The organism is Agriterribacter sp. (assembly GCF_035497235.1).
Taxonomy (GTDB): Bacteria; Bacteroidota; Bacteroidia; order Chitinophagales; family Chitinophagaceae; genus Agriterribacter.
Genome location: NZ_DATJEB010000024.1, coordinates 1 through 56,604 on the forward strand (window position 1 = coordinate 1; position 56,604 = coordinate 56,604).

The window sequence follows — 56,604 nt, forward strand, 5'->3', positions numbered from 1 at the left end:
CGATCTCCGGGTATATTCAGAAAAGCAACCTGCGAAGGTTGGGAGGGATTGCTGTTGTCTATAATATGAATTCCCTTATTTACTTCATTCAGGTAAATAAATTTATCCTTTATATAAATTTCCCCCGCTTTTTGAACAGCTTCGGCGGGGTTTCCGTTTATAGCCGCCAGAACATCTGCTTTTGATTTCAAAACAGGTGTCATTATCGTATACGTATAGGTACGGGTAGCAGTTGTTTTATCCTTTATGCACCCCGCAAGAAAGACGAGCATATGACCTGTTGCCAATAGTGCCAGCAACATGGAGGATAAATGATCAGTATGCAACGGGCGGTTCACTCTTCGCGCACCTTTCAAAAAATATTGACCCATATTAATTTATAAACGGTAACCCATCAAAATACCAACTTACATTTTTTTGCGTTTTAGGTAACTGTTGCATTGTTTGGTATTACTCCGTACCTGATTTAGCTGCCCTCATGCAACCATTAACCATATAAATCTTTTTTTGATGAGACAGCAATTGTTTCTGTTTGTTATGCTATGCGTAGTTTATAATGGCTATGCACAACAGCAAAGAATAACGAATCAAGCCTCAAGCCGGGCCCAGGATCACAATTCATCGCGAAGCAATAAAACCGCAAGTATAGCGCCGGATGGCAGCGGCTGGAACTCATCAGGGAGTAATAAATTGCGAATGCAGACACAATCAGATGACGGCGGCTGGAATACAACAGGGAGCAATGGGGAACGAAGTTATTTACCATCTGGCTGGACTTTTGGTATTAACAGTGGCGTTTCTTTTGCTGGAAAAAGTAATGAAAACAGCCTATTTAGAGGTAATGGTATGGCCACACAAATGTTTGGCCGATACTATTTTGGAAATATAGGGATCGGCGTTTCAAGCGGCATTGTTGCCGGCGCTATCAACAACGCGGTACTCAACAAGTTTTTGACAGAACGAAAATGGCAACAGGGCCAAATATCAAAATCTAATCCTTTCAATAGCTATTTTTTGTTTGGGCCCTCTTTTAAATTTGGTGAAAGGGTAATTGTAAACGCTGAATTGCAAGGCGGAATGTTCATTAACAACCCGGGCAGTATTACTATTAGCCAGCCGGGTGCTGTTCGTTCCTTATACCGTTTTGAAGGAGCTGGGAAAAACTTGTTCCCCGGTTTTTCCGGAAGTATCAGTTTGGCATATCCCATCAATAATTCCACCCGGTTTATTTTAAATACAGGTTACCTGCAAACAAAATCATCCATTAACTTATACGATCCGCAACGGGGTACAGATGTGGCTATAGAACAGGATCGTATTGTAAAATTGTTTACAGTTGGTGTAGGCATTACAAAATCATTTGGGTCAAAAAGAGACGCTGCAAGCGGAATGGCAACAGGAAAAAGACACGCCATTAATACAAAGGGAACCGGGGCAACTAATGGAAGAATAATCCCATCTGTACAAAATCATGCCATCAATACAAAAGGAAGCGGTGGTAACCGAACGATGAACAATGAAAGTTGCGGGCCGGTTACACAAAAAATAACAAACCCCGATGGAACGACAGAAGAAAAAACTTTTGCCTGTCCTGCCGATGCAGCAGCATATAATGAACGTATCAGCATGAATGTAACCGTACCCAAACAAACGCAGGGCGCCACTTTTGGCGAGAAAGTAAATGCAGGATTGCATGCCGCAGGCGGTGCAGTGTCGCAGGGCGCTTCAAGAGCTGTTATCTCTGGTACTGTGAGCTGGAATAGCGATAATTCATCTGGTATTATAACCAACCAGGATGCTGTTAGTGCTGTTGGCAATCTTGCTGGCGGGGCGGCGGCAGCTTCTTATGCCGCAACCGGAAGAATGGCGCCATCGTCAACAACACCACAAGGTGTTTCCGCCACTTTCTATACAAGAGAGGCTGGCAGTGGCATGGCAACAGGTAAACGTTCCGCAAGAGATCATAGCAGCGGTATGGCCACTGGCAAAAGACAGTATACACCTGTATTTAATGAAGGAGATATAAACGAATGTACCGGCTGTGCTGCTACCGTAAAATTGCTGGGGCACGAATTGACACATACCGTACAACAAGCACAGGGAATAAAAAATCCATTGTATAATGGCAATGGAAACCAGGGAACAAACCCAATGTATGAAGGCAGGAGCGGCTTAAGTAAGGGCGGGGATAAGGATTGCGATGGCATTGAAGGGTTAGCTGTTTTTTTGATAGATATAAATAGCGGAGCGGTAGTAGCCACTACAAAAACTACAACCTGTGGCAATTTCTTTTTTGCCAGGGTACCCGCAGCCAGCTACCTGGTAAAAGTAACCGGCGGTTTTAGCAAAACAAAAAACTATGATGTAGCAATTAAAAGCGAAGCAAACTTAGATATGGCTGGTGAAATAACAGCAACAGATGATCATTGGACGATTGAACTAAATACAGGGAATAGTACGATTCAAAAAGAAAGTACCCAATCAAATAATACAAACGAGCGAATGACAGGTGCAGGTGTAATTGCAGATAGCAGCAGCGCACAATCGTACACAAAAAATTTGCCGGTTTATATTGGCGATATTGATGACGATGGCATATCGGAAATTTTAATTGGCAATAGTGAGACGTTTTCATCTGGCGGAACTGCTACTTCTGCAGCCTTTGCCAGACCTGGTAACCCCATTGGCGGTATAGTCGTAAAAGGTGGCAAGAACCCGGGAGGACAAATGCGTGCAGTACAAACAAATGAACATGGAGTGTTTGAATTTGCTGATATGAAAAAGGGAAACTACAGCATTGCTACTGAAGTAAATTATTATTTAGATGATGAAACAATGATAATAATTAGAGATGAAGATGGTGATGGAGACGGAACTGCGGAACGCAAAGGATGGGATGGAACTGTAAAAGGCGGATCAAAAATAAATGCAGCAGCGGGTTCTGGCCAGGTAAGCAATAAATCCAGCGTCCAGGATCATAATTCATCCCGTTCCAATAAATCAGGCAGCATCGCAGATAATAACACGGGTGATGATACTACGGAGAAGTCAATAGTTAATACTACGAAAAGTAATACCAAAGATTTCCTGGTATCGCTTGATGAACTGGATCAGTTGTTGGCAGCCGATAAAACTTCATCAGCAAATGCAATTCATAAGGCAAAAGAAAACAGCCGTCAGCTTAGAAATACAATTACTCAAAACGAAAGCAACGCTGATAAAGCAGCCGCTGCTGCGGATACCAGCTTTTCCGTGTTGCTTGGTTCAATCAGCAGGCTGGGCCAGCGCTACAGCGCTATTTCCAATACCCTCAAAACAAAACATGATACCGCTAAAAATAGTGTTGGCAATATCAGGTGACGATGGAATGCTGTTGTGAAATAGGCTTAGGTACCAACGGGGTTTCCACAGCAGGGCAATTGTGAGAAGCGGCCTCCGGCGAATCGTTCAGCGCCAGGGTGTCATAGCTGCCCGCAATGGCCTTTTATGAATATCCGGCGCGACTCAATAACAAAAACAATATAGCCACAAAACGTTTTTCTTTGTACCCCTCTGGTGTATTCGTGGCAAATACATGCGTAAACGGTATCTTCTTTAATCCAGCCTACTGCTATGTATCTATCATCAGTAATGTAATTCTTATGAATAGCTTATAAATATGATACGAGTTTACAAAAGTATAGTTAGTTTGCTTTACATTTATCGGAAAAGTATATCATTTATTTTTTATGAGCGAAGGCTGGTTAACACAAAAAAACATAGTGATCATTGGTGGAACAAGCGGTATGGGATTATCGGCCGCTAAAGCTTTTATTGCCCAGGGCGCCCGCGTTGTAACCGTAGGAAGGAACCGCGAAACCTGCGATGCGGCGCAACAGCAGTTAGGGGAAAAGGGGATTGCTATTTGCGGAGATGCTATTGATCCCTCCACCGCGGAAAACGCTATTTCTGCCTGTGTGCAGCAATTCGGAACATTTCATGGCTTATATCATGTAGCCGGCGGCAGCGGTCGTAAAATGGGCGATGGTCCCCTGCACGGGCTAACATTAGCAGGGTGGAATAAAACGTTTGAGTTAAACCTTACCTCCCTGATGCTTTCCAACCAGGCAGCAATAAAATGGCTGCTTCAGCACAAAACAGGCGGATCCATTCTTAACATGAGCTCTGTACTCGGACTGTCTCCTTCTCCCGTTCATTTTGCTACCCATGCATATGCGGCATGTAAATCGGCCGTAACAGGTTTTACGAAGTCTGTAGCCGCTTATTATGCAAAAGATAATATTCGCGTTAATACGATAGCGCCCGGCCTGGTAGAAACCCCCATGGCGCAAAGAGCAGCCCAAAACCAAGCTATTCTTTCCTTCATCAAAACAAAACAGCCGTTAGACGGAGGGAGAATGGGCCGCCCGGAAGATACGGATGGGCTGGCCTGTTATTTCATGTCGGACTATGCAACATTCACTACCGGGCAGGTAGTATATGTTGACGGCGGATGGTCGGTAAGCGAAGGGCAGGTTTAATAATTTTTAAACTAACAATAATAATATATGCAGGCAATAGGCATTGACATAGGTGGAACCAATATTAAGGGAGTGCTGGTAAACGATGATGGTACTATCCTGCATGAAATGCAATGTGCAACCAATGCGAAGGAAGCTAATGGGTGGAAAAGCGCTGTAGCGGAAATGCTATACCAGCTCAGGCAAAAAACCACCGGAGAAAATATTCCCGTAGGACTATCTGCACCGGGCCTGGCAAGCCATAATAATGATTGCATAAAACTAATGCCCGGGCGACTGGAAGGCTTGGAAAATTTTAGGTGGACAAATTATCTTAAAACCCCAACATGGGTACTCAATGATGCACATGCCGCATTGATGGCAGAAGCAAAATTTGGCGCCGGCAAAGGATGCCAACATATTGTTTTATTAACACTGGGCACCGGTGTAGGCGGAGGTATTATGATTAACGGTGTACTGCACCAGGGCTTACTGAACCGGGCCGGGCATATGGGTCACGTAATGCTCAATGCAGACAGTGACACCTGCGATATTACCAATATGCCTGCAAGCCTCGAAGATGCTATTGGCGACTGCAGCATAGAACGGCGCAGTTTTGGAAAGTTCACTTCCACCTACGAATTGGTTCAGGCATATAAAGCAGGCAACACCTTTGCTACATATGTGTGGCTGCATGCTGTAAAACGGCTGGCTGTGGCGCTTTGCTCTTTTATTAATATCATTTCTCCGGATATGATTATACTGGGTGGCGGTATAGCGCAGGCTGGCGATGATTTATTTAAACCACTTGACAGCTTTATGAATATCTTTGAATGGCGTCATTCGGGTATACGAACGCCTGTTGTACAGGCCGTGTTTGATGAATATTCCGGCGCCGCAGGAGCAGCAGGCTTCGCGCTGCACAAAACGTTACCACATTAAATTTTTACCATGAATGTTATACAGGATTACCTGCAACAGTGCAGAAAAATTATAGAAACCGTTGAAGCGCAGCAGCAGGCTATACAACAAGCCGCGCAATGGTTTGCGCAAAGCATTATCAAAGGCAGGATGGTGCATGTTTTTGGTTCGGGCCACAGCCGTATTATGGTGGAAGAGATGTGGCCGCGCTACGGATCATTCCCGGGGTTTAATCCTATTGTGGAACTGTCGCTTACTTTTCACAACCTGGTAGTGGGCGCTAACGGTCAGCGACAGGCGATGTTTCTTGAAAACGTGGAAGGGCTGGCAGAAAGGATCCAGCGCAATTTTGATATCCGGGAAAGCGACAGCGCGCTCATCATTTCCTCCAGCGGATGTAATATTGTGCCTATTGAAATGGCAGCGCTGTTTCAGCAAAAAAAAGTGAAAGTAACGGCAATCATCACCCAAAAACACGCGGCTGTTTCCACCAGCAAAAGAAAAGACGGAAAAAAATTAAGCGACTTCGCCGATCTTATTTTAGATACAGGCGCACCCGCCGGAGACGCCATGATATACATACCGGGGCTGGAAACGCCGGTAGCACCGGGTTCCACCGTAGGCGGTGTTTTACTGATCAATACCATTAAGGCGGAAACGGCCCGCCTGCTAACCGAAGCAGGACATCCCCCAAAAGTATTAACCGCATCATGTATTGCAGGCCCCGAAAAAGCAAGGGAGCTGTTTGAGAGCGCCTATGATGAACATGCGCACCGCCTGGCGGGTTTATATCAAAACGTTGGAAAATAAATACAGTAACAATATGCACACGCCTATACGTACAACGGTTGTTGGCAGCTACCCTTTCCCGGGATGGCTGGAATTTGCATCGCAGCACTTAAACGAATTTGGACCTGCCGATATAGAAGAAGCAATTGAAGATGCCGTTATTGCCGCTATACATGATCAAACAACGGCCGGGCTTGACGTAATTACTGACGGGGAACAGACAAGGCTTGATTTCAATTTATCTTTTTATGGCTATATCAAAGGGATATCGCCAGATGAAAGTGAAACCAGGCGCTTTGGACCCGCAGCGCATGATCAGAGAGGCAAACACCGGATCACCGAAACGCTTTCTGCTCCTAATGGGCTGGGCGTTGTAAAAGAATTTCTGCGGTTAAAAAAACTGGCGCCGCAGGGACCCATATTAAAAGCAAGCATACCCGGACCCTATACCTTAAGCGGAAGGTTATTGCCGAACAGTGAATACAAAGACCGCTATGCAATAACAGCGGCCATCCTTCCATTTATACAGAAAGAGCTGGAAGACCTGGTGGCGGCAGGATGTACCGAAATAACAGTAGATGAACCTTCCATGAGCTGCTACGCGTATAAAGAAGATACCAAAAAATTTGCAGCCATATTTAATAAAACGGTTGAGCCTGTAGTGGGTAAATGTAATCTTTCCACGCATTTATGCTTTGGCAATTTTAAAGGCAGACCCGTAGGTTACAGGAGTATAAAACCTATGATACCGGATTTTCTTGAGCTTAAAGTAAATGAAATACATATTGAAATGGCGAACCGCGAATTTGCGGAGATAGAATTACTCGAAACTTTTTCCAAACGAATGAATGTTGCAGTGGGGATTATTGATGTAAAGAATTATTATATTGAAACCCCGGAAGATGTAGCGGAAAGAATTAAAAGATGCCTGCAATATATTCCTGCGGAAAAGCTGTCTGTTGCACCCGACTGCGGATTAAGTCAAACAGCAAGATGGGCATCGAGGCAAAAACTGGCTAATATGGTAAAGGGAGCAAAAATGGTGAGGGACCTGATTTGATATCTAAAATTTGAAATTTGGGATGATAATTCCGGCTGTTATAAAAGATGAAGATTTTATAGCGCAGGTACAACAGTATGAAAACGATAAAAAATATTTTCACCTGTGGTGGCTGGGGCAAAGCGGTTACCTGTTGCTATGGCAGGGAAAAAGAATATTGATTGACCCCTATCTTTCGGATTCCCTCACCCAAAAATATGCCGGCACTAACAGGCCGCATACCCGCATGAGTGAGCGGGTAGTAAACCCTGATCTGTTAAAAAATATTTCTATTGTAAGTTCCAGTCATAACCATACGGATCACCTCGATGGCGAAACCTTAATACCCGTTATTAAAAACAACCCCGGCATTACTTTCATCATTCCTGAAGCCAACAGCAATTTTGTTGCCAACAGGGTGCAAATACCGGAAGCATTTCCTGCAGGACTAAACGAAGGAAAGCATATAACCGTTGATGGTTTTACTTTTCATGGCATTGCCGCGGCGCACAATACCGTTGACCGCAATGAAAAAGGAGCATGCCTTTATATGGGATATATTATACAGTTTGGCAATTATACCATTTACCATAGCGGCGATACGCTGTGGTACGCGGGTTTGGAAAAGATACTAAGTCCGTTTGAAATAAACCTGGCGCTACTTCCCATTAATGGAAATGATCCGGCAAGAGGCGTAGCAGGCAATCTTAATGTGCAGGAAGCCGCAGGTTTAGCTAAGACCGCGGGCATACAACATGTTATTCCCTGCCATTATGATATGTTTACTTTCAACACTGCGAACCCGGCTGATTTTGCCGCTGAAGCGGAAGCCGTTCAGCAAGCCTATACTATTTTACCCCTTGGAGGACACTGGAGCAGCGAAGTTCTATAAGCGTTGAAGCGGTACCCCAAACCATTACTTCAACTCATCTGCATGATCAATATAAAAGCAGTGTTCGTGACGCTTCATGCCAATATGCGGATAATAATTTATGGCGGCGGGCGCTGCCAGTAATATCAGCTTTGCTTCGGGTGCCGCTAATTGTGTGCGCCGTATTAATTCTTTTCCAATGCCCTTATGCTGGTAGTCCCTGTCAACCGCCAGGTCTGATAAATAGGTACAAAACGAAAAATCCGTGAGCGAACGGGCTACGCCAACAATATTGCCATTATCCCTTGCCGTCAATATAAGGTTACCATGGGCAAGCATGGCGGCAATGCGGGCAGGATCATTAACCGGCCGGCGCTCTCCGAGCGTGGAACGTTGCAGCACGCCGGTGAACTCATCCGGACTCAGGTTATTTTCTACCCGGTAACTGATCATGTAAAATAGCTTTAAAAGGTATACCTGTACGTAATGTGTTTTTTAGAAAAAGTAGCGCCTGTTGCCTCATGCAGGGCGATCATCTTCGTATTAAAATCACCCACCCACGACAGTTCAAGTTCCTTGTATTGCTGCAGGGGTAATACATATTCTTTCAGTTTAATAATCATAGCCGATTCCAGCCCATGCTTCTGAAATTTGGCTTTGGTACCCAAAATAACAGCCCGCATGCGCTTATTCTTACGGCCCCATTTGTTCAGCATGAATTTCAGTTTGCCCCACAATCCTAACCTCCCATTCAAATTACTGATCAGTTCATTGGTATCCGGAACAATCACTACCATGGAAGCCGGTTCCCCGTTTACGTAAGCAAACCAGATCAGCCTTTCGTCCATAATGATCTTCATTTTTTCAAAGGTTTCGCGTATAGTAATGTCCGTTATAGGCGTAAAGTTCTCAAAGTCCTTCCAGGCATCATTATAAATCTCTTTAAAATCATTGGCAAAACGCTGAAACTCTTTTTTATCCAGGTGCTCAAAATGATAACCCGGTTTTCTGGCTACCCATTCCGCAATTTTAGTAAAGCGTTCCGGAAAAGGTTTATATATTTCTATCGAATTGGATATTTGTTCATACAACGGTGTAAAGCCATAGCGTTCAAACAATCTTTTGTAATAAGGCTGATGATAGTTCATTCCATAGTAAGGTGCCGCAAAACCCTCTACCAGCAAGCCCCACCACATATCATTCTCTCCAAAATTCACAGGGCCATCCATCGCCTTCATACCCTTTTCCGCAAGCCAGGCTTTAGCCGTATCAAATAACAGGTCGGCGGCGTTTTGGTTATCGGCACATTCAAAAAAGCCGCACCCTCCTGTAGGCATACCGGTGAGATATGCCTTTTTATTGTTTATAAAAGCGGCAATACGGCCAATCACCTTTCCGTCATTGCTATTCAGTATCCATCTTATACATTTCCCGTTCTGGTGATAGCTGTTTTTACGCGGGTCAAATATCGCTTCAATATCCCTGTTCAAAGGACATATCCAGTTAGGATCATTTTGATATATTTTTTTAGGTAGCTCCAGGAAGGATTTTCTTGTGACGGCATTGTTAACTTCTATGATTTGCATAATCTATTACGCTGCTTTACCGGCGCATTCCTACAAAATAACATAAAAAAAGGATTGAAGCTGCATATCCTTATTTTTGCAGTCCTTTAAAATGTGGGGCCATGTCGGTTACATCAACTATTCAGTCGGCTGTTATTCATGCACTGGAAAAATTATACAACGAAGTATTCAGCGCTAAGGATTTCCAGATCAATCAAACCAAACCCGAGTTTGAAGGCGATTACACGGTAGTGTTATTCAGCCTGCTTAAACCATTAAAACAATCGCCCGATGCATTGGGCAAGGCCCTGGGCGTCTATTTAACACAAACGCATCCTTCCTTATTTTCCGCGTTTAATGTAATCAAAGGCTTCCTAAATCTGAATATTACCGGTAGCTACTGGGGCGCAGTACTGAACGATAATTACCAGGACGGGACGTATGGAAGAAAAGAAAAAAAAGGGAAAACCATTGTAGTGGAATACGCTTCGCCCAATACCAATAAACCTTTGCATTTGGGGCACCTGCGCAATATTTTTTTGGGATGGAGTATATCGGAAATTTTAAAAGCCGATGGATATGATGTGGTTAAAACCTGCATTGCCAACGACAGGGGCATCCATATTTGCAAAAGCATGGTTGCCTGGCAAAAATTTGCTAACGGGGCCACCCCGGAAAGTACCGGCATGAAAGGCGATCATTTTGTAGGCGATTATTATGTGCTTTTTGGCACGGAATATAAAAAGGAAATACTAGAGCTAACGGCAAAAGGAATGCCTGAGGCGGAAGCGGAAAAAGAGGCGCCCATAATGAAAGCCGCCCAGCAAATGCTGGTAGACTGGGAATCAGGCAGGGCTGACGTAATAGCACTTTGGGAAAAAATGAATAGCTGGGTATACGCGGGCTTTGACATTACCTATAAAAGAATTGGCAGCGATTTTGATAAAATGTATTACGAAAGTGACACCTATTTACTGGGTAAAAAGTTAGTGGAAGAAGGATTACAAAAAGGCGTTTTCTTTAAAAAAGAAGACAACAGCGTATGGGTTGACCTCACCGCTGATGGATTAGATGAAAAGATTGTACAGCGAAAAGACGGCACGGCCGTATATATAACACAGGATATTGGATTAGCCGTTGAAAAATATGAAGCTTACCGGTATGACCAGAGCATTTACGTGGTAGGCGATGAACAAAATTATCACTTCAAAGTATTGCAGCTCATATGCCGGAAACTGGAACTGCCTTCCTCTGAAGGCATTTACCACCTCAGCTACGGTATGGTGGAACTGCCTTCGGGCCGTATGAAAACGAGGGAAGGAACAGTGGTTGACGCTGATGATATGATAGATGAGATGATAAAAGTAGCAGCGCAAAAAACCGAAGAACTGGGTAAGGTAAAAGATTTTACACCGGATGAGCTGGATAAGCTGTATAACACCATAGGCCTGGGCGCATTAAAGTTCTTCATTTTAAGGGTTGATCCCAGGAAAAGAATGATCTTTAACCCGGAAGAAAGTATAGATTTTCATGGTTTCACCGCTTCTTTTGTGCAATTTTCGCATGCAAGGGCAAAAGCCATTCTCAGGAATGAACAGCCCGATAATAATTTTACACTGCAACACAACGAAGCCCTGCTGCCTTTAGAAAAGGAAATGATCATTTTATTGGAAAGATACCCGGCTGTTATACAACAGGCGGCTTTTGAACATAATCCCTCTGTAATAGTAAATTACTGCTACGAACTGGCAAAAACCTTCAATTCCTTTGTAACGGAACACCGGGTGCTGAAAGCGGAAACGGAAAATAAAAAGCAATTACGCCTGCGCATCTGCCAGATGACCGCTAATGTTATTGCTTCGGGTATGGCACTGGCGGGAATTGAAGTACCGGAAAGGATGTAGGACGGCTGTCAGCGATCAGCTATGAGCAATGAGCTTTTGAGCATGCAAAAAAACGTATTCATTCTATTATCAGCAGTTACTCACCTTAAAGCCGATAGCATAAAGCCGGCTGGACAGACGGGGGAATTTAAAAAGTGGCAATTACGCGGTCGGCACGCGACCAAAGGAGCGTCAGATCGCTGCGAAAGAATGTGGAAGTAAAAATTCACGCTTCGCTTTGAAACACAGTGATGTTCAAGTTCCAGGTCGCAAGGGATGGCTTCACCTGATAGCTGAAAGCTGATATCTCACACCTCTGTGTCTGCTTCGTGTCTTTGTGCCTCCGTGTTACAAAAGACTTACTAAGCGACATTGATTTTCAAAACCCGGCAGATACCTTTTCATACTTCTTTTTGAAACACAGTGACACAGCGGCACGGAGGATATTTTGATTACGTCCGACACCCTCTGTGTCTCCGTGTCCTTGTGCCTCCGTGTTCCAAAAAACACTTCTAAGCCGGAAGACCCATGCTTCCCTGAAACCTGAAACCCGATACCTCAACCCTCATCCCCGCTCCGGCTGCCTGCGCATTCGTTCATCTACAGAAATAATACCGCTGCCGCTCACCAAAAAAAAGATCAGCAAGGCCAAAATAAGTATGGACAGCCAAAGTCCTTCATTGGGCGACAAAAAACCTGCATCTGCATTAACAAAAAAAACAGCACCCAACAATATAGGGATCTGCACTAAGCAAGCCAGGCGGGTAAGCAGCCCGAAAGCAATCAACGCGCCGCCTACAATATGTGCGAATACTACATAATGCGCCAGTACACCGAGCGACATGGAACCGAGAAACTCACTTTTGGCCATAAGAACGCTTAACTGGTCCATATTACTGATAAATTCCACACCGCGTATAAAGAGAAATATACCCAGTAACATACGGATAAAATCGAGCCATTTGGGGTGATGGGTGTCTCCCCATCTTTCCATACTATGAAGGAGGTTCATATGGCAAAGTTTTAGATGAAGAAAGGAGTGAATACAAAATACAAAATTCTTCCGGAATATTATATAGATGATTGGCGGGACAGAGTCCCGGGAGAACATAATTGATACGCAGTATTGACTACAACATCTACAACATATCTCATTATTCAATCGTTTATTAAGCATTAATAAATGACTTTTACGAACCTGTAAGCGTTTCTGCAAATAATATAATAAGAGATCGTCTTCCGCAAAAAACCTGGAAGCATTGGTATACCTGAAATGAAAGCCCTTTTTTTATCACTGGCTACTTGTTTTATTACCTCTCTCAGTTTCTCCCAAAACTGCGTGGATACTTTTTACCGGAAAGGCTATTACGATGCAGGGATGACGCTGCGGGCCAGTGAAAATATTATTACGCGGGACGGCGCTACGGTAATAACAGGCAGGTATACCAACACAGGGAACGGCGAAATGGCTTTATTCATAACTAAGATCAATCCGTTTGGCGCCGTTGTGTGGAGTAAGAAAATAACCAATGGGTTATTTAGCGTAGGCACGACTATTAAGGGTATAAAAGAGCTGAACAACGGAAGCTTTGTTATTGTATACGCAGACGCAGAAAACGGCACCACCTTAAGCATGCATGTTATCCTGTTGAATGCAGCAGGCAACCTGTTGTGGGCAAAAAAGCTTACACCCATTGCCGGCGATAGCTTTCTAAACGCTCAAATGACCGTTACCGATAATAACGACATTATAATAGCCGCAACTATAGATGTGGCGGAATATCCATATTCCGGAGGATTTGTACCTCTGATCATTAAAATGGAGAATAATGGCAATATATTATACAACAAGTGGTTTACAGGCAACACCTGCAGTTCCTCTACTCTAACCGGTGTAATAACCGATAAAAATATATTGTATGCTTTTGGCAGGAGCAATGGCTGCCCTATACCCGGCAATGCGGAAATTGACGAAAATATATTCGCCTTTAAAATGGATCATCAAACCGGCGAATTGTTGCAATCCAGGTCTTATTTTTCCACCCGGACGCATGCATACCCTACAGTTACAACCATGTATCATTGGGCATATGCAGATATGGTTAAAGCTAATGAAGATCATTTTTATATTAGCGACAGGTTCTATTCCTTTGCACAGAAACGTTTTGGCCTAATTAACACGGTTATGGATACCCTGCTCAACTTCAGCAGGGGAAGGATTTTCTCTACCGGCCAAATGTCTGTAAACACCGTTCGTTTCGGCACCACCGATGCCGCGGGCAACTGGAGCATTTATACCGCGCTGGGCCAAAATAATAATACAATGTATGTAGCCACCATCAATAAGTCCGGGCAAATAATAAGACAAAGAAAAATGCCCTTTTCAGCAAATGAAGTTGTTTCATACGGTGGAAAGTACCCGCTTCATTACAACAATCAATACCTCAACATTGTAAGCAGTTATCGCCGCAACGGCAATTCGTATATCCAACTCTACCAAACCGGCCAGGACAATGCACCGGATCCCTGTTTTGGTGTGGATACTTCATTTGTACAATTGGAGCCGTTTCCTATAACACCCCATAACAATGATTACTTTACCTATACAAGCAGCATTCAGCTTGCAGAGAGCGATCCGGGTATTTCCATAAGTGATATCAACCTTTTGGAAGAAGACTATTGCCGGCAAATAAGCCATTGCAGCTTCTTAAAAATAAAACCGGCAGCCACTACCATTTGCGATACTGCGCAAACCTATATTTTTACCGCCCGTAAGGATGCCGGTTGCTTAAAACAGGTGGTATGGCAAACCGATGATCCTGAGGTTAGCACCATAACACCGCTCAATGATTCTTCCGTTTCCATTACCTTTAAAAAGCAATGGCAGGGTTACCTGTACGCTTCGCTGTCTTCCTGTGTTGACTTGAAGGATTCCATCAGACTCAATGTTTTAATCAGTCCGGGTAAAATTGCATTAGGCGCCGATACTGCTATCTGCAAAAACGATTCGATTGTGCTCCGGGCCGTTGCGGGATTCAAAAATTATCAATGGCAAAACGGTTCGGGCGACTCCATATTTACTGTAAAACAGTCAGGCTTATACTTTGTAAAAGCAACCAATTATTGCGGCGTTCCTTTCAGCGATGCGATAACAGTTACCATAAATGAGCCGGACATTATTAACCTGGGCCGGGACACGGCTATATGCAGCAACCAGCCTTTAACTTTAGATGCAGGCGCAGGATTCAGCAGCTATCAGTGGAGCAACGGAGAAACGGATCAACATATACAGGCAAACCAGGCTGGCAAATATTCGGTATCGGCTGCAAATGCATTGGGTTGCATTTCAAAAGACACGATCCGGATAAGGGATGTATACCCCGCTCCTGCAGTTACACTACCTGAAAAAACCACCCTTTGCTTACACCAGGATGATACCCTATATGCAGGCAGTGGCTTTAGCGGCTATTTATGGCAGGATGGTTCAACCAGCAGCAGTATGATAATACAAACACCGGGAAAATACAAAGTAACGGTGAGTAACCCGCATGGTTGTGTTTCATCCGACAGCGTAACCATTACAAAAATAGCACAGGCGCCTTCCGGCTTCCTGCCTGCTGATACTGCTATTTGTGCAACTGATCAATTCACCATACAGCCGCTCAAATTATTTAATGAATACCTGTGGAGCACTGGTACTTCAGCAAATAGTATTACAATACAAACCCCGGGAATATACCGGTTACAGGTAAAAGACAATGACCAGTGTGTTGGACAGGATTCCATAAGCATCATTGCCAAAGATTGCAGCACCCGCTTTTTTGTTCCCAATACCTTTACCCCCAACAACGATGGCATCAATGATTCTTTTAAACCGCTGATCAGCGGACGCATAAGCGATTATGAGTTTACCGTGTATAATATTTACGGGCAGATCGTTTTCAACAGCCGCAGAATCAATGATGGCTGGAACGGAATGTACAGGAACCTGCCTCAAAATGCCGGAACCTATGTTTGGATATGCCGGTACAAAGCAGCAAACGAAGCAGCCCAGCTTACCAAAGGATCGGTTTTGCTGATGAGATAGTGTGCAGGTTGCAGGGTCCAGGTTACAGGATGCAGGTTTCACAATCATCCGCGGTCTGACGCTCGTTTGTCGCGTACCGACCGCTACATTTTTTTTTCCCGATGGGTCTTCACGGCCCGGCTAATTGTGTGAAGGTGTACCCCGGCGAATAGAAGAATTACTTAGCGTCAGGGGCTCACAGCTGCCCACAACGGCTCCTGATGAAGACCGCGATGCGAATCCTAAGGGTTCCAAGTTGTAGGTTTCAGGGAGGCGTACATTATCCACGGTCTGATCCGCCGCGGCGGATACCGACCGCCTCATTTTCAAATTTTCAAATTCTCAAATTCTCCCCCCTACTCATTTCGCCAGCTTGCTGTTCCTGTACCCATACAAAAAATAAATGGCCAACCCCAATCCCATCCACACAAAAAACCACAGCCAGCTAACGGCGGGTATTTCAATCATGAGGTATAAACAAAACAACACACCCAGGATGGGAATAAGCGAATATTTGCGGATAACCGTTAGTAAAGTGAGTATCAGCGCAATAACAATAAAAAGCAGGAAAAGCACTTCCTGGTAATTTTCGTGCCCCAGGTTTTGTACTGCATCTGTCATCCGCTGCCGGAAAAGGTAAATGAATGTGGCAAGTAAAGCGGGTACAATATATCTTCCATTAATATACGGCAACTTAAATCCTTTGTCGCTGGCGGGTCTTGGAGGTAATAGTAATACACCACCCGATACCAGCACAAAAGCGAACAGGGTGCCTATACTGGTTAAATCGGTAACTACACCCGAAGCAATGAACAACGAAGGAATGCCTACAATAATACCGGTAACAATAGTAGCAAAGGAAGGTGTTTGATATTTGGGATGAATGGTTTGAAATTTTTTAGGTAATAATCCATCGCGGCTCATGCTCATCCATATACGCGGCTGACCCAATTGAAACACCAGCAATACGCTGGTAGTGGCTACCACGGCGCTTACCGAAACAATCTTCTCTATCCAGGGAGCGCGCTGCTCAAAAACAAAGGCCAGCGGATCGTTAATGTTCTTAAAATTAGCATAGTTTTCCATGCCCGTTAGTACCAGGGCAATCAGAATATACAATACCGTACAAATGATTAAAGAATAGATCATACCCCTGGGCATATCACGTTGCGGGTTTTTGCACTCCTCCGCTGTAGTGGAAATAGCATCAAAGCCAATATAGGCGTAAAACACAGCAGATACACCTTTTAATACCCCTTCAAAACCGTTGGGAAGAAAGGGCCGCCAGTTATTGGTATCTACAAAAAAAGCGCCCGCCACTATAACAAAGATGATGACAGCAATTTTAAAGATCACCATAAAATTGGCCATGCGCTTGCTTTCCTTCATGCCTATATAAGCCAGCCAGGTAATGAGCCCTACGATAATAAACGCGGGCAGGTTAAAAAATAATTTACCATTTCCAAACGAAGGCGCATTGTTCCAGGCATCTACTGCAAACTGGTATTTACTGGTGTCTGCAACAGATAATGATCCGGCTGCCAGTGCCCTGGTTGCTTCCGTATAAGCACTTTGAGCCGTAGCAGGATCAACCAGCATCCAGTCGGGCAAATGAATATGAAAAAGATGTACAAGAAGATTATTGAAATACCCGCTCCATGATATGGCCACCACCACGTTACCAATGGCATATTCTAATATCAGCGCCCAGCCTATTACCCAGGCGATGATCTCCCCGAACGTAACATACGAGTATGTATAAGCGCTGCCGGCAACGGGAACACGACTGGCAAACTCCGCATAGCATAAAGCCGAAAAACCACAGGTAACTGCAGTAATAATAAACAGCACAGAAATACCCGGACCGCCATTAAATGCAGCATTGCCGATGGTAGAGAAAATACCGGCGCCCACAACCGCGGCGATACCCAAAAAAGTAAGATCACGTACTCCCAGTACTTTTTTCAACCCCCGGTTATGTTCATCCGCGTCCCTTGCCTGCGCATCGGCAATAATCTTATGTATGGATTTTTTTCTGAAAAGCGGGTGACCCATGCGGATGTGGTTTGGTTATTTCAATCCGCCAAAATAGTTTAAAATCGGGTAACGGAGAGTGGAAGATAAAAAAAAGAAAAGAATACAAAGCACCAAGAACCAAATCACAAAAGACAAAGAAAAATCAAAAGTCAAATCTGAAGAAGAGAATCCGAAATCCGGACACCTTGTTCCCTGCAACCTGCAACATGTAACTTGCTCAATATTCCCTTTGTACCAAAAACAACGCAAGTTCCTGCAATGGTTGTTTACGGCTGCTGATAACGGCGGTATCTTCGAGGTGCTGCAAAGCCAGGTTCAGGTATTTGTTTTTCAAATTCTTTGCCCATACATCCACTTTACAATCCCTGAAAATTTGTAACACACTGTCTACTTTACCGGGAGGGTTTTCTTTCATTAAACGCAACAGTTCTTTTTTCTGAACCGGCGTTGCTACTTCAAGCGCCCGTATAGTAAGAAATGTTTTTTTATTGGCTACGATATCCCCCCCCGGCTGCTTACCGAATTTTTCAGGATCGCCAAACGCATCCAAATAATCATCCTGCAACTGGAAAGCGATACCCAGGTTTTTACCAAAAGCATACAAATGATCCTGGTTACCCTCTCCGCTCCCACCCAGCATGGCGCCCATTTGTAAGCTGGCTGCCAGTAGTACCGATGTTTTTAAGGTAACCATATGCATATATTCATCAAGGGTTACTTCCGCCCGCTCTTCAAAGTCCATATCTAATTGCTGTCCTTCACATACTTCCCTGGCGGTTTTATTAAACAGGTGCATGATCTTTGGCAGGTACAGCGCACTGATCTTACTTAAACAGTCGTAGGCCGCCACTATCATTACATCACCGGCAAGCAAAGCAGTGGGCTCATTGTATTTTATATGAACCGTTTGCTTCCCGCGCCTGAGCGGTGCCTTATCCATAATATCATCGTGTATGAGCGTAAAGTTGTGAAACAACTCTACGGCATGCGCCACATGCCAGGCATCGGGCTGAATAGCATCAAACAATTCATTACCCATCAGGCACATCACCGGCCGAATCCGTTTTCCGCCAATAGACAAAAAATATTCTGCCGGCTGGTATAAAGAAGGCAATGTTTCCGGGAAATGCCTGGTATTGAATTTTTCAGCAAATTGCGCTGCGAGTACTTCGAATGAATGCATAATGTTGTTTAATAAACCCAAAGCAGGGAATTCGAAATCCGAAGGGAATGCAAAGCTCCAAAAGACAAATCACAAGAACCAAATAAAATTCAAATTCCGAAATCCGGAGGAAAAGCACCAAGAATCAAATAAAACCTGTCTGCCGGGGCGGGTTCAAATTTCAAATTCTAAGCCTGAAACCTGAAGAACATTCCTGTAACCTGCAACCTCAAATCTATCTTCTCTTCCTTCCCGCTTTACTTTTGAGCGATTTTATTGGGGGTGTACGATCTCCGTTATCTGCATTATCTCCGGGCTTTACTACCCATTCATAATCTAATTGTCTTTTCCCCAAATCGGCCGATATGGCTTTTACCCAAACCTTATCGCCCATTCTGAATGTTCTGCCGCTTCTTCTCCCGGTAAGACAGTATTCCGTTTCTATTAACCTGAAATCGTCATAATCCAGCAAACTCTGAATGCTTACCAGCCCTTCGCATTTATGCAGTACGGTTTCTACCCAAAAACCAAAAGCCGCCACGCCGCTGATCACGCCTTCAAATTCGTCTCCCAGGTATTGCTGCATAAATTCAACCTGCTTATATTTATTAGCGGCCCTTTCCGCTTCCATTGCCGCCCTTTCCCTTGCACTGCTGTGCAGGCATTTTTCCCCCATTTTTTTATCCGCTTTCGGATGTCCGTCAAGTACTTCCTGTAAAATGCGGTGTACCATTATATCGGGGTAGCGGCGGATAGGCGATGTAAAATGACAATAGTTTTCAAAGCCCAGGCCATAATGCCCTATATTTTCGGGTGTGTAGGCTGCTTTTGCCATGGTACGTATACCCAATTGTTCCAGCACATGCTGCTCCGGTTTACCCTTTACCTCCGCAAGCATTTTGTTAAACGAAGCTGCTATACCGGTGGGCGTTTTGGTATCAAAACGATGTCCGAATTTTTTAGCAAATTCAACAAAGGGAAGTAATTTTTCTTCATCGGGTTTATCATGCACCCTGTATGGAAATGGAAGCGGTTGTTTATTAACCTTTATTTTTCCCACCTGTTCCGCTACGGTTTTGTTGGCCAGCAGCATAAACTCTTCAATTAGCTGGTGCGCTTCCTTGCTCTCTTTAATTACGATGCCTGTGGGCTTACCATTTTCATCTAATGTAAACCGCACTTCCTGGGAGGAGAAATTAATAGCGCCGCTTTTAAACCGCTGTTTACGGAATTTCTGCGCCATTTCATTCAGTAACAATATCTCCTCTTTATATATGCCTTCTTTGCTTTCAATAATCTGCTGCGCTTCTTCGTAGGTATAGCGGTGATTGGAATTGATAACGGTTCTGCCGAGCCAGCAATTTTTAATGTCTCCTTTGGCTGTAATGTCAAAAATAGCGGAGAAGGTTAACTTGTCTTCATTTGGCCGAAGGCTGCATAATACATTTGAAATATGCTCCGGCAGCATCGGCAATACCCTGTCGGGCAAATACACCGAGGTAGCCCTGTTATAAGCATTTTCATTCAGCACGGTTCCCGGCTCAACATAATAGCTTACATCGGCAATATGAACGCCGATTTCGTATAAACCGTTTTTTAATTCCCTGAAGCTGATGGCATCGTCAAAATCTTTAGCGTCTGCCGGGTCAATAGTAAAGGTGAGTATGTCCCTTATATCTTTACGTTTTTTGATTTCCGTGGCAGGCAGGATATCCGGTATCCGCGCGGCTTCTTCCAGTGCGTCATCATCAAACTGAAGTGAAAAGCCTGCGTCAACCAGTATCTGCTTCATCGCCATATCATTTTCATCGGCGGCGTTTAAAACGCTTACCACTTCCCCATTGGGGCTTTTGGCTTTTCTATCCCAATCGGTTATCCGCACCACTACCCTGTCTCCATTTTGCGCGCCGTTAAACTTACCGGCAGGTATATACATATCAGGCGTTCCTTTGGCCTTATCCGGAATAAAAAAAGCGAAGTCGGCGTTCATTTCCAAACGGCCTATAAATTCGGTTTGCTTGCGTTCCACTACTTCCAGCACTTCTCCTTCCATTTTCCCTGTTTTTGGATTATGCCGGGTAACGCCCACTTTTACCTTGTCGCCGTGCAGGGCGCGGTTAAAGTCCTGCGGACGTACAAAAATATCTTTCTCCTGGTTTTCTACTATTACGTAACCAATTCCCGAACGGGTAACATCAAGGGTTCCTTCATACGTATGTGTTTGAGATTTGGGTTTTGTTTTCCGGTTGTTTTTATGTTTCATAAGTGCGATCAGGATTTTATTTTAAAGTCCTTTATAAAATTTTCAATTAAAAAATTGAACCGTTGCGATTCATTAAATAAAAAATAGGTTTCAATAGGTTGTACGTACACCGGCATATCTTTTAGTGCCGCGGCAAACTTCACTAATCTTACCGCATCCTTTTCCGTTATCATAATCATTTTATCCTGTGCTGCTATCTTTTCAAACCTTTGCCGGATCTCTTTGAGATCATCAATAGTAAAAATATAATGATCCTGGTAATAGATAGCATCGTAACTGGCGCAGGACTCCTGGATGTGTTGTTTTAACGGGCCGGGATTGGCAATACCGCAGGCCAGCAAAACTTCTGTTTCTTTAGACATGCGTTTGATGCCTCTTGAAATAATATGGTAGGGCGCTCCATACCGGATGCCGGTAAAAAAAAGCTGCTGCCCGGCGGTGGGTTTTATTTCCGCCCTGATCTCCTCTTTCTGCGCACTGCTAAAATTATCGGTGCATTTTGTAACTACTATAATATCGGCTCTTTTATAGCTGCTCCTGCTGTCGCGTAAATCGCCGGTGGGTAAAAACATATCCCTGGTAAAAAGATTGTTGCAATCGGTAAGTAAAATATTAAAACCCGCTTTTACCGCACGGTGCTGCAAAGCATCATCTAATATAATAACATCCGTTTCCGGGCGGTCAAATAGCAATTGCGGAATAGCGATAGCGCGTTCTTCACCCACCGCTACCGCTACCTCGGGAAATTTAATATGGAACTGCATAGGCTCATCACCAATATCAAGGGCCGTAGTTTTATTGTCTGCCAGCACATATCCCCGGGTTTTGCGTTTATAGCCACGGCTTAGCGTAGCTGTTTTATAACGGTGCATCAGCAACCTCAACAGGTACTCTACCATGGGCGACTTGCCCGTGCCACCCACGGAAATATTGCCTATGCATATTACAGGGAAGTTAAATTCAATGGATTGAATGATCTCATTATCGTATAAATAATTCCTTATCTTAATGGCAATTCCATATAATAAGGCGAATGGAAACAACAACACCCGAAACGATCTAAGCCAGACAGAACTAAAATTCATATACCTTTTGTGGTGTTACGCAATGGGTTAAAGGTATATCAAATTCATCAGTATCATCAATAAGGGGTTCCGCCTGAAAAAAAGATAACCCTATTTTAATTACATCTTTACGGCATTGCAAAAGGAACCTGTCGTAAAAACCTTTTCCATACCCCACCCTGTAGCCCCGTTCATCAAAAGCAAGCAGCGGAACCAGCACCAGGTCAATATCGGCACTGTTTATTGTTTGTCCTCCCGCCGGCTCCATGATATGATACGCATTTTTAACCAAAACCGTGTTTTCATCATATATATAATGCGTCATGCTGTTGCTTTCAACGTGCGTTTTAGGTACAACAATATTCAGGCCCGGATTAGAAAATTTAAGGAATTCCATAACAGGATAAGTATCCACCTCTTTTTGTATATCCATAGGCAGGTAAGTATGCATGTAATGCAGGAAGGGCAGCGCCAGCTCCTGAAAACGTATCATAATCAGATCCTGCATTTTATCAGTTTCCGCTTCCCCCAGGAGCAGCCTTTTTTGCCTGTAAATATTGCGGAGCTCTTTTTTGTTCATGGTTTTAGCTGTCAGATTCGTGAGCGATCAGATCAGCAGTGAGCAGTCAGCAGCGTGTCTTTGTTCCTGACGGCTGAAAGCTCACGGCTGATAGCTCATATCTCATTGTTTACAAATATTGAAAACACCGTTGTGCCGTAATGCCGCGCTGTTTTGAAATAAGGATGTTTCTCATAGTTATTCCGCGGCGTATGTTCCAGCACAAACCAGCCCTTCCTGAGCAGGAGGTTGCGCTTAAACACTTCAACCGGCAGGTCGTCAATATTTCCAAGGGCATAGGGTGGGCCTGCAAAAATAAAATCAAACTGTTCATTACACTGAAGCAGGAATGCAAAAACATCCATTTTAACGATCTGCATATGCTCAAACCCAAAAGCTTCCATATGCCTTGTGATAAAAGCATGCATCTTTGGATCTTTTTCCACAACAGTAAGCGTTTTAGCTCCTCTTGAAGCCAGTTCATAACTGATGCTCCCTGTTCCGCCAAAAAGATCGAGTGTTTTTAAAGCAGTAATATCAAGGTTATTTTCAATGATATTAAACAGGCCTTCCTTAGCAATGTCGGTAGTTGGCCGGGTATATGGCATTTTAGCAGGCGGGTTAAATCTTCTGCCCCCCGCTGTTCCGCCAATTATTCGCATAATGCAGTATTAAATAAGGAAGAAAAAAAATGAAGCGGGTATTCATCGAAAGCTCCATTATATTTAAACTCCGCAGGACGCTCATCCAGTTCAATATGCAAAAAATATTTCAGTAGTTCGGAATACACCGATGAATGATCATCCAGAAGCCCTGATACGCTCAGCGCAATTTGTCCGCAATTTACCTCAAACTGGCGGCAGGCATTCAGCAAATGGTAGGTAACATCTTCAGCCGTTTCGTATTCAAAAGTCTGGATGATTTGCAAACCGCCATTCCTGAACAATGCAAAAAGGAGCTTATTGGGATAAAAGATCAGCGTAGCTTCATCGCCTTCTGTTTTTTTGATGGTTTGCGCTTTCCTTTTTAATACTACGCTGTATGCATGATAAAAATGTCCTTTGGGAAAATGCGCGCCCAGCAACTGGTGCAATGCCGCCGGCACCCTGTACACATTGTATAAGTTCCAGCCGGGTATATCATCCGTCAGTATTTCGCCTTTGTTCAGATCGCCATACATAATATCCAGGGCGGTTTTATTTAAACCCGTATCAAATAGCGGCCCGGGAACCAGTACGCTTTCGGGAAAATAATACACCACGGTTACTTTATTGTACGACCGGGCGAGCCATTCATTGTGATAAATCAGCTCTTTACAATGATTAAAAGCATTGTATTTGTCGAGGTTAACATATTGCAATGCGATGAATTCATGCTTATTATTGTCTAATATGCCAAAAAGGAGATGATCCGCCGCTACTTCAACATATAAATTACATTGGGCGGCATCCTCTATTTCGCTAACCGGCACCTGTATCTGGTATGCAACATTCACGCTTATGATTTATTGCCGCAATAATAACACATTTTATACTATATTTCTTAGTTTTCCGCTTTGCGACAATATTCTTACGCGCAAAAATCGTAACTTCGCAAATAGTATAAATCATTTATTATGATCACAGTTTCTGCTTCTGCAAAAGACTACTTAGACCGGTTGATGGCAGAAGAAAAAAGAGAGAACGAAACCTTTGTAAGGGTGGGTGTTAAAGGCGGAGGATGCTCCGGGCTCGAATACAACATGCATTTTGATATAGAAAGAAAAGCAGGGGACGAATTATACGAAGACAAAGGTATTAAGATAGTTGTAGATATGAAAAGCCTTTTATACCTGTACGGTACCGAATTGGATTATTCCGGAGGACTAAACGGAAAAGGGCTTGTTTTTAAAAATCCGAATGCCAGCAGAACTTGTAGCTGTGGAGAAAGCTTCGCCGTATAGGTTCGGGCAGTTCAGAACAATACATTATAATTATGGCTAATAACAGTGCAGATATATTAGAGGAATATAGTGATAAGGAGTATGAATTTGGATTTGTGACTGACATTGAGATGGATTTTGCCCCCAGGGGATTAAATGAGGATACAGTACATTTCATATCCGCTAAAAAAACGGAACCCCAGTGGCTGCTTGACTGGCGCCTGAAAGGCTACCAGGCTTTTTTAAAGCAGCCCGAACCCCACTGGCAGAACTTTGAACTTCCAAAAATTGATTTCCAGGACATCTCCTATTATGCCGCTCCCAAATCAAAGGCAAAGTACAAAGATATGAATGAGGTGGATCCCGAGCTTATTGCCACATTTGAAAAGCTGGGTATTCCCCTCTCAGAACAAAAAGTATTGGCCGGGGTAGCGGTTGACGCCGTTTTTGACAGCGTTTCCGTAGCAACCACCTTCCAGGAAACCCTGAAAGAGCAGGGTATCATTTTCTCATCTATAAGCAAAGCAGTAAAGGAACATCCCGAATTGATACAAAAGTACCTGGGTTCGGTTGTGCCTTATTCCGATAATATTTATGCTGCTTTAAACGCGGCTGTTTTCTCCGATGGATCCTTTGTGTATATACCCAAAGGCGTTCGCTGTCCTATGGAATTATCTACTTATTTCAGGATCAACTCAGAAAATACAGGCCAGTTTGAGCGCACCCTTATTATTGCCGATGAAGGCAGCTATGTAAGTTACTTAGAAGGTTGCACCGCTCCCAAACGCGATGAAAACCAGATGCATGCGGCAGTGGTGGAGCTGATAGCGCTTGAAAACGCGGAAATTAAATACAGTACCGTACAAAACTGGTATCCGGGCGATAAAGAGGGTAAAGGAGGCATTTACAACTTTGTAACCAAGCGGGGTGTTTGCCGGGGCGCCCACGCCAAAATTTCATGGACGCAGGTAGAAACCGGTTCGGCTATTACATGGAAATATCCCAGCGTAATTTTGCAGGGCGATTATTCGAGCGGTGAGTTTTATTCAGTGGCAGTTACTAAAAACAAACAGATTGCCGACACCGGTACTAAAATGTTCCATATTGGCAAGGGTACCAAAAGCCGCATCATATCAAAAGGTATATCAGCCGGTGAAGGACAAAACAGCTACCGCGGACTGGTACAGGTGGGCAGCAGGGCGGAAAACGCCAGGAACTTCACCCAATGCGACTCCTTATTGATTGGAGACCGCTGCGGCGCTCATACTTTCCCCTATATTGAATCTAAAAACAAATCTGCTACAATTGAGCATGAAGCTACTACTTCAAAAATAGGGGAAGACCAGATTTTTTACCTGAACCAGCGGGGAATAGACACCGAAAAAGCAGTGGCGCTTATTGTGAACGGCTATGCAAAGGAAGTGCTGAACCAGTTACCCATGGAATTTGCAGTAGAAGCGCAGAAGCTTTTATCTATTACACTGGAAGGAAGTGTAGGATAGGGAGTGGTAAGGGGTAAGAAGTGAGCATAAAGGCATTTTATTGTTACAGTCTATATAAACAATTAACGAACTCAGTTCCGAAAGGAGTTATTATATAAAATAAGAAACACAGCAATATACCATGTTAAGCATAAAAAATTTACAGGCGAAGGTTGAGGATAAGCAGATATTAAAAGGTATTAACCTGCAGATAAATGCAGGCGAAGTACATGCGATTATGGGACCGAACGGCTCCGGAAAAAGCTCCCTTGCTTCAGTGCTTACCGGCCGTACAAACTTTGAAGTTACCGGCGGAGAAGTATCATTTGATGGCAAGGACCTGCTGGAGCTTTCTCCGGAAAACAGGGCGCGGGAAGGCCTGTTCCTTGCTTTTCAATACCCGATTGAAATACCGGGGGTTTCCAATATTAACTTTTTGCGTACCGCTTTAAATGAAATAAGAGCCTATCATAATGAACCGCCGTTAGAAGCGAAAGAATTTCTTCGTTTAACCAGGGAAAAGCAGAAATTAGTAGAGTTTGACGCCAAACTTACTAACCGTTCTTTAAACGAAGGTTTTTCAGGCGGTGAGAAAAAAAGGAATGAAATATTTCAGTTAGCCATGCTCAATCCCAAACTCTCCATCTTAGATGAAACGGATTCAGGGCTGGATATTGACGCTTTACGCATTGTATCCAACGGCGTAAATAAATTACGTTCCGAAAATAACGCCTTTATTGTAATTACGCACTATCAGCGTTTACTGGAATACATCGTTCCCGATTTTGTGCATGTATTATATGATGGCAGAATTGTAAAATCGGGCACTAAAGAATTAGCGCTTGAACTGGAAGAAAAAGGCTACGACTGGATAAAGGAACCCGCTACAACGGCATCGGTTTGATGATTAACGCAATTTTAAAATGATTACAACTACATCACTATACGACCAGTTTATTACATTATACAGGGAAAAAGAAACAACGCAGGATAATAACTGGCTAAAACCCTTACGGGATAACGCTTTTGAAGCGTTTTGCGGTAAAGGATTTCCTACCACCAGGCTGGAAGAGTGGCGGTTTACCAACATAGCTCCTTTTTTAAAGGAAGATTTTCGTCTTCAGCCCGGTGCGGCTTCTTTACACAAGCTGCACGGTACGGTACAAATACCCTCGTTAGATGCTTACGAAGTGGTTTTAAAAAATGGTATGCTTAATGAAGATGTGAACATACCCGGCGTAAAAATTCTGCCACTCCGTACCGCGTTAAAGAATGATGACCTGAAAAGCTACTTAGGCAAACGTATTAACGTACAAAAACATCCTTTTGCTGCTTTGAACACGGCGCTGTTTGAAAATGGTATTGTAATAGAAGCGGAGAAAAACAGCATTTGCGATAAACCTATTCATATTACGCACGTATACAATGCGGAAGAAGCTGTTTTTATTCAGCCAAGAATTTTAATTATCGCACACAGGAGCAGTAAAATACAAGTTATTGAATCGGTGGTGGTAATAGGCGATAAGCCTTTATTTGTAAACACTGTTACGGAATGCTATGTGGCCGAAAACGCGCAGGCAGACCACTACAACCTGCAGATCGCCCCAGTTAACGCACACTTAGTTAACTTTAATAAAACTGTGCAGCAAAGCAACAGCCTGTATAATAATCACACCTATATATTGCCCGATGCTTCTTTTGTGCGTAATAATCTTCATCTTGATTTGAACGGTACCAACACCGAAAGCCATTTGTATGGCTTATACCTCGCCGGCGCCGGGCAATTAACAGATAACCACACCACGGTCAATCACCTGTTTCCCAACTGCCTGAGCAATGAACTATATAAAGGCGTGCTGTTAGACAGTGCCAGGTGCATTTTCAGCGGCAGGATATTTGTTGACCAGGATGCACAGAAAACGAACGCTTTTCAGCAAAACAATAATATGCTGCTGAGCGATAAAGCAATAGTAGATTCAAAACCACAGTTAGAAATTTTCGCGGATGACGTAAAATGCAGTCATGGCTCTACGGTAGGCAGTCTCAACAAAGAAGCGTTGTTTTATTTGCAGTCGAGAGGCATTGGCGAAACAGCCGCGAGAAACCTGATGGTAAAAGCATTTGCCTTTGATGTTACCAATAAAATCCAAATCCCTGCCGTAAGAGAATATGTTGAAAAACTGATTACCCGTAAAATGGCAGAAGCATATGACTAACAGTGAGTCTATAACAGACAGCGTATTGGATATTGAAAAGATCAGGAAAGACTTTCCGATACTGCAAACCAAAGTGTACGGCAAACCATTGATCTATTTAGACAATGCGGCCACTACACAAAAGCCGCAGGCTGTTCTGGATGCACTCCATAACTATTATACGCAATACAACAGCAATGTACACCGCGGCGTTCACTTTTTAAGTCAGCAGGCCACGGAAGCCTATGAAGTGGCGAGAAGAAAGGTGGCAGGTTATATTAATGCCCGCCATGAACACGAAATTATTTTTACCAAAGGCACTACCAGCAGCATTAACCTGGTAGCCGCTTCGTTTGGAAAAAAATTTTTAAAAGCAGGAGATGAAGTATTGATCTCCGCTATGGAACATCATTCCAACATCGTTCCCTGGCAGTTGATCTGTGAAGAAAAAGGAGCAATATTAAAAGTAATACCTATTAATGAGCGTGGCGAATTAAAGATGGAGCGCTTTGATGAACTGCTGACGGATAAGGTAAAAATAGTAGCTGTAACTTATGTTTCCAACAGCCTGGGTACTGTAAATCCTGTGCATGAAATTATACAGAAAGCGCATGCTGTAAACATACCGGTTTTAATAGACGGGGCGCAGGCTATCCAGCACATACCTATAGACATCCAGGAATTAGATGCAGACTTTTTAACTTTTTCGGGCCACAAATTATACGGCCCCACCGGCGTGGGTATTTTATACGGGAAAGAAAAATGGCTCAATGAAATGCCTCCCTATGAAGGCGGCGGAGATATGATCAAAAATGTAACTTTCGCCAAAACCACTTATAACGAACTGCCTTTTAAATTTGAAGCGGGTACGCCCAACATCTCCGGCGGCATTGCACTGGGTGCCGCAATAGATTATATACAACATATTGGTATACCCGCTATTCAGCAGGCGGAAGAAGAAGTAGTGGCCTATGCTTACGACCGGCTTGCTGCTTTACCTTCCCTCCGCTTCATTGGCGACGCTAAGCATCGTTCCGGCGCCATATCTTTTTTGGTGGGTGATATCCATCCTTTTGACCTGGGCGAAATATTAGATAAACAATCCATTGCTGTAAGAACGGGGCATCATTGCACCCAACCGGTTATGGATTTCTTTCATATTCCCGGAACAGTAAGGGCTTCCTTTGCATTTTATAATACAAAGGCTGAGGTAGATGCATTGATGGATGGCATTGAAAAAGCCAAACGCATGCTGGAATAACCGGCTATCTTTTTCTCTCCGTCCAAAATCACTTAAAAGTGCTGAATTTTGCAGTAAGGAGCAAATGTATAATGACTATAAAAGAACAACAGGATACGATCATAGAAGAATTCGGTTTTTTTACGGACTGGACGGAAAAGTATGAATATATCATTCAGTTGGGTAAAGACCTGCCACTGATTGATGAGCAGTATAAAAAAGAGGAAAACCTGATCAAAGGCTGCCAGAGTAAAGTATGGCTGCATGCTGAGTATAAGGATGGAAGAATATTCTTTACTGCCGACAGCGATGCGGTGATCACCAAAGGATTGGTAAGCATGGTAGTACGGGTATTATCCGGACAATCACCGAGAGATGTTGCAGGAGCTGAAATATATTTTGTAGACGCCATTGGTTTAAAAAGCCACTTATCACTTACCCGTTCCAACGGGCTGCTGTCTATGCTGAAGCAGATGAAAATGTATGGGGTAGCTTTGATGAATGTGGAAATGTGAGAACGTGGGAATTTGAAAATTGAATACACCCTGCAAAACGAAAACATGCCATGAACCACAAACTATAAACTACAAATCCGTATACCATGCTCTACGATAAAATAGAAGAAGTGTTAAGAACAGTGTACGACCCGGAGATCCCTGTAAACATTATGGACCTGGGACTGGTATATGAGCTGCAGGCTGATGACAATGGTAAAGTAAAGATCATTATGACGCTTACTGCACCTGGCTGCCCCGTTGCCGGCGATATCGTAGCAGAAGTACAGCAAAAAACAGAAGCCATTGAAGGCGTAACGGATGTGTATGTACATCTTACTTTTAGCCCGCCCTGGAACAGGGAAATGATGACAGAAGAAGCCAAGCTGGAGTTGGGATTTTTGTAGTGAGCAGAGCTGGCAGTTTCGCAGCGCATTTTTATTATCGCTTCCCAGACGATCACAAATATAGCATATCGTTCCGCTATACGGGGCATTTTTTCCACGGATTGAATATCGTTTGTTAATGAACAAATGTGGGCGTACGCCTGTGTATTCATAAGCGGGATGATCATTCATTTATTTCATATCTGGCACTTTTTTGGATAACTATTAGCTAAACAGAACTTATATGAAAAAGATATTTTTTTTCGCTGCTATTGCAGTTGCTGTCGTTTCCTGTAATAACAATTCATCCGGAGATGCAACAATGAGCGGCGATGATACGGCTACACTGCAAACGCTACCGGCTGATCATACGCATACAGATATGGATGCCGCCGCAACGTACCAGGCCGAAGAAGGTGATATGAAGTGGCAAAACGAAAAATTACTTGTTTATAAAAACGGAACATGGGTAGAAGCTGAAAAAGATATTACGCTGGACGATGGTACAGTAATTACGGTAAAAGGCGATGCCAGGAAAGAGGGTAAGACCATTACGCTTAAAGAAGGGGAAGCTGTAAAAAAGACCGGCCGCTTTTTTGATAAAGCAGGCAAGGCTGTTTCTAACGCATGGGATGCTACGAAGGAAGCTGTAAAAGATGCAGGGGAAGCTGTGAAAGAAGGAGCAAAGGATGCAGGTAAAGCCGTTAAAGAAGGAGCGAATAAAGCAGGTAAAAAAGCCAAAGAATTGGTTGACTCTGCTAAAAATTAATTATAATATTTTTGCTTCACGTTATGCGTGGCGAACCTCACTGACGATAGTGAGGTTCGCCACGCATTTTTTCTCCGCAACGTCTCCTCTCAGGAGACTTTGTGCGTTTGCCGGAGACACTCCGGTGTGCGAATGGCAGCCACCTGGCGCAGGTAAATGTGATGAAGTAAGTGCCACAGGGATCTGCTATTTGTTTGCGTACACTCATAGGTTATAACCCTAATTTATGATTTAATGTTTTAATCACCCGTTGCATCCGTAATATTCCCGTAGCGTTGTTTGCCTCCCAGTGGCTTTATATAACAGACACTGCGGAGAATTGAGCAACCGCGGTTAAAGTCTTTTTCAATTCACTTTCCTGAAATAAAATGAATATACAAAAGGCTCAAGCACCATTCCATAAGAAAGTTCGGCAGGAGTAGTACGTTGTACTTTAATTACTATTGTTGCAGCATCCCGCAGGTGCAATGCAACAGATGCCCGGATGGATGTATTGGAGCCGGTATTCATAACTGTATCGCCTGCCTTTCCCGCGTCTGGCTGATCTTGTTTTAAAATTTCATACCGCTGCGTGGCAATTGCAATGTCTTCGGCTATAATTTTCATTTCCTCCTGTAACACACAGGATGTGCATCCGGCAAATCCGTTAAATATGCTTAAAAAAGCAGTGTCGTTTGTTTTAATGTAGTAGAATTGAACATAACTTTTGATCTTCACTTGTTCTCCATCCAGGTCTTCGATCTTCAGATAGCCACTTTGTGATGCGGCCCCGGGTTCCACATCAACCAGTTGCCAGTCGCCCTCAAAGGTTTCATTTAAGTTTGCTATCCTTTTTTCTGAATTGTTTCCCGTTTTATAACCCGTGTCCAACTTTACCGCTTTTTTGTTTTTTGCTGAATACATAACAACCGCAGCTATTGCAATAACAAAAAAAGTGATGATTAATATAAGCGATGAAGCTTTTGTAAAAAATGGTATAGCAATTTTCTGCTGTCCTTCACGCGCTCCCGGTTGAAAAAAAACAGTAGCAGCGCTGTCTTTCAATTCACTTAGTAAATGGGCCAGTCCTGTATTATAATCTTTCGTAAAATCTACATGCTGTAACCGTTGCAACCTGAAAGGCGTTTTGCTGTCGCGGAGAATAACGGGTATCACTTTTTTCTGCTGCCCCAGCGCATAATACACTTCATCCAGCACGTTATTGGAGCTTACAGATTTTTCCGTTTCTATAAATAGTAAGCAATCGCAGGTTTCCAGCGCCTTTTCGATTTCCAGGTCCCATTCCGATCCTGCCCTGATATCCTGCTGATCAATCCAAACATGAAAGCCCTCTTTTTTAAGATCCAGCGCAAGCTGCAGAGCAAAATCCGAACCATCGTCCCTGGAATAACTAAAGAAAATTTTTTTTAACCGCATCGGGCAATATAGTTACCTGAAAATACAGTTTAAAAGCGAGAAATGAAAGGCTATTCTTTTGTAAGGCCCCCACGCACGTATTACTGAAAAGCCGGAATCCGGAGGCTATCAACAGTCACAGTACTTAGCCTGCAACAGAATCGTTAAAATTCAAATTTCATAATTCCCCATTTGTCAACCGAAACTTTAAGCAGCACCTGTTGAGTTGACAGTACAGGTTTTCCATTTATCTTTTTCGGGGTCCATATAGGACCTTCTTTCAAATATTTGCTTATCAAATTGGTAATGTAGGGGATGTCACCTTCAATAGGAACAAAGTCTTTTAAATTGCCGGTTTCATCTACCGTAAACTGAACGTTTACAGTACCCTGCCTATTCTGGATGGAGTCCTTATAAAACTTGTCTGCATTAATCAGGCGACTTAGATACTTTGCCCGTTCCCGCTCCCCGCCAGGGAATGAAGCGTTTACCGTATCCCGTCTCTCCGCGTTAACAAGCTGGGAAACAGAAAACTTATTCTTTTCGGCTTTTGCGGCAAAGGCAATTACCAGTAAAACGGCAAGCGGTAATAACAGTCTACGGCTTGCAAATGCGAATCGTTGTTTTTTCTGATGAGTAATCACGGCTAATCTTCTTTTTATTAGATGATGCAAAAAAAATGACTAACGATATAATTAAACTGTTTGTTGAAAATTGTTGCTAACAGTAGACGGGCAAAGTCCTTCCGTTTACCCGTTTTTCACCGCTTCCCTACCTGCCAGAAACTCATGAATAGTAAATAACTCTTTTCAAATGATCCAATACTTGCATAATCTGCTCTTCCGCTTTGGTTAATGTTTTCCCATGCCGATATTGTTATATTTTTTACTATTCCTTTGAGAGAAGTTCAACGCTTGCAAGGACTTCATTCTTTCTCTGCATTGTCTCCCTTCAGAAGACTCTGTGCGCTTGCCAGGGGACGCTGCGGTGTGCTATTATTACCTTTTCTTTGTCAAATCAATATCCGCAACAGCATATAATCTGTTACTTCATAAATATACGATTTAATGTTTATTCAATCACCCCTCACCATCCGTAATATTCCCGCAACATCGTCTGCCGCTCACATAGCTTTGCACGACACACACTGCGGTGAATCAAAAGAGGCATAAGCTTATTCTGCAATCCCATAATATTTGCATACGGCATGGTAGTCTTTCAGATCGGGCAAAGGCACGGTTGAAGCATGCCTGGCATGAACTCCCCCGGGGATTATAATGTACCGGTAGCTGTTCTGGTAGTTTATTGCCCCAGGATCAATATCCGGGCGGGTAATAAGCGAATGAATTAATGTTATAGATCCTGCACTTAAACGAAACTTTAATTCTGCCAAAATACCATTATAACTGCTCGCAAAAGTAACAGGGAGTGGATTGGCCTCAGAAGGCGTACTTGTGAATTTTGCATATACCATCACCGCCCCCTGATCAATAACAGCGTCAGTTATTTTAGGCTCTGTAACCGGATATTTTCTAATTATTATCCCATACTCATTTGTAGCGCTGCTCCAACTGGAACCGTCATAAAAAGCAGTCCAGTCAGAATAAAACACATTGGCGCTGCCAGCATCTCCTTTCGTACCTTCTGGTCCGGGAGCGCCCTGCGGTCCGGGAACGCCTTGTGCACCAGCAGGGCCTTCGGGCCCGGTTTTACTGCATGATGAAATAATGAGCGAAGTGGGAAGTGAGAAGAAGAAAAATATTAAAGACCAATAGCAGAATGATTTTTTTTTCATAAACGCTTTTAGCCTTAAATATATTTAAATAAAGCGATATATTAAAGAATTTCTCTTTTCCCCTCAGGTTTTGTGCGTTTGCCGGAGATGCTGCAGTGTGTAAGTATTACTTTCTCTTACTACTCCCGCAGCATCGTGTGCCGCTCATACAGCTTTGCACAACAGACACTGGGGAGAATTGGCCTAAACTCAAAATTGAAACCGATTTTTTCTTGTAACCTGCAACCTGTAACAGGTACACCCGGCATCTCATACCTTAAATCCCCGATCACAAAAAAGCCCGGGATTTCCTTCTCTTACTTTTCTCCTCTCCCCTCTCCCCTTCCATACTTCGCTCCTTCTCCCTGCGTAGGAATTGTTCTTAAAATAAAATCGCGCAGGTGCTGGTTGCTAGTAAACAGATCTGCTTTACGCAGGTACATCATATGCCCGCTCCGGTAACCTTCCCAGGTCATGCGATGCTGCAATTTTCCACCCGTATCTATTTGCCACATATTGTATTTGGCGTTGAAGTAATCGCAGGCGCCATCGTAATACCCGCTTTGTACCAGCAGATACAGGTTGGGATTTTGCGCCATCGCCTGGCGAAGATTTTCACCGGTCCTATTGTTTTCATTATCCCATGGAAATACATTTCCAAACATATTATACGGCAGGTCTGTTGTATAATTCAGCTCATCACGCAGGTAAATATTTATAGCAGGTGTAAAAGCATGCAGCCATGCGGAGAGCTCCGCATTGTAATCCGGTCGTTCACCGCCGTCTTTTTTATCCACGCCCAGGTATCTCGAATCCAGCCGTCCAACGGTATAGCCTTTATCTCTTAATAATTCTTTCCAGAAAAAATTAGTGGTAATGGAAAGATTGTTCTGCAGCACCGCTTTTATATTTAACCCCGAATAACGGGCAACCTTAGCCGCTACCTGATTCCTTTCGGTTTCGCTGAGCGATCCTCCTCTGGCCAAAGCAGGGAGGTATTCATTTACCGCAAATTTTTCCACTTCGGGCAGCATAGTGGTAAGATCTTTTTGCTGTAAATCGGCAGGCAGCATTTTGTGATACCAGGCTGTTGCAGCGTAATAGGGCAGCAGCAGCGCAGCGTCCATTACTCCTCCCCTTTCAATGCCCAACCCTGTTGGCGAAACCAGTATCACTCCGTTCAGGTATATCCATTGCGCATTCTGCAGTTCCAGTGCCAGTCCCGACACCCTTGTTGTACCATAGCTTTCTCCGATGAGATACTTGGGGGAAGCCCAGCGTTTATAACGACTGATAAAAGTGCTGATCCATTCCGCCAGGTATTTGATATCGGCATTTACACCAAAAAATTTTGTCCGGGGTACTTCTTTGTTCACCGGTCTGGAAAAGCCGGTATTCACCGGATCTACGTATACAATATCCGCCACATCCAATATGGAATACGGATTATCCTTGATACCATAGGGTTGAACAGGAAAACCTTCATCATCTATTTTCAGTATCCGCGGACCGGTATAGCCGATCTCCATCCATACCGATGGTGTGCCAGGGCCGCCATTGAACGAAATAACCAGCGGACGGGCTGAACGGTCACTCACGTCAGTTCTTTCATAATAAGTATAAAACACACCTGCAATGGGTTTGTCATTTTCATCCCAAACGGGTATAGTGCCCGCCGTAACGGTATAGAGCACGCGCTGACCTTTAATAATGGCCGTATGCTTTCCAGTAACTGCGGAATCTATATTCAGCTTGCGCACCAGTACTTCCGTTTCCTTAGCCGTTGGCAACGAAGGCGTTTCAGCGGGCTTATTGTTTTGCTTTTGGGAAAACAATGCCGGGAAATATCCCAGGAAAAAAACGAAGCAAAAAATTATTTTTTTCATACAGGCAGGTTTAAGCATTAAAGCCAGTCATGCTTAAAAGTATTAAATATTCTTTATAACACATCGCAACAAGAATACCTGCTTCCTTTACGCGTTGATTCCAATAAAAAATTATTTTTGACAGGTTAAGGCTATCGCCTGCAAGTATTCTTTTCATCTTTTGATTTGATTGCATGAATAACAACAGCGAAGTGTACAGCATTCCCGCGCGTTTCAGACGTATAGAAAACCTGCATATCTTATTATGGCTGCTGAAGGATATATGCTGGGCTTTAGATTTCCACATTATGGGCATGATTATGATTGCACCCACACTTACCGTAGCCATTACCATTACCTGGCAAACGCGTAAATTAACCGCCGAATTACTGCATAACCTGGCTGTAGTGCTATGGATCACTGCCAACTGCCTGTGGATGACGGGAGAGTTTTATGGCTGGGATGAAGGCGCCTGGGGAGCACGACAGCTTGCGCTTATCCCTTTTTCGGGAGGCTTGTGCATACTCGCTTATTATTACCTGTTCCTGGGGCATAAAAAAAGCCTCCGGAAACAAATGTTGTTAAAAGCATCGGAGCTGGTAAGGGAAGAAGAGGCTCGGGTAAGTTCTACAATGCAGGGAACGAATGGTGAATAAAATTCGAAGGAGAAGAAAAAGGTGAGACGTGAAAAGAGAAAAGTGAAAGAAAGAGTACCCGTCCTATTGTTAATAGTTACTCGCCTGTTAGCTAACAGCGGGCAGCCGTAATCCGAACACCAAATCATAAATCACAAACCACAAATCCTGCTATCCTGCTTAAATGATTTACCTTTGCAGTCCTCAAAAATACAAGAATGTACAGGACACATACATGCGGGGCATTACATATACAGGATACAGGGAAAGAAGTTACCCTTGCCGGCTGGGTACAAACCATCAGGAAGTTCGGCGCTATTACCTTTGTTGACCTGCGCGACCGCTATGGCATTACGCAATTATTATTCGGGGAAGAACTGAACCGGCAACTGGAAGAACATCCCCTGGGCAGAGAATTTGTAATACAGGCCAAGGGTATTGTTATAGAGCGCAGCAATAAAAACACCCATCTTTCTACGGGTGAAATAGAAATAAATGTACTGTCATTTACTGTTCTCAACCAATCGGCTACCCCGCCCTTTACGATACAGGATGATACTGATGGCGGTGATGATCTGCGTATGAAATACAGGTATCTCGACCTGCGCCGCAATGCGGTTAAACGCAATCTCGAGCTGCGCTATGCCGCAAGCCGTTCTGCCAGGAACTACCTGCACGAGAACGGCTTTATGGATATTGAAACCCCTTTTTTGATCAAATCAACACCCGAAGGCGCAAGGGATTTCGTAGTGCCTTCGCGCATGAATACCGGGCAGTTTTACGCCCTGCCACAAAGTCCGCAAACCTTTAAACAGCTACTTATGGTAAGTGGCTACGACCGGTACTACCAGATAGTGAAATGCTTCAGGGATGAAGACCTGCGGGCAGACCGCCAGCCGGAGTTTACGCAAATTGACTGCGAGATGAGCTTCGTTGAACAGGAGGATATACTCAGTATGTTTGAAGGGCTGATTAAACGAATATTTAAAGATGTAAAAGGCATTGATTATACGGAACAGGTGGAAAGGATGAGCTGGGAAGATGCTATGTGGGATTATGGTAACGATAAACCAGATATACGTTTTGGCATGCCGGTGGCCAATTTAAAAGTACCGGCACATGTATTTCCCGGCAGGCAGCAAAGCATTCCTCAAACGCTCATCGGAGATGGTGGCTTCGCTGTATTCAACGAAGCGGAAACCCTTGTAGCCATTGCCGTGCCGGGTTGCAGTGAATATTCGCGCAAGCAAACCGATGAGCTAACGGAATGGGTTAAACGCCCGCAGATCGGCATGAAAGGCCTTGCCTTTATAAAATGCAATGCCGATGGCAGCTTTAAAAGCAGTATGGATAAATTTTACGATGAAGAAAAACTGCGATCCATTGCTGCAGGGGTAAAAGCAAATGCCGGCGACCTGGTATTAATACTTGCCGGCGCTGAAGAAAGAACCCGGAAGGCCATCAGTGAGCTGCGGCTGGAAATGGGCAAGCGGCTCGGTTTGAGAAAAGACAATGCATTTAAACTGTTGTGGGTACTTGATTTTCCATTGTTTGAATATGCAGCCGATGCTAACCGCTGGGTAGCGCGGCATCATCCGTTTACCTCACCCAAGCCTTCCGATATTAACATTATGATCAACCATTCGCCCGTTATTGAAGACGCGGCAAAATACCTGGAACATCCATACGCTACTATTAAAGCCAACGCCTATGATATGGTGCTGAACGGAAATGAAATTGGCGGTGGTTCCATCCGTATTTTCCAGCGGGGTCTGCAGGAAAAAATGTTCGCCGCGCTGGGCATGAGCAGGGAAGAATCACTATATAAGTTCGGTTTTTTATTAGGCGCTTTTGAATATGGTGCGCCGCCGCATGGAGGTATTGCCTTTGGGTTCGACCGCCTTTGCTCCATACTGGGTGGCAGCGAAAGCATCCGCGATTTTATCGCCTTTCCAAAAAATAACAGCGGAAGAGACGTGATGCTGGATGCCCCATCTGCTATTGATGAAGAACAATTAGAAGAACTTTCTATCCATTTAAAAACAATAGATCAGACATCGCTTTAATACCCATATGAAAACAACATTAAAAATATCGAATATATTATCGTGGATCAACCTCATTGTAGGGGGAATACTGGTGGCCGGCGGGCTGCTCAGCATGCTGTCCACACCCAATGCTTCCATTTTGCTGGTTTCGGTAGTGCTAACCGGGTCTATTGTTTTGCATAGTTATGCCGCACTGCAGTTACGCAAAAGTATTAAGTACCCTAACATTCCTTTAAACAAACAAACGCCAACAGGTATAAAATTTATTGGCTTCATGGCTTTGTTTTTTGCCATACTCAATATCGGCAACGCGGTAGTGATCATTCAAAATGCGGAAGAAGTAATAAAGCAGGTGGAACTTCCTTTTAAACCCGAGGGCATTGACCTTGTTGCCGCCATCAGGGGGGCGGGCATATTTTCGCTGCTGTTTAGTATAGGCATTGCAGCGAATGTATTGCTGAGCATAAGGCTGCTGAAATGGTACCTGGCATCAAAACAGCAGGAGTAACCTAACACCCCCATACACAGCTATTATAACGGCTGTTCACAACTCTCCAAAAAATAGTTGTCTCAAACTTTTTTCGGGCTATTACCACGAAAAGAAGCCATTATGCTATTGTGATTACATGTATCTCACCGGCAAAGCTAAACATCGGCATAACTAACCCCTTTCTCCCCATATTCAAATGAAAATGCCCGACATTTCTTTTTCAGCACACCCGCCCTTCTTAAAAATAATGGGGAAAAAATTTCGCAAATTCATTTTGTTTAAATATTTTTATAAAAATTTAAACATAAAAAATGGACTTGTTTTCGATCTCCCAGCTTGCACAATTTTCGGGAATTAAGCCACATACCATCAGAATTTGGGAGCAGCGTTATAATGCCCTCAAGCCTGATCGTTCTGAAGGAAACACAAGATATTATGACAATGTGCAACTGAGGAGGTTGCTGAATATTGTTAGTTTGCAGCAACAAAGGCATAAAGTGTCGGAGCTATGCGCAATGTCCGATAAACAAATTTTTAAACTGTTGGACGATCTGCCCGATAATACCGGCAACGATAAAGCAGATGGCTATTTTATCTCCCAGCTTATAGCAGCAGGCATGAGCTACGATGAAATACATTTTGAAAAAACATTTTCTCACTGCCTCCTCAAGTATGGAATGAAAGAAGCGTACACAAAAGTGATACACCCGATGCTGGTACGACTGGGACTCTTGTGGACAAAGGATTCAATACCTCCTGCACAGGAACATTTTATCAGCAATTTACTGCGTCAAAAGTTTTTTACAGCAATTGATGCGCTGCCTCCCGCAAAGCCCGGATCGGATTGCTGGTTATTGTATTTACCCGAAAATGAGTTTCATGAAATAGGTTTATTACATGCTTCCTACCTGATCAGGCTTTCGGGTTCAAAGGCTATTTACATGGGAGCTAATCTGCCAGTTGAATCCCTTAATGAAGCTGTGGATCAATTGTTGCCAGAGCATTTGCTGCTCTTTTTGGTACATAACAATTTACCCCGTGATACGGAAGATTACCTCAATGAGATAGCCCGCCGTTTTAAATCGAAAAAAATATTTGTAGCCTGCCAACATAAAATCCTCACCCAGGTTAAAACGCCAAAAAATGTTCAATGGCTGGCTTCTGTTGCAGACCTTGAACAGCAACTGGCAAGTAATAGTGTTATAAATTAGTCAACAAAATATAAACAACGCTTCATGTCCAAAATTGCAGTCATTGGCTCAGGATTTTCCGGTTTAAGCGCAGCCGCTTATTTATCAGCGGCTGGTCATGAAGTGCATGTATTTGAAAAAAATGAAACGGCAGGTGGCCGGGCACGGCAATTGAAAACAGATAACGGCTATCTATTTGATATGGGTCCAAGCTGGTACTGGATGCCGGATATATTTGAAAGTTTTTTTAATGATTTCGGATACAGGGTTGAGGAACTTTATAAATTAACATTACTTGACCCTTCTTTTGATATTGTTTTTTCCGGGCAGCAAACACTAACCATTCCTGCAAGTTATAGTGCATTATGCGACCTGTTTGAATCCATAGAGAACGGAAGTGCACGCAGGCTGGAAGCATTTATGCAGGAGGCACGGTATAAGTATGAAACGGGAATGCGAAAGCTGGCGTATATGCCGGGTTTATCGCCTCTGGAATTTGCCGATCCCCAGTTAATAAAAGTAGCCATGCGTTTGCAGCTGTTTTCCAGCTTCAGCAAACACGTACGCAAATATTTTTCGAATCCCAAATTGATTGCCTTAATGGAATTTCCCGTGTTGTTTTTGGGTGCAATGCCCCGGCAAACGCCGGCTTTGTACAGCTTGATGAATTATGCGGGATTACAACTCGGAACCTGGTATCCCCAGGGTGGATTTGGGAAAGTTATCGCAGCCATGATGCAAGTATGCCAAAAACAGTCCGTCCACTTTCATTTCAATACCCCGGTTGAAAAAATTGTGGTTGAAGACAATCTTGTCCGGGGGGTTATTATAAAGGGAACGGAAAATGCGTTTGATGCGATAATAGGCTCAGCCGATTACCACCATATTGAAAACGCGTTGCTCCCTGTATCGCACCGGAATTATACGGAAGCCTACTGGGGTAAAAGAACGCTTGCTCCTTCCTGCCTCATTTATTATGTTGGTGTTAGTAAAAAAATAGCATTGTTGCAGCATCATACTTTATTCTTTGAAGAGCCGCTTTTACAGCATGCTGAAGACATTTACAAATACCCAAAATGGCCGGTAAAGCCCCTGTTTTATGTATGCTGCCCATCCAAAACAGATAATGAAGTAGCGCCTTACGGGCATGAGAATTTATTTCTTTTAATGCCATTGGCTCCTGCACTGGAGGATAATAATATACTGCGGGAAAAGTATTTTGAAATAATGATGCAACGCCTCGAAAAGCAAACCGGCGAGGATATAATGACATACATTGATTACAAAAAAAGCTATTGCCTCAACGATTTCATTACTGATTTTAACGCCTATAAAGGCAATGCGTACGGACTGGCCAACACATTAATGCAAACGGCTATATTGAAACCCAGTATCCGGAATAAAAAAATAAAAAACCTCCTGTATGCAGGGCAGCTCACTGTTCCGGGTCCCGGCGTTCCACCTTCTCTTATTTCCGGAAAAATTGCAGCAGAACAGTTACTAAAATACCTCAAAAAACAAAAGCATGAAGCCGCTATTTGATCATTTGTCCGCCCAGGTAAGCAAAATGACTACCCGCACCTACAGTACCAGTTTTTCATTGGGTATCTACTTTTTGAATAACAGGCTACACAATAGTATTTATTCCATATATGGCTTTGTAAGAATTGCCGATGAAATAGTAGATAGTTTTGAAGGATACGACAAGCAATCCCTGCTTCAAAAATTCAGGCAGGAAACCAATGAAGCGATAGTAAACCGGATATCGGTCAATCCTATTTTAAATGCTTTCCAGGATACGGTTCATCGGTACAACATAAAACCTGAATTGATTGAAAGTTTTTTTTGCAGCATGGAAATGGATTTGGAAAAAGTAGAGTATACGCCTGAAAAGTACCGGCAATATATTTTGGGTTCTGCAGAGGTAGTGGGTTTAATGTGCCTGCAGGTATTTACCGGCGGAGACATAAAAATGTATGACGAATTGAAATTATATGCCATGAAACTGGGAGCTGCATTTCAGAAAGTAAACTTTTTAAGGGATATGAAAGACGATTACCAGGTGCTGGGAAGAAGCTACTTCCCGGAGGTAGATATGACAGCTTTTAGCGGAACCCAAAAAAAGCAAATTGAAAAAGAAATTGAGCAGGATTTTAAAATAGCTTTAACCGGCATTAAAAAACTCCCCGCTTCCTCCAGGGGCGGCGTTTACCTCGCATATGTATATTACCGGTCCTTATTCAATAAAATAAAAAAAATGCCCCCCCAAAAGATATTCACGGAAAGGATAAGAATTAATAATGGAAAAAAAATTGGCATACTGCTTAACAGCATGCTGCAATATAAAATGCATTGGATATAAAGCGGATAATGAGCTTATACCGGCTGTAAGTGCCGATGTTGTTAATCACAACCTGAATAGTTTGCTAAAATGTTAAACAATGAATCCATTTATTTATAGAACAGAACAGTTTTTGCCTGTAGACATCGGCACTGCGTGGGATTTCTTTTCATCGCCCCAAAACCTTGCAGTGATAACACCTCCCGAACTTCACTTTAAAATGCTAACCGTTCCCACGCATAACGGGATTTACGAAGGAATGATTATTGATTATACGATAAGGCCTTTTTTGGGTATTATGCTGCGCTGGACAACTGAAATATGCCAGGTTAGAAAACCGATGATGTTCACCGACAAACAACTAAGGGGACCGTATACTTGCTGGGAACATACACATACCTTTATTAAACAGGATAATGGCGTACTAATGACAGATGAAATCAAGTATAGTTTACCTTTTGGAATACTGGGCCGAATAGCTCACCTGCTGACAGTGAGAAAAAAAATTGAAAAGATCTTTGCGTACAGAAAGAACGTTTTAAACAAATTATTTATGAATCATGGAAACAGTAATCGCTAAAATACTGATGGTTGTGATTGCCTTTTCCGGTATGGAAGCCGTTGCCTGGTTTACCCATAAATACATTATGCACAAATTCCTATGGCGTTTACACAAGGATCATCATAAAAAAGAATCATCGGGCTTTTTTGAACATAATGATTTCTTCTTCCTCATCTTTGCATTACCGGGCATAGCCGGCCTTTTTTGGGGTGTTATATATCATTTTAACTTTCTTTTCTGGTGTGGACTTGGCATTAGTTTATATGGCATGGCCTATTTCCTGGTTCATGACGTTTTTATTCACCAACGTTTTAAAATTTTCCGGAATACCGATAACTCTTATTTAAGAGCAATACGCAGAGCCCATAAAATGCACCACAAGCACCTGGGTAAAGAAGACGGGGAATGTTTTGGGATGCTGTTCATACCCTTTAAATACTTCCGGAGTTCCAAAACAAAAAGTGCATCATGAAATTTCTTTACCTGCTGGTTAATTTCTTCTCGGTTATTATACCCCTGCTGTTTTCCTTTCACCCGAGAATAAAATTCTATAAAAACTGGAAAGCCTTTTTTTATGCCAGTATTCCCGTATCTATAATTTTTATAGCATGGGACGTTATTTTTACACATTACGGAGTTTGGGATTTTAATCCGCGGTATGTTACAGGAATATTTCTTTTAAAACTGCCTCTTGAAGAAATACTTTTTTTTATCTGCATTCCTTTCTCCTGTGTATTTACCTATTATTGCTTTAACCGATTTTATAATCTTGCCTGGAACAAGAGAGTAGAATTCTTTTTCTGTATATTTTTCTCACTGTTCCTGGTAGTAGCAGCGTATATATTTAAAGAGAAATTGTACACTTTTGTTACTTTTATAAGCACAGCATTTGTTTGTATCCTTTTAAAGTTCGTATGCAGGGTTACCTGGTTTGGAAAAGCCGTAAGCGTATATGCAATCCTTTTAATTCCGTTTTTTGTAGTTAATGGGATTCTTACCGGAACTGGATTGGAAGAGCCCGTTGTACGCTATAATGATTCGGAAAACCTTGGCCTTCGTGTCTTTACTATACCTTTAGAAGATGCCTTTTTTGGATTGGAGCTCATGCTGGCTTACCTGTTTTTTTACCTGCGGCTGGAAAAGAAAAGCGAAGAAGGCGCAGAAGAAACCAATTACAAAACGGTTTAAAATGAAAAACATATGACTGCAAAACAATTAAGCATATGCAACGCCGCAGCACTTATTGTCACCATAATCATTAATTACCTTTCCAATACAGGGATATTCAATAATAACACGATGAAGGATGTATCGGACCGCTATCAAAATCTCTTTACGCCTTCCGGATATGCATTTTCGATATGGGGACTGATATACCTTGCCCTACTTGCCTTTGTCATTTATGGGCTTGCCGGCACCTTCAAAAAAAAATCAACCGACACCGGTTTTGTTACTCAAATTGACTGGTGGTTTGTTATTTCCTGCATGGCTAACTGTTTTTGGATTTTTGCATGGCTCTATGACTATACCGGATTATCCGTATTGATCATGATCATACTCCTGGTAGCTTTATTTAGAATCGTTATTGCAACGAACGTTAAAATGGAACGGAGCACGTTTAAAAAATCCTTGTTCGTTTGGTTACCTTTTTCCCTATACTCCGGGTGGATCACCGTTGCATTGATCGCCAATATCGCCGCTTACTTAGTCAAAATAAAATGGAATGGTTTCGGGATTACGGAAGTTAGCTGGACTATTATCATGATATGTGCTGCCGTGATCATTAATCTTTTTATGACGTGGAACCGAAGGATGTGGGAATATGCCTTGGTAGGCATATGGGCTCTGGTAGCCATTGCCCTAAATAACCAGGGCAGCAGCACACCGGTAGTGCAAACCGCTTTTATTGCATCAGGTATACTATTGGTGAGTTGTGTACTGCAGGCAGTAAAGTCCAAAAAAGTTGTGCATGATAAATAGTGCTCTCCCTGACGGTATTAAAACTCCAATCAATATATGCTGGCTGCGAAGGGATTTGCGGCTGAATGACAACAAGGCGCTGTATCATGCCTTAAACAGCTCATACCCTGTTTTGCCCGTGTTTATTTTTGATACCCATATCCTCAATCATCTTTCTGATAAAAAGGATAAACGCATTGCATTCATACATCAAACCCTTGAGCAAATAAATACCCTGTTAAATGAAAATGCATCCTCCCTATATGTTTTGTACGATGAACCCATGGTTGCTTTTAAAAAGCTATGTACTGCATTCCACATAAAAGAGGTCTTTTGTAATCACGATTACGAACCTTACGCCATTGAAAGAGATGCAGCAATACAACAGTTTCTGCTGCAAAAAAATATCCCCTTCCATACGTACAAGGACCAGGTGATTTTTGAAAAATCAGAGGTAATAAAACCGGATGGCAACCCCTATACTGTTTTTACGCCTTATTCAAGAACATGGAAGCAAAAATATGCGCAGCAGAAAGAAACCATTTACCGAAGTGAAGCACATTTATCCCGTTTCTTTAAAACAAAACCCTTCCCTATTCCCACTTTAAGAGCAATGGGGTTTGAAAAAGCAGACCTGCAGATCCCCCCCATAAACCTGGAAGAACAGGTGATCGCATACTATCATGAAAACCGCGATCAGCCTGCGTTGAACGGAACAAGCTGCGCGGGTATTCATTTGCGGTTTGGAACGGTAAGTATACGTGAACTGGTAAAACTTGCCTGCCGGCTAAACGAACAGTGGTTAAATGAGTTGATATGGAGAGAATTTTTTATGATGATCCTTTTTCATTTTCCTTATGTTGTAAACAGCAGTTTTAAAAAAAGGTATGACCATATTCAATGGAGAAATAATGAAGCAGAATTTGAACTTTGGTGCAAAGGTGAAACCGGTTACCCCATTGTAGATGCAGGCATGCGCCAACTGAATGCAACCGGGTGGATGCATAACAGGGTTCGGATGATTACGGCCGGTTTTTTAACCAAACATCTGCTCATTGACTGGCGCTGGGGCGAGGCGTATTTTGCAGAGAAACTCCTGGATTATGAACTTGCTTCAAATAACGGAAACTGGCAGTGGGTAGCGGGTAGCGGATGCGATGCCGCGCCATATTTCAGGATATTTAATCCGGCCACGCAAACCCAAAAATTTGACCCCCAACTGACTTATATTAAAACATGGATAAAAGATTTCAAACCTGGTTATTTGCCACCCATCGTAGCGCACGAATTTGCGCGAAAGCGGACACTGGAAGTGTATAAAAAATCACTGTATAACGGATAGAAAGAACAGGTTTTTTATTTAACCATTCTTCTGTTTCCGTCAATAAAATATCATTCACATATTAACCGTAGCCCCCAGCCATGCCATCATTCCGGCCCCCAGGTGTATTGCATCATCATCAATATTAAATGTAGGCGTGTGTACACCTGAAGTGATCCCTTTAGACACATTACCCGCCCCCAAACGGTAAAAACAACCGGGTATCACCTGTGAGTAATAACCAAAATCTTCAGCTCCCATACGCAGTTCCGATTCTTCCACATTTTCTGCACCTGCATATGCAGCGGCCGCGGCTTCAGCTGCGCTATTCAATTGTTCGTTGTTGTAAACCGTGGGATAACCTACATCAATATGGAGGTCAATTTCGGCTCCCATGCTGTGTACCAGTTCGGTAGATAACTTACGTATAAGGTCATGCGCTTTAAAGCGCCATATTTCATCCATCGCCCTAAAAGTTCCCATCAGTTTTACTTCGCTGGGTATTACATTGGTAGTGTGCCCTCCATGAAAAGAAGTAATGGATAACACCGAGGGCGAAAAGGGATTGCGGTTGCGGCTAACGATTTGCTGTAAGGCAACAATCAGTTGCGATGCAACCAATATGGTATCCACGGTCTCCTGCGGTGCGGCGGCATGACCTCCTTTGCTTTTTATGGTAATGTAAATTTCATCGGCGCTGGCCATGATCTTTCCGCCCCTGAAACGAAATTTTCCAATTTCAAGCTGGGGATGTACATGCAGTCCTAAAATAGCAGATGGACGCGGGTTTTCCAGCGCACCTTCCTTAATCAAAAGACTGGCGCCGCCCGGATTCTTTTCTTCACCCGGCTGGAAAATGAGCTTAATGGTTCCCTCCCACTCCTCTTTTAATGCATTCAATATGCGTGCAGCACCCAACAGGCAGGTAGTATGCACATCGTGCCCGCAGGCATGCATTACACCTTCGTTCTTTGACTTATAGGGAACATCATTTTCTTCTGTAATGGGAAGCGCATCCATATCCGCTCTCAGTGCAATTACTCTTTTCTCAGGATTCTTTCCTTTCAGTAAACCAATGACACCGGTGGTTGCTTTTATGGTATAGGGAATGCCCATAGCATCCAACTGTTGCTGTACTAATTTGGAGGTTTCAAACTCGTGGTAGCTCAATTCCGGATGGGCATGTAAATGATGCCGTATCTTAATTAAATCGGGGCTGTATTGTGAAGCGAGTTGCTTTATCTTATCTTTTAGCATGTTCCAAAGATACGAAGGAAAAGAAATCTCTATCTTCTTACCGTCATTTCGAAGGAGTAAATCAATGCTCTTCTTTTTACCTCTTTTTAACGACTGAGAAATCTGCTGGGCGGTAGTGCTAATGCCAGGCAGATTTCTCCTTCTCTTTTAATGATTACAAAACACAATCTTTATGTTGCTTCAGTCGAAATGACGGTGATAATTATATGCAACCTGCAAAAACTATACAGTGGTTTCCCCCTGGCTATTTATCCATCTGAAATTCAAACGCATCATAGGGCGCTGTACGCCAGGCGAACTGTTGTGTAGTAGGCGATATGGCAAAGAAGGGCGAAAAGGTTTTTACCTTAACCGTTTTCCCATCGGGCAAAAACTCCAGTATACGCAGCCAGCCGTCTCCTCCATTTCCATACCAGCCGCCGCCCATGGCCTGCGCGTTAAATACCATCTGGTTTACTTTTTTACCAGCCGCGTTTTTATCTGTTCTGAATCCTACATGTCCCTTGGCGTTATCGGGCTCTCCTATATGACCTGAAAACACAAGTTGGATATTGGTGGATGGTTGCACTAATTTTTTCCAGATGGCTGCCCCATAGTTACCATCCGTTATAGGGTAGTTTTCTTTTACAATTTGCTGATTATCGGAGTTAAGATAAGAATGCGTAAGGATAACACCTGTATGATTTTTGTATTTCTCCATTCCGGTTACTTTTTTTGCCCAGGCAATAATGGTATCACGCGGCGCAAACTCCAGCGTAAGCAATAAAAACTTCCTGCCCTGCGGAGAAGCAAATTCAAAGGCGGCATTTTCCATAGTGGGTATTCCTTCCGCGTTTAGCCCGGCTTCCCGAATTAATTTTTGCGTTTTAAAATTCTTATCTACAGGGAAATAGGTGTTATAGTTGGAGCGCCGCACGCTGATATTGGTATAGCCATAATCGTGATTACCTGCAGCAAGTACATAAGGCACTTTGCCGTCTAACCTGCCGAATGCACGGGCAACGGAAGCCCACTGCTGTTTACTGGCCTGGTTGGCCGCAATGCCATCAGGATTTATCATTTCATTTTGCTCTACCAGGTCGCCGGTACACATCACTAATTGTATATTCAGCTTATCAATATTTTCGCTAATCCATGCTGTCATTAGCTCAAACAACGGCTGGTTACGTTCAAACTTCTGGTAGGTTTGCGGATCGGGCAACATAATGATTGACCAGGAATTGGAATCACTGAGGGCAGGTGCTATATATTTTTGCTGCTGCGCAACAACATTTGTTACACAGCATACTGCAATAACAATGCTGCAAAAGAATCTTAAATTGATTTGTTTCATATTTTAGTATTGATTTAATATTCCCGCTTTTACCAATGCTGTTCCCGGTTCGTTTACTATCGCTCTCTTGTTACCAGTGTATAATTTATATAGTTGTATTTACCTAAAACAGTTCTTTCCAGCATTAACTTATATTTTCCCTGCTTAAGTTTTGCTTCCACAAGAATAGTTTCTTTTTTAGGATTACCGGGCTGCGGGATATTTTTATTACGCAGCAGTTCATACATCACCCTGCCCTGCATTTGTACGGGAGCAGCAATATGGTGAATTTTCAAAATAGTAGGCACAATATCAATATTTGAAGTGGGCAAATTACTTTCCATGGATGTTTTAAAAGATGGCCCGTATACTATTAAAGGAATATGAATTTCATATGGACTGGAACCGCCATGCCCTGCCACGCCTCCGGCAAAATCCGTTCCCGCGTATCCCAAATTGTTTTTATTGTTGTTCCAGTTTTCAGTAACAAGAATGTCGGCCGTCCGTTGAGGATGATTCCAGTGAATGGATTCAAAGGACAGGGTTCCTTTAATTGTGCCACGCATTGATCCGGGTTTAGCGGCTTTTGTAAAAATAGCGCCTACCCATTCCTGTTCCTGCAATGATTCAACTACTTTTTGAATAAGCACCGGGTTGTGATCTTTTATATACAAGGCGCCATCGGCCAATATAATATCATCGGAGTCTTTACTCTTTTTGAGCCTTTCCTGTATTAAAAAATCTGTAAACCCTTGTTTTCCTGTATGGGTTACAAAGCCATGATCGGCAGTAACAATAATATTAAAAACATGCTCCAGCCCCCTCGCCCGGATGGTATCCAGCATTCTGCCAAACTGAGCATCTACCGTTTTTAAAGCGGTTATCGTAATGGGTACGCCAATACCATGTTCATGTGCCGTACCATCGGGGTCGGAAAACCAGATAGCGCTTACTAACGGCCCGCCGGCAGCCAGTGTATACCTGCACAAAGCATCTGTGATCCAGCGATGACGGGCGTTGTTGGGCGTAGCATCTTCCGGCGGAGGCCCTATAGAAGCAGTAAGTTCGGATTTAAAAGATCCGGGGAGCACCAGGTCCGGATTAATGACAGCACCGTTAACCGTATGATTTTGCAGGAACGCCTGCCCGGTTGTGCCCGAACTATATACAAACATCCTTTCACCTGCAGATCGGAGTACTTCGCCTAAAGAAGGAGCAGTAAGCAACTTGCCGGAAGTAATATCCATAATATGCCGGAGGTTACCGGCGTTTCCTGTGCTTACACTTTTTTGGGCATTTGTAGCCGGCAGGTATACAGCATTGCCCATTAGTCCGTGCCCTGCCGGGTAAGAGCCTGTAGCGTAAGAAGCGGCATTTACTCTTGTTACGGTGGGGAATACACTATGATTATCTTTGCCATAGGCCGCTTTTTTACTGAACGCGTACAAATGAGGCATCCACTCCGGTTTAATATAATCCGGACGCAAACCATCAAATACTACAATAATGGTGTGTATTGCTGAAGTGTCCTTTTCAGCCACTGACGCTTGTTCTGCATGTGCATTAGTCGAAAAAGAAAAGATGAGTCCCCAAAAGGATAGTTGAAATATGGATTTCATTTTCAAAAAGATTGTAAGCAGGTTCTAAGATAAGGTTATTTTTATATCCTTCCGGATACGGGTGCATAAAGAATACACGAAGTAAATGAGATTAAAGTTAAATCCGAAGCTAAATGCAGTCTCAACTATCGCTGTCCGTGCCGTCCCTGACTGCCGTCAGGCAGGTTCGCCACGAACGATTACAATATCGTCTCCGGGCGATAATCCGCAATGGTAAAGTTTAAATTACAATCGCCCGGAGGCGATAATAAACAAGTGCCAGGCGAGGACGCCTGGCACAGTATACGTGAGTGGTGAACGCCTATGAATTAACAAACCCTGGTTTAAAAGGTAATTTCACCCAAACTTTGGTACGATCAAAAAAATATACACTATTAAATATCCCACAGCACAATGAAAAATTTTTATTTGCTTTTATTTTCTTTCTTTCTTACCGCTTACCAGATCCCGGTTAAGAAAGATATTGCAAACCCTGCCACTTACTTAGATGAAATAAAAACAGCACTCAAAAAAGAATGGCCAAATAACCGCACTGTTAATCTTGTTTTTCACGGGCATTCTGTTCCGGCGGGGTATTTTAAAACACCTGTGGTGAATACACCGGATGCATATCCCTACCAGGTACTGAAAGCCCTCAAGACTGCTTATCCCTATGCCGTTATCAATATTATAAATACTTCCATTGGAGGAGAAAATGCCGAAAGCGGGGCAAAAAGATTTGCTACGGATGTACTGATCCATAAGCCGGATGTGCTGTTTATAGATTATGCGTTGAATGACCGTGGCATTGGTTTGGATAAAGCAAAAGCATCCTGGGAAAACATGATCAAACAAGCACAGGAAAAAAATATAAAAATTATCCTGCTAACGCCATCGCCCGACACAAGCGTTCATATTATGGAGCCCGGCAATGTGTTAGAAAAACATGCTCTGCAGATAAAATCCCTGGCAAAAAAATACGGCATAGGTCTGGCAGACAGCTATGCCGCATTTAAACAGGTTGCCAATTCCGGTGATAGTATGAATACATATATGGCGCAGATCAATCATCCCAATGAAAAAGGACATGCGCTGATCGCGGAAGCCATATTGAAATACTTTATTAATTGATCACTGCCTTAATCATCACCGGTTGATGATCGGAAGGATAACGCTGATCTTTAGCATCGGTAAGTACGCCATACTTCAATACGTTTATGCCTTTGCTTACAAAAATATAATCAATCCTGTGTTTCATCGGCGCGTCAAACTTAAAGGCATTGAATGTGCCCACAGGTCCGTAAGGAGGCGCCTGTGTTACTTTGTAAGAATCGTTTAGTATAGTTTGCATGGCCTGAATTTGCTCTGTTTCCGGGGTGGAGTTAAAATCGCCCACGCATATCACCGGCGTGTTCTTAGCGATCTCCTGTATTTGTTTAACCATCAGCTTACCCGATTCCCTGCGGGCTACAACACCCTGGTGATCGAAATGCACGCTGAAGAAATAAAATGTTTTTTTAGTTTGCAGATCCTGGAATTTCCCCCAGGAGCAAATGCGGTTACAGCATTTGGCATCCCAGCCTTTGCCGGGTTTTTCAGGTGTTTCGCTCAACCAGAAATCGCCTGATTGCATGAGCTTAAACCTGTCCTTTTTATAAAAGATCGCGGAATGTTCCCCGGCTTCTTTCCCATCATCGCGTCCATGCCCTGTACGCGCAAACTCCTTCATTTCAGAAAGGCCGTTCATTTGATCAATCAGCCCTTCCTGCGTACCAAAAATATCAAACTCATGAAACCGGATCAATGCTTTTACATTTTCCTTTCTGTTGGGCCAGGCATTTAAACTGTCGCCAGGGTTGTTATAGCGGATATTATAGGTAGCAATCGTTACCGGAATATTTTTTTGGGCAATGACGGATTGAACACCAATGCAAACAAGCAAGGTAAAAATGATTCTTTTCATCTTGATTTATTAAAAAATTTCATAAAAATGGGTACCCGTCTATACTTTTATAAACGGGTACTCAAGACAAGTTATCATTTTTTTTTATTACCAGCCCAGATTTTGCATCAGAGTGTCATTTATGGTACTACCGTTTTCTGGTACCAAGTATACGAAAGGCTGTAGTTCTTTGTAACTACATCATTGCATTACTACAATCCTTGTATTTGAACCCGCGGATTAATATCCTATATTTTGCACCAGTTTACCATTTAAAACCTCAGAAGTAGGGATTGGAAATAATAGTTCACGTTCTTTTAAAGTAGGTCCATATGAAAATTCATGTCCAACATAATCATCAAATTGTTTAGTGGTGGTATTAAATGCTTTGCGCAGCCTTACCATATCAAACCACGTAACATTCTCAAAACACAGCTCATACCATCGTTCTTTCCATATTGCTTCTTCCAGCTGACTTTGAGTTAACCCGGCCAGGTCAGGCAATTCAGCTCTATGCCGGATTGCATTTACCGCACTGTACACTTCTTCACTCGGTCCATTTACTTTATTAGATGCTTCAGCAAATACCAACAACACATCTGCATAACGCAAAACGGTCCAATTCATTCCACTGCTGGCAGTATTTAAGTGTGCATCATTGTCAAAATACTTGTAAATAAAAAAACCACCTAATTCTACCGTTAAATTGCGGTCATCCTGATTGGTATAATTGGTATAAAAAAACTGCTTTTCTTTAGCTCTCAGATCATTGGCTTGAAATGATTGAGCAAAAGCTGTAGTAGAATATATACCGCCGGTTTCATCGGAATATTTGGAAATATTCTTATTATAAGGTACTATAGATACCTGCCAATTACTGGGCAAGGTACCAGCCAGATACTGTATCATAAAAATATTTTCTTCCTTATTCTTCATTGCCGGGTCACGGAAACCTGCATAGCTGTCAAATAGTTTAAACTTTCCTGACTCAATTACTTCTTTTGCTTTTTCAGCGGCCAATGCGTAGTGTGAATTTCCTTTTTGCAACGGATATCCAGCCATGGTTAAATATACTTTTGCTAAAAGAGACTTAACAGCGCCCATACTCACGCGTCCGGTTTCATCTTTCCATGCGAGACCCGACTGTTCAGCCATTTGCAGATCACCAAGTATTAAACTATACACTTCTTCTGCAGTAACCTGTTTAGGTCTAAGTTGTTCGGACTGTAAATTAACAGGCTCTGTAACCAGTGGAATATTTCCAAATATCTGCACCAGATTAAAATAATACAATGCCCTTAAAAAATAGGCCTCCCCCAGCAACTTTTTCTTTTGAGTTTCATCCATAGTAATACCGGGAATAAACTTAATGGATGTATTGGCATTTGCGATACCTCTGTAGTAGGAAGTCCAAATTGTTGCCCCATATGCATTGTCGGGAGTATTTGTCAGGTCTTTTACGAAATAACTATTTACAGCCTGACCAAGGTCAGTTCCGGCCAATCCTGTAGCAAACTCGAGCATCATCCAGGCACCCCCGCCAAAACCACTGTTAAATGGATCACGCATGCTGGGATAAATGGCGTTTACGGAACTTTTTGCATGTTCAGGCTTTGTAAAATAACTTCCTGTAGAAAAATTGGAAGGATCGGTTTCATCTAAAAATTTTGAACATCCCGATATTACAAGACCAACACTGACAGCCACCATCAGGAGATATTTATTGATAATTTTTTCCATTTTCTGATAATTTAAGTGTTCAATTAATTATAAGCCCACATTAATACCTATCATAAAAATTCTTGGTCTGGGGTAATCGTACAAACCAAATCCCTGATCGAAGGGTGAGCCTGAGTTAGAAACTTCCGGATCATATCCTGAATACTTTGTTGAAACGAAAAAGTTTTGAACAGACGCATACAGTCTTAAACGATCGAGTTTCAAACGCGAGATGGTTTCCATATCAAACGTATAAGACAGCAATAGATTCCGACCTCGAACAAAAGAGGCATCTGTTATTTTATGGCTATCATTGTTTGTAGTATAATAAGCATTGATAGGCCGTATTTGCGCGATAGGAGTATTCTGATTGGTTTCCGTCCAGGCATTCAATACAGTTTTATAGCTATTTGCGATTCCCTGACGGTCTTCAGCAGAATGAATACTTCTGTCCAGCACATCGTTTCCATACATAAATTGAAGGTCAACCAACAATGCCCAGTTTTTATATTGGAATGTATTAATAAAGCTTCCAAAGCCTTCTGGTATACCCTTTCCTATAACTGTTCTGTCGTTATCATTGATAACTTTATCGTTATTCAGGTCGAGGTATTTAACATCCCCGGGACGCATGTTGTATACAGCAGCTTCTGCAGCCTCATGCGAGTCCCAGGTACCCAGGTGTACCCTGCCAAAAAACGACCCTACTGGCTCCCCTACGCGAATAACGGTAGCCCCGGAATAAATATCACTTCCTCCGGTTAATGCTAATACCCTGTTTTTGTTGATAGAGATGTTAAAAACAGAATTCCAGCTAAAATTGGCATTTTTGATGTTCACTGTATTAATTGCTACCTCAAAGCCTTTATTCTCCATACTCCCTATATTGCGGGATACCTGAGTATAACCACTGCTACTGGGTACAGGGGCGCTCAACAACATATCAGTGGCTCTTTTACGATACCAATCAAACTCAATATTTACCCTATTTTTGAATAACCCCATTTCGACACCAAAATCAAATTGCCTTACTTTTTCCCATTTTAACCCCGGGTTTCCCATGCGCGAAACACCTATTCCAATTTCTCTGTTACCCCCAAAAATAACTTCGTAGTTACCCATTATTTCATCTGCCTGGTATGTATTTATTTCCGAGTTTCCGGTTTCTCCATAACTGCCCCTAAGCTTCAAATTTGAAATTACCTGTATATCGTCCATAAATTCCTCTTCTGTCACCTTCCACGCCAGTGCAGTAGAGGGGAAAAATGCGTAACGATTGTCAGAACCGAATTTAGATGACCCGTCCTGACGGCCTGTAAAAGTTACCAGGTATTTGTTTAAAAGAGTATAATTTACTCTCCCAAAATAGGAATTGATTCCATATGCATTGGCAAATGAACCGGGCGCCTGAATGACAGCGCCAGCACCAAGATTATTTACATTGTAAAAGTTGTCAATATAGGTTTGGCTTCGCGCTATTGCTTCAAACCTGTCTACATGCTGCCATGCCAAACCCGCCAGCGCATTGATAGAATGAATTCCAAATCCTTTGTTATAGGTCAGATAATTTTCAAATTGCCAGGAATTAAACCGATTGTTATTAACCACAGCATTCCCGGTAGAAGAGATATACTGCAGATCTATCCCATTGTAGTTATCAAGCCGTTGATTGATAATATTTGCTCCGAGTGTAGTTCTAAACTCCAACCCATCCATCAGCCGGATATTCGCATAGATATTTCCCAGCATATTTTGTGTACGGAGCAGATAGGTGCGTTCTTCGATTACACGTAAAGGACTGTCTCCCCCTTCCATACCTGGATAATCTCTGTTACGTCCCCAAGAGCCATCAGCATATTTTACCGGTATAAAAGGCAATGCTTCCAGCACTTGTCTCATTACAGTGATACCTCCGCCTCCTAAAATATCAATTTGCCTATCGGTCTGATCAGTGTAGCCAAGGTTACCACCCACTTTAAGCCAATCTTTAAT

Annotated in this window: 50 protein-coding genes; 28 read left to right on the forward strand and 22 right to left on the reverse strand. The window is 43.0% G+C overall.

Going from position 1 to position 56,604, the window contains the following annotated elements; all coding sequences use genetic code 11:
* Positions 1–371 (reverse strand): hypothetical protein (locus tag VL121_RS07000; RefSeq protein ID WP_325403585.1); only part of this gene is annotated, 371 nt, incomplete at its 3' end.
* Positions 372–696: 325 nt separating this feature from the next.
* On the opposite strand from VL121_RS07000, the gene VL121_RS07005 reads away from it, so the two are divergent.
* The 6 genes from VL121_RS07005 to VL121_RS07030 all read left to right on the forward strand — a co-directional run bounded on the left by VL121_RS07005 (position 697) and on the right by VL121_RS07030 (position 8,140).
* A complete protein-coding gene (locus VL121_RS07005; protein ID WP_325403587.1) occupies positions 697–3,360 on the forward strand; it encodes a hypothetical protein in 2,664 nt (887 codons plus the stop codon).
* 368 nt (positions 3,361–3,728) lie between these two features.
* Positions 3,729–4,520 (forward strand): SDR family NAD(P)-dependent oxidoreductase, encoded by a 792-nt coding sequence (locus VL121_RS07010; protein ID WP_325403589.1) that lies wholly within the window; start codon positions 3,729–3,731, stop codon positions 4,518–4,520.
* A gap of 27 nt (positions 4,521–4,547) precedes the next feature.
* The gene (locus VL121_RS07015) at positions 4,548–5,441 is read left to right on the forward strand and encodes an ROK family protein (RefSeq protein ID WP_325403591.1); all 894 of its coding nucleotides are present in this window, start codon (positions 4,548–4,550) and stop codon (positions 5,439–5,441) included.
* Positions 5,442–5,450: 9 nt separating this feature from the next.
* Complete coding sequence (locus VL121_RS07020) at positions 5,451–6,230, forward strand: SIS domain-containing protein (protein ID WP_325403593.1); 780 nt, start codon at positions 5,451–5,453, stop codon at positions 6,228–6,230.
* 13 nt (positions 6,231–6,243) lie between these two features.
* Positions 6,244–7,269 (forward strand): cobalamin-independent methionine synthase II family protein, encoded by a 1,026-nt coding sequence (locus tag VL121_RS07025; RefSeq protein WP_325403595.1) that lies wholly within the window; start codon positions 6,244–6,246, stop codon positions 7,267–7,269.
* Positions 7,270–7,291: 22 nt separating this feature from the next.
* Positions 7,292–8,140: an MBL fold metallo-hydrolase gene (locus VL121_RS07030; RefSeq protein ID WP_325403597.1), complete on the forward strand. Its 849-nt coding sequence runs from the start codon at positions 7,292–7,294 to the stop codon at positions 8,138–8,140.
* A gap of 24 nt (positions 8,141–8,164) precedes the next feature.
* Here the strand turns inward: VL121_RS07030 and VL121_RS07035 are convergent, their stop codons facing one another.
* Together VL121_RS07035 and VL121_RS07040 are read right to left on the reverse strand one after the other, a co-directional pair.
* Entirely contained in the window at positions 8,165–8,572 is a 408-nt protein-coding gene (locus VL121_RS07035; RefSeq protein WP_325403599.1) for a GNAT family N-acetyltransferase, read from the reverse strand.
* Positions 8,573–8,583: 11 nt separating this feature from the next.
* Positions 8,584–9,705, reverse strand: a complete 1,122-nt coding sequence (locus VL121_RS07040) for a GNAT family N-acetyltransferase (protein ID WP_325403601.1) — start codon at positions 9,703–9,705, stop codon at positions 8,584–8,586.
* 101 nt (positions 9,706–9,806) lie between these two features.
* On the opposite strand from VL121_RS07040, the gene argS reads away from it, so the two are divergent.
* A complete protein-coding gene (gene argS / locus VL121_RS07045) occupies positions 9,807–11,588 on the forward strand; it encodes an arginine--tRNA ligase (protein WP_325403603.1) in 1,782 nt (593 codons plus the stop codon).
* Between the two features lie 544 nt (positions 11,589–12,132).
* Here the strand turns inward: argS and VL121_RS07050 are convergent.
* Complete coding sequence (locus VL121_RS07050) at positions 12,133–12,579, reverse strand: DoxX family protein (protein ID WP_325403605.1); 447 nt, start codon at positions 12,577–12,579, stop codon at positions 12,133–12,135.
* A 327-nt stretch (positions 12,580–12,906) separates the two neighbouring features.
* On the opposite strand from VL121_RS07050, the gene VL121_RS07055 reads away from it, so the two are divergent.
* Complete coding sequence (locus tag VL121_RS07055) at positions 12,907–15,654, forward strand: T9SS type B sorting domain-containing protein (protein ID WP_325403607.1); 2,748 nt, start codon at positions 12,907–12,909, stop codon at positions 15,652–15,654.
* 339 nt (positions 15,655–15,993) lie between these two features.
* Here VL121_RS07055 and VL121_RS07060 read toward each other — a convergent pair whose 3' ends face one another.
* The 7 genes from VL121_RS07060 to VL121_RS07090 all read right to left on the reverse strand — a co-directional run bounded on the left by VL121_RS07060 (position 15,994) and on the right by VL121_RS07090 (position 24,213).
* Positions 15,994–17,688: an amino acid permease gene (locus VL121_RS07060; protein ID WP_325403609.1), complete on the reverse strand. Its 1,695-nt coding sequence runs from the start codon at positions 17,686–17,688 to the stop codon at positions 15,994–15,996.
* Positions 17,689–17,887: 199 nt separating this feature from the next.
* Positions 17,888–18,853 (reverse strand): polyprenyl synthetase family protein, encoded by a 966-nt coding sequence (locus tag VL121_RS07065; RefSeq protein WP_325403611.1) that lies wholly within the window; start codon positions 18,851–18,853, stop codon positions 17,888–17,890.
* Between the two features lie 214 nt (positions 18,854–19,067).
* Positions 19,068–21,095 carry a ribonuclease R gene (gene rnr, locus VL121_RS07070; RefSeq protein WP_325403613.1) on the reverse strand — a complete coding sequence of 676 codons (2,028 nt, stop codon included), beginning with the start codon at positions 21,093–21,095 and terminating at the stop codon, positions 19,068–19,070.
* An 8-nt stretch (positions 21,096–21,103) separates the two neighbouring features.
* Positions 21,104–22,180, reverse strand: a complete 1,077-nt coding sequence (gene lpxK, locus VL121_RS07075; protein ID WP_325403615.1) for a tetraacyldisaccharide 4'-kinase — start codon at positions 22,178–22,180, stop codon at positions 21,104–21,106.
* On the reverse strand, positions 22,170–22,739 hold the full coding sequence (locus VL121_RS07080; protein ID WP_325403617.1) for a 5-formyltetrahydrofolate cyclo-ligase: 570 nt from the start codon (positions 22,737–22,739) through the stop codon (positions 22,170–22,172). The genes lpxK and VL121_RS07080 overlap by 11 nt, the downstream gene beginning before the upstream one ends.
* A 95-nt stretch (positions 22,740–22,834) precedes the next feature.
* A complete protein-coding gene (locus VL121_RS07085; RefSeq protein ID WP_325403619.1) occupies positions 22,835–23,380 on the reverse strand; it encodes an RsmD family RNA methyltransferase in 546 nt (181 codons plus the stop codon).
* Complete coding sequence (locus tag VL121_RS07090) at positions 23,371–24,213, reverse strand: DUF3822 family protein (protein ID WP_325403621.1); 843 nt, start codon at positions 24,211–24,213, stop codon at positions 23,371–23,373. Before VL121_RS07090 ends, VL121_RS07085 begins: the two co-directional genes overlap by 10 nt.
* Positions 24,214–24,333: 120 nt before the next feature.
* On the opposite strand from VL121_RS07090, the gene VL121_RS07095 reads away from it, so the two are divergent.
* The 8 genes from VL121_RS07095 (at position 24,334) to VL121_RS07130 (ending at position 31,204) form a co-directional block, all read left to right on the forward strand.
* Positions 24,334–24,660 (forward strand): HesB/IscA family protein, encoded by a 327-nt coding sequence (locus VL121_RS07095; RefSeq protein WP_325403623.1) that lies wholly within the window; start codon positions 24,334–24,336, stop codon positions 24,658–24,660.
* A gap of 32 nt (positions 24,661–24,692) precedes the next feature.
* Complete coding sequence (gene sufB, locus VL121_RS07100) at positions 24,693–26,141, forward strand: Fe-S cluster assembly protein SufB (protein WP_325403625.1); 1,449 nt, start codon at positions 24,693–24,695, stop codon at positions 26,139–26,141.
* Between the two features lie 121 nt (positions 26,142–26,262).
* Positions 26,263–27,024, forward strand: a complete 762-nt coding sequence (gene sufC / locus VL121_RS07105) for a Fe-S cluster assembly ATPase SufC (protein ID WP_325403627.1) — start codon at positions 26,263–26,265, stop codon at positions 27,022–27,024.
* Between the two features lie 19 nt (positions 27,025–27,043).
* Positions 27,044–28,336, forward strand: coding sequence for a Fe-S cluster assembly protein SufD (sufD, locus tag VL121_RS07110; RefSeq protein WP_325403629.1), 1,293 nt, complete (start codon positions 27,044–27,046; stop codon positions 28,334–28,336).
* On the forward strand, positions 28,329–29,576 hold the full coding sequence (locus tag VL121_RS07115; protein ID WP_325403631.1) for an aminotransferase class V-fold PLP-dependent enzyme: 1,248 nt from the start codon (positions 28,329–28,331) through the stop codon (positions 29,574–29,576). Before sufD ends, VL121_RS07115 begins: the two co-directional genes overlap by 8 nt.
* Positions 29,577–29,647: 71 nt before the next feature.
* On the forward strand, positions 29,648–30,070 hold the full coding sequence (locus VL121_RS07120) for a SufE family protein (RefSeq protein WP_325403633.1): 423 nt from the start codon (positions 29,648–29,650) through the stop codon (positions 30,068–30,070).
* 86 nt (positions 30,071–30,156) lie between these two features.
* Complete coding sequence (locus tag VL121_RS07125) at positions 30,157–30,456, forward strand: iron-sulfur cluster assembly protein (RefSeq protein WP_325403635.1); 300 nt, start codon at positions 30,157–30,159, stop codon at positions 30,454–30,456.
* Between the two features lie 223 nt (positions 30,457–30,679).
* On the forward strand, positions 30,680–31,204 hold the full coding sequence (locus tag VL121_RS07130; protein WP_325403637.1) for a DUF6799 domain-containing protein: 525 nt from the start codon (positions 30,680–30,682) through the stop codon (positions 31,202–31,204).
* Positions 31,205–31,549: 345 nt separating this feature from the next.
* Here VL121_RS07130 and VL121_RS07135 read toward each other — a convergent pair whose 3' ends face one another.
* The 5 genes from VL121_RS07135 to VL121_RS07155 all read right to left on the reverse strand — a co-directional run bounded on the left by VL121_RS07135 (position 31,550) and on the right by VL121_RS07155 (position 36,416).
* Positions 31,550–32,620 carry a toll/interleukin-1 receptor domain-containing protein gene (locus VL121_RS07135; RefSeq protein ID WP_325403639.1) on the reverse strand — a complete coding sequence of 357 codons (1,071 nt, stop codon included), beginning with the start codon at positions 32,618–32,620 and terminating at the stop codon, positions 31,550–31,552.
* 143 nt (positions 32,621–32,763) lie between these two features.
* Positions 32,764–33,243 (reverse strand): cupredoxin domain-containing protein, encoded by a 480-nt coding sequence (locus VL121_RS07140; RefSeq protein WP_325403641.1) that lies wholly within the window; start codon positions 33,241–33,243, stop codon positions 32,764–32,766.
* 530 nt (positions 33,244–33,773) lie between these two features.
* Positions 33,774–34,394, reverse strand: coding sequence for a collagen-like triple helix repeat-containing protein (locus tag VL121_RS07145; RefSeq protein ID WP_325403643.1), 621 nt, complete (start codon positions 34,392–34,394; stop codon positions 33,774–33,776).
* Between the two features lie 296 nt (positions 34,395–34,690).
* Entirely contained in the window at positions 34,691–36,259 is a 1,569-nt protein-coding gene (locus tag VL121_RS07150) for a S10 family peptidase (RefSeq protein WP_325403645.1), read from the reverse strand.
* 10 nt (positions 36,260–36,269) lie between these two features.
* Positions 36,270–36,416, reverse strand: coding sequence for a hypothetical protein (locus VL121_RS07155; protein ID WP_325403647.1), 147 nt, complete (start codon positions 36,414–36,416; stop codon positions 36,270–36,272).
* A 16-nt stretch (positions 36,417–36,432) separates the two neighbouring features.
* On the opposite strand from VL121_RS07155, the gene VL121_RS07160 reads away from it, so the two are divergent.
* The 11 genes from VL121_RS07160 (at position 36,433) to VL121_RS07210 (ending at position 46,805) form a co-directional block, all read left to right on the forward strand.
* Positions 36,433–36,894: a hypothetical protein gene (locus VL121_RS07160; protein ID WP_325403649.1), complete on the forward strand. Its 462-nt coding sequence runs from the start codon at positions 36,433–36,435 to the stop codon at positions 36,892–36,894.
* Positions 36,895–37,091: 197 nt separating this feature from the next.
* Positions 37,092–38,939 (forward strand): aspartate--tRNA ligase, encoded by a 1,848-nt coding sequence (aspS, locus tag VL121_RS07165; protein WP_325403651.1) that lies wholly within the window; start codon positions 37,092–37,094, stop codon positions 38,937–38,939.
* Between the two features lie 7 nt (positions 38,940–38,946).
* Positions 38,947–39,429, forward strand: coding sequence for a hypothetical protein (locus VL121_RS07170; RefSeq protein ID WP_325403653.1), 483 nt, complete (start codon positions 38,947–38,949; stop codon positions 39,427–39,429).
* Positions 39,430–39,722: 293 nt separating this feature from the next.
* On the forward strand, positions 39,723–40,622 hold the full coding sequence (locus VL121_RS07175; RefSeq protein ID WP_325403655.1) for a MerR family transcriptional regulator: 900 nt from the start codon (positions 39,723–39,725) through the stop codon (positions 40,620–40,622).
* Positions 40,623–40,646: 24 nt separating this feature from the next.
* Positions 40,647–42,143 (forward strand): phytoene desaturase family protein, encoded by a 1,497-nt coding sequence (locus VL121_RS07180; protein ID WP_325403657.1) that lies wholly within the window; start codon positions 40,647–40,649, stop codon positions 42,141–42,143.
* On the forward strand, positions 42,127–42,963 hold the full coding sequence (locus VL121_RS07185) for a phytoene/squalene synthase family protein (RefSeq protein ID WP_325403659.1): 837 nt from the start codon (positions 42,127–42,129) through the stop codon (positions 42,961–42,963). Before VL121_RS07180 ends, VL121_RS07185 begins: the two co-directional genes overlap by 17 nt.
* A 79-nt stretch (positions 42,964–43,042) precedes the next feature.
* A complete protein-coding gene (locus VL121_RS07190; protein WP_325403661.1) occupies positions 43,043–43,522 on the forward strand; it encodes an SRPBCC family protein in 480 nt (159 codons plus the stop codon).
* Positions 43,503–43,976, forward strand: coding sequence for a sterol desaturase family protein (locus VL121_RS07195; RefSeq protein WP_325403663.1), 474 nt, complete (start codon positions 43,503–43,505; stop codon positions 43,974–43,976). Before VL121_RS07190 ends, VL121_RS07195 begins: the two co-directional genes overlap by 20 nt.
* Positions 43,973–44,692, forward strand: coding sequence for a lycopene cyclase domain-containing protein (locus VL121_RS07200; RefSeq protein ID WP_325403665.1), 720 nt, complete (start codon positions 43,973–43,975; stop codon positions 44,690–44,692). The genes VL121_RS07195 and VL121_RS07200 overlap by 4 nt, the downstream gene beginning before the upstream one ends.
* 12 nt (positions 44,693–44,704) lie before the next feature.
* A complete protein-coding gene (locus VL121_RS07205; protein ID WP_325403667.1) occupies positions 44,705–45,484 on the forward strand; it encodes a hypothetical protein in 780 nt (259 codons plus the stop codon).
* Positions 45,474–46,805: a cryptochrome/photolyase family protein gene (locus tag VL121_RS07210; protein ID WP_325403669.1), complete on the forward strand. Its 1,332-nt coding sequence runs from the start codon at positions 45,474–45,476 to the stop codon at positions 46,803–46,805. The genes VL121_RS07205 and VL121_RS07210 overlap by 11 nt, the downstream gene beginning before the upstream one ends.
* Positions 46,806–46,859: 54 nt before the next feature.
* Here the strand turns inward: VL121_RS07210 and VL121_RS07215 are convergent, their stop codons facing one another.
* From VL121_RS07215 to VL121_RS07225, 3 genes are all read right to left on the reverse strand, one after another.
* Positions 46,860–48,041, reverse strand: a complete 1,182-nt coding sequence (locus VL121_RS07215) for a M20 metallopeptidase family protein (protein ID WP_325403671.1) — start codon at positions 48,039–48,041, stop codon at positions 46,860–46,862.
* Positions 48,042–48,285: 244 nt separating this feature from the next.
* Positions 48,286–49,374, reverse strand: a complete 1,089-nt coding sequence (locus VL121_RS07220) for a metallophosphoesterase (protein ID WP_325403673.1) — start codon at positions 49,372–49,374, stop codon at positions 48,286–48,288.
* A 56-nt stretch (positions 49,375–49,430) separates the two neighbouring features.
* Positions 49,431–50,972, reverse strand: coding sequence for an alkaline phosphatase family protein (locus VL121_RS07225; protein ID WP_325403675.1), 1,542 nt, complete (start codon positions 50,970–50,972; stop codon positions 49,431–49,433).
* Between the two features lie 393 nt (positions 50,973–51,365).
* Here VL121_RS07225 and VL121_RS07230 point away from each other — a divergent pair, with 393 nt between their 5' ends.
* Positions 51,366–52,082 carry an SGNH/GDSL hydrolase family protein gene (locus VL121_RS07230; protein ID WP_325403677.1) on the forward strand — a complete coding sequence of 239 codons (717 nt, stop codon included), beginning with the start codon at positions 51,366–51,368 and terminating at the stop codon, positions 52,080–52,082.
* On the opposite strand, the gene VL121_RS07235 is transcribed toward VL121_RS07230, so the two are convergent.
* The 3 genes from VL121_RS07235 to VL121_RS07245 form a co-directional block, all read right to left on the reverse strand.
* Entirely contained in the window at positions 52,075–52,914 is an 840-nt protein-coding gene (locus VL121_RS07235) for an endonuclease/exonuclease/phosphatase family protein (RefSeq protein ID WP_325403679.1), read from the reverse strand. The two genes, VL121_RS07230 and VL121_RS07235, sit on opposite strands and share 8 nt — an antisense overlap.
* 219 nt (positions 52,915–53,133) lie before the next feature.
* Entirely contained in the window at positions 53,134–54,633 is a 1,500-nt protein-coding gene (locus VL121_RS07240) for a RagB/SusD family nutrient uptake outer membrane protein (protein WP_325403681.1), read from the reverse strand.
* Positions 54,634–54,660: 27 nt separating this feature from the next.
* Positions 54,661–56,604, reverse strand: a 1,944-nt coding sequence (locus tag VL121_RS07245) for a SusC/RagA family TonB-linked outer membrane protein (RefSeq protein WP_325403683.1), incomplete at its 5' end; no start/stop codon positions are given.

Bases quoted from the DNA above. Each gene is read 5' to 3' on its own strand.
- VL121_RS07120 (WP_325403633.1), top strand. From the start codon at position 29,648: ATGACTATAAAAGAACAACAGGATACGATCATAGAAGAATTCGGTTTT.
- VL121_RS07030 (WP_325403597.1), top strand. From the start codon at position 7,292: ATGATAATTCCGGCTGTTATAAAAGATGAAGATTTTATAGCGCAGGTA.
- VL121_RS07170 (WP_325403653.1), top strand. From the start codon at position 38,947: ATGAAAACAACATTAAAAATATCGAATATATTATCGTGGATCAACCTC.
- VL121_RS07085 (WP_325403619.1), bottom strand. From the start codon at position 23,380: ATGCGAATAATTGGCGGAACAGCGGGGGGCAGAAGATTTAACCCGCCT.
- VL121_RS07155 (WP_325403647.1), bottom strand. From the start codon at position 36,416: ATGAAAAGAATACTTGCAGGCGATAGCCTTAACCTGTCAAAAATAATT.
- VL121_RS07210 (WP_325403669.1), top strand. From the start codon at position 45,474: ATGATAAATAGTGCTCTCCCTGACGGTATTAAAACTCCAATCAATATA.
- VL121_RS07095 (WP_325403623.1), top strand. From the start codon at position 24,334: ATGATCACAGTTTCTGCTTCTGCAAAAGACTACTTAGACCGGTTGATG.
- sufD (WP_325403629.1), top strand. From the start codon at position 27,044: ATGATTACAACTACATCACTATACGACCAGTTTATTACATTATACAGG.
- sufB (WP_325403625.1), top strand. From the start codon at position 24,693: ATGGCTAATAACAGTGCAGATATATTAGAGGAATATAGTGATAAGGAG.
- aspS (WP_325403651.1), top strand. From the start codon at position 37,092: ATGTACAGGACACATACATGCGGGGCATTACATATACAGGATACAGGG.
- VL121_RS07135 (WP_325403639.1), bottom strand. From the start codon at position 32,620: ATGCGGTTAAAAAAAATTTTCTTTAGTTATTCCAGGGACGATGGTTCG.
- VL121_RS07215 (WP_325403671.1), bottom strand. From the start codon at position 48,041: ATGCTAAAAGATAAGATAAAGCAACTCGCTTCACAATACAGCCCCGAT.
- VL121_RS07020 (WP_325403593.1), top strand. From the start codon at position 5,451: ATGAATGTTATACAGGATTACCTGCAACAGTGCAGAAAAATTATAGAA.
- VL121_RS07010 (WP_325403589.1), top strand. From the start codon at position 3,729: ATGAGCGAAGGCTGGTTAACACAAAAAAACATAGTGATCATTGGTGGA.
- VL121_RS07145 (WP_325403643.1), bottom strand. From the start codon at position 34,394: ATGAAAAAAAAATCATTCTGCTATTGGTCTTTAATATTTTTCTTCTTC.
- VL121_RS07230 (WP_325403677.1), top strand. From the start codon at position 51,366: ATGAAAAATTTTTATTTGCTTTTATTTTCTTTCTTTCTTACCGCTTAC.
- VL121_RS07200 (WP_325403665.1), top strand. From the start codon at position 43,973: ATGAAATTTCTTTACCTGCTGGTTAATTTCTTCTCGGTTATTATACCC.
- sufC (WP_325403627.1), top strand. From the start codon at position 26,263: ATGTTAAGCATAAAAAATTTACAGGCGAAGGTTGAGGATAAGCAGATA.
- VL121_RS07005 (WP_325403587.1), top strand. From the start codon at position 697: ATGCAGACACAATCAGATGACGGCGGCTGGAATACAACAGGGAGCAAT.
- VL121_RS07040 (WP_325403601.1), bottom strand. From the start codon at position 9,705: ATGCAAATCATAGAAGTTAACAATGCCGTCACAAGAAAATCCTTCCTG.
- VL121_RS07065 (WP_325403611.1), bottom strand. From the start codon at position 18,853: ATGCATTCATTCGAAGTACTCGCAGCGCAATTTGCTGAAAAATTCAAT.
- VL121_RS07060 (WP_325403609.1), bottom strand. From the start codon at position 17,688: ATGGGTCACCCGCTTTTCAGAAAAAAATCCATACATAAGATTATTGCC.
- VL121_RS07240 (WP_325403681.1), bottom strand. From the start codon at position 54,633: ATGGAAAAAATTATCAATAAATATCTCCTGATGGTGGCTGTCAGTGTT.
- VL121_RS07225 (WP_325403675.1), bottom strand. From the start codon at position 50,972: ATGAAATCCATATTTCAACTATCCTTTTGGGGACTCATCTTTTCTTTT.
- VL121_RS07190 (WP_325403661.1), top strand. From the start codon at position 43,043: ATGAATCCATTTATTTATAGAACAGAACAGTTTTTGCCTGTAGACATC.
- VL121_RS07125 (WP_325403635.1), top strand. From the start codon at position 30,157: ATGCTCTACGATAAAATAGAAGAAGTGTTAAGAACAGTGTACGACCCG.
- VL121_RS07035 (WP_325403599.1), bottom strand. From the start codon at position 8,572: ATGATCAGTTACCGGGTAGAAAATAACCTGAGTCCGGATGAGTTCACC.
- VL121_RS07180 (WP_325403657.1), top strand. From the start codon at position 40,647: ATGTCCAAAATTGCAGTCATTGGCTCAGGATTTTCCGGTTTAAGCGCA.
- VL121_RS07115 (WP_325403631.1), top strand. From the start codon at position 28,329: ATGACTAACAGTGAGTCTATAACAGACAGCGTATTGGATATTGAAAAG.
- VL121_RS07235 (WP_325403679.1), bottom strand. From the start codon at position 52,914: ATGAAAAGAATCATTTTTACCTTGCTTGTTTGCATTGGTGTTCAATCC.
- VL121_RS07130 (WP_325403637.1), top strand. From the start codon at position 30,680: ATGAAAAAGATATTTTTTTTCGCTGCTATTGCAGTTGCTGTCGTTTCC.
- VL121_RS07175 (WP_325403655.1), top strand. From the start codon at position 39,723: ATGGACTTGTTTTCGATCTCCCAGCTTGCACAATTTTCGGGAATTAAG.
- VL121_RS07195 (WP_325403663.1), top strand. From the start codon at position 43,503: ATGGAAACAGTAATCGCTAAAATACTGATGGTTGTGATTGCCTTTTCC.
- VL121_RS07205 (WP_325403667.1), top strand. From the start codon at position 44,705: ATGACTGCAAAACAATTAAGCATATGCAACGCCGCAGCACTTATTGTC.
- VL121_RS07080 (WP_325403617.1), bottom strand. From the start codon at position 22,739: ATGAACAAAAAAGAGCTCCGCAATATTTACAGGCAAAAAAGGCTGCTC.
- VL121_RS07185 (WP_325403659.1), top strand. From the start codon at position 42,127: ATGAAGCCGCTATTTGATCATTTGTCCGCCCAGGTAAGCAAAATGACT.
- lpxK (WP_325403615.1), bottom strand. From the start codon at position 22,180: ATGAATTTTAGTTCTGTCTGGCTTAGATCGTTTCGGGTGTTGTTGTTT.
- VL121_RS07050 (WP_325403605.1), bottom strand. From the start codon at position 12,579: ATGAACCTCCTTCATAGTATGGAAAGATGGGGAGACACCCATCACCCC.
- VL121_RS07160 (WP_325403649.1), top strand. From the start codon at position 36,433: ATGAATAACAACAGCGAAGTGTACAGCATTCCCGCGCGTTTCAGACGT.
- VL121_RS07025 (WP_325403595.1), top strand. From the start codon at position 6,244: ATGCACACGCCTATACGTACAACGGTTGTTGGCAGCTACCCTTTCCCG.
- argS (WP_325403603.1), top strand. From the start codon at position 9,807: ATGTCGGTTACATCAACTATTCAGTCGGCTGTTATTCATGCACTGGAA.
- VL121_RS07220 (WP_325403673.1), bottom strand. From the start codon at position 49,374: ATGAAACAAATCAATTTAAGATTCTTTTGCAGCATTGTTATTGCAGTA.
- rnr (WP_325403613.1), bottom strand. From the start codon at position 21,095: ATGAAACATAAAAACAACCGGAAAACAAAACCCAAATCTCAAACACAT.
- VL121_RS07150 (WP_325403645.1), bottom strand. From the start codon at position 36,259: ATGAAAAAAATAATTTTTTGCTTCGTTTTTTTCCTGGGATATTTCCCG.
- VL121_RS07015 (WP_325403591.1), top strand. From the start codon at position 4,548: ATGCAGGCAATAGGCATTGACATAGGTGGAACCAATATTAAGGGAGTG.